Raw genomic sequence first — 56814 nt, 5'->3', positions numbered from 1 at the left:
GGGTACGGCAAAAAGCCGAACGGGCCACTCGCGAGCTCGGGCGAAGCGACGCCCAGCATGTGGGGGATCTCGGTCCACAGATAGTCGATACCGTACTCCATCACAAAAAAGAACAGCCAGACCGCGGCGCCTGCGAACGCACCGGTCACGGCAACGCTAACTAAAAACAGCGCTCGGTTTTTGGGTTTTGCAAGATTATCCATCGGGTCCTCCCGCGGTCAAAATCGACAAGGATACGTTTTATTGTAGAGTGAGCGTTGCCCGAACGAACCAACCATCTGCGCTGCAAACGGCACCATTGGGAGTCATAGTGGGGCAGGCTCAAGACTTATCCGGTAATAATCGAGGCAATCTCGCGCAAATCGTCGGCAAAGTAGATGCCGTACTGGCGCTGCGGGCTCGATAAGCCCTTATCAATCATGTGTCCGAGCAGCGCCTTGAGGTCGTTGTAGTAACCGTCCAGGTTATACAGGATGCACGGAGCACTCAAGTGCCCCAACGACACGGCGGACATGACCTCGGCAATCTCCTCGAGCGTGCCCGTACCGCCCGGGAAGGCGATGAAGGCATCACCAAGCTCGATCATCTTGGCCTTGCGCTCGGCCATGTCGCTCGTCACGATGAGGTCGTCAATACCGTCGTGTTGAAACTCTGCCTCGATAAAAAAGCTCGGCTCAACGCCCGTCACATGCCCGCCAGCATCGAGCACGCTATCGGCAAGCGCGCCCATCAGGCCCGACTTGGAGCCGCCGTATACCAGCGCGTGGCCGTTGGAGCCAATCCACGTGCCGAGCTCTCGCACTGCAGGCAGAAACGCCAGGTCGTTGCCGACGCTCGCGCCCAGGTATACCGTGATATTCATATTCAGTCCCCCTCGTCGTGACGCACGTCGCCCGTTCTAGCGTTGGCGTCGGCGATATTCGCGCACACGGCGCGATAGGTCGGCAAGCTCGTCACGATCGAGCTCTTCCAAATGCTCAAGATCGTCCATAAAGCGCGCCATGGTGTCCTTTTGGCGCATCTTGATGAGCGTATTGCAGTAGTTCACCGCCACGCCCGTGAGCATGGCGATGTAGAAGATGCTGATGACGCTCAAAACGACAGTGATAGCGCGGGCAACCGGCGTTTCGGCCGGGATATCGCCAAAGCCGATGGTCGATACGGTCTCAAAGCTAAACCAGAGGCCGTCGCCAAACGTAAGGGTCGTGGGCTCGGACAGCCAGACGGCCGTCGAGCACAGCAGATAGAAGACGAGAAACAGGCCCGTGATGCGTGCAAAGCCAGCCTGGCGCAACACGTCGGCAAGCGTCCTCAACTTGTTCATCGCGACCCCTTTTCCAGACGCCCAATCACATTCGCTCGTTATTGTCCCACACCCGGCAGAAAGGGACTGTCCCCAACTGCCGGGAGTGACCGTTTAGCGGTGCGGCGGCTGAATGGGCAGGCTGAGCTGGTATCCTTATGCGAAACTGTCTCAACTCGATAGGATTTCATGTGAAACCTTCCGCCGTCCTTCGCTTGGCTCTATATCGCACCCTGGCCGTCGCGCTTGCCGCGCTCACCGTACTGAGCGCCGCCCTGCCCGCACCCGCCTTTGCCGCTGACTCAGACCAGCAGGTCAAGACAGTCCGCGTTGGCTGGCTCGTCAACAATGCAGGCTTCCAGGAAGGCATGCCGGGCGAGCGTCTCTCGGGATGGGGCTACGAGTACCTCCAGACCCTCTCGTATTACACAAAGGGTTGGCAATACGAATACGTCAGCGGCACCTTCACCGAGCTCATGGACATGCTCGAGGCAGGTGAAATCGACCTCATGCCCAACATCTCATATTCAGAAGAACGCGAGCAGAAGCTGCTCTTTTCCTCGAACCCCGAAGGCACCGAGCGCTACTACATCTACGCCAAGCCCGATCGCGACGATTTGGCCAAGGGCGATCCACAAGCGCTCCAAGGCCTCACCATCGGCTGCAACTCCGGCGTTATGCAAACCACCGTCGGCCAGCAGTGGCTCGCCAACGAAGGCATCACCTGCACTTATAAAGAAATCGACACCGGCAGCGCCCTCTTTGATGCGCTTGCAGACGACGAGGTCGACGCCGTCATCATGAACGACACTATTTCGTCGCCCGATGCGTCGCCCATGTTCTATGTAGGCTCGAGCGACTACTATTTCGCCGTTCCCAAAAGCCGTCCCGATTTGATGGACGACATCAATGCCGCCATGACGACAATCTCCCGCGTCAACCCGCGCTATAACGACGAAGTCAAATCGAGCTACTCGGCCCAAAACAGCGGCTCATCATCGCTCGCCGCTGCCGAAACCTCCTGGCTCAAGGCAAACGACAACACCATCACGCTCGGCTATCTTGTCAACCAGCTTCCCTACTGCACGCAAAATGACGATGGCGAGATGGAGGGATCGCTCACCTCGCTTGCAACGACGCTGCATGACAAGTTTGGCATTACGGTTAAAACCGTCGCATTCTCAAACAACGAGAAGATGGTTGGAGCCCTTTCCGACGGAACCATCGATGCCGCCCTGCCATTCTTTCGCGACTACTGGCTTGCCGAACAGAAGGGGGTCACCCAGTCAAACTCGATGGGAACGATTTCCCTAACCGCTATTCACGTCAGTAACGACCTAGACAGCGACCTAAAGAACATCGCTTGCACAGAGAACGCGATCATCAACCGGTTTGAGCTCGAAAGCCTCTTCCCCGACGCGACGGTAACCGAATATCCGAATAAAGACGAAGCGCTCAATGCTCTCCGTGTGGGAAAGGCACATTGCATCGTTGTCCCCAGCACGCGCCTGGAAACCATCCGCGACACCTACGACATCGAGGATTTCGAAACACAGGAACTCACCAACACGGCAGAACTATCGTGCATGATTCCGCGCGGCAAACCCGAGCTGTTGGGAATCATCAATAAGGGCATCATCAATGCAGGCGAATCGCTCTCTGCGAGCAGCTATTCCCCCACATCGTACTCGGCGCAAGAATCGGACACGTTCCAGTTTGTCTACCGCAACCGCACCGCCATTGCGACCGCTATCATCTGCATGTTGCTCACCGGCATCGCCATCCTTGTCTGGTCGCTTCAACGCGCACAGGAAGCACGGCAGAAAGCCGACGCCGCCAACGCCGCCAAAACCGCTTTCCTCACGCGCATGAGCCACGACATCCGCACGCCGCTCAACGGCATCCTGGGCCTTATCGAAATTGAGGAATTGAGAGAAGGCGACATGCAGGTCGCCCGCGAAAGCCGCGCCAAGGCGCGCGTTGCCGCCAATCACCTGCTGTCACTGATTAATGACATCCTCGAGATGGGCAGGATCGAGGAGCGCAAAGTGACGCTCGAGCACGAATCATTCAACCTTAAAGAGCTGTGCGACAATGCGCTCGTACTGTGCAAGCTCCGCGCATCGGACCGCGGCATAACCATGCTCGACACCAGCGAGCCCTACGCTGTCGACCAATATATGATCGGCAGCCCCACCCATATTCGGCAGATCCTTGTCAACCTGCTCGACAACAGCATCAAGTACAACAAGCACGGAGGCACCGTCACGTTCTCATCGACCATCAAACCGGTCGACGACGAGCACGCCGTGTTTTGCTTTAGCGTCTCGGATACCGGCATTGGTATGACGCCCGAGTTTTTGACGCGCATTTACGAGCCGTTTGCCCAGGAAGGCGACGATGCGCGCAGCAAGTTCCAAGGAACCGGCATTGGCATGTCTATCGTCAAATCGCTCATCGATATGATGGGCGGCACGATTGAGATTTCGAGTGAGGTTGGCGTGGGGAGTACGTTTGACGTCCGGATTCCGCTCGATATCGACAAGGACCCTCGGGCAAGAGAATGTGCGGACGAGCAGGCGATCAGCTGCTCGCTTGCCGGCATGAACGTTCTTTTGGCCGAAGACAACGAGCTCAATGCCGAGATTGCCCAGACTCTGCTCGAAGGCGAGGGCATCGTTGTAACGCGTGCCGCCGACGGAAACGAAGCGGTCGACCTATACGTTGGTCATCCCGCTGGCAGCTTCGATGCGATCCTGATGGATATCATGATGCCAGGCATGGATGGCTACGAGGCAGCCCGCGCGATTCGCCTGAGCGAGAAGGCCGATGCAGCCGACATCCCCATCATCGCGCTCACCGCCAACGCCTTTGTCGAGGACGCTAAGGCGGCACACGATGCCGGCATGAACGCCCATCTGCCCAAACCGCTCGACTTTAACAAGCTCAAAAACATGCTCGCCTGCATCAAGGAAAACGGTGTTGTTTCGTTATAGTTTGTGCTCAACCACCCTGCACCGTTAGAAAGGAAGCCAACGATGTTTAGGCCTTTACGCCGAAAGAAACGTGCCATCACCGACGAGGAGGCGTGCGAGCTGCTGGCAACCTGCAAGCGCGGCGTCTTTGCCGTTAACGGCGATGATGGCTACCCATACGCCATTCCCGTCAACTACTTCTTTGACGCCGAGCATGACAAGATCTATTTCCATGGCGCCAAGGCTGGCCACAAGGTCGATTCACTCAGGCGTGATGACAAAGTCTGCTTTACCGTTTACGGCAACGAGTGGTACAAGGACGATGACTGGGCTCCTTACGTTATGAGCACCGTGGTCTTTGGCCGTTGCCGCCTGGTAGATGAGGTCCCCGCGTTTGTCGAGGACAAAGTCCGCCAGCTCGCGCTTAAGTACTACCCTTCTGCCGAAGAAGTCGAGGAGGAGATCGCCAAAGACATCAAGGGCGTCCAACTCTACGAGATTTCGATTGAGCATCTTTGCGGCAAGCAGATCCATGAAAAGTAAGCCCTAAAAGCAGGTCTCACAAAGAGCAATATGGCCCGATCCCAACCAACATGGGAACCGGGCCATATGTTTATGAAGCGTCGGCGGCTATGTGCGCAAGCGCCTCTACGAGCTCCTGTGCACTCACAGGCTTGCTCAGATGCGCGTTCATGCCCGCCTCGCGCGAAAGCCTACGGTCGTCGGCAAAGGCGTTGGCGCTCACCGCGATGATCGGCGTGGTCGCGGCGTCCTCGCGATCGAGCGCTCGAATCTGACGCGTGGCCTCAAGGCCATCGATACCAGGCATCATGATGTCCATCAACACCACGTCGTACTCGTGCGGCTCGCTCGCGGCAAACGTCTCGACAGCAGACTCGCCATCCTTAACATGGGTCACGACGGCACCGGCGCGGTCGAGTGTAAACTGTGCGATCTCGGCATTCAGGTCGTTATCCTCTACGAGCAAAACGCGCAGGCCCTGGAGCACGTCGCTGTCACCCGCATCCACACGAACTGCCTGAGGGATCTCGGAACTCTTGCACTTCTCAAACGGCAGGCAAATGGTAAACGTCGTCCCCTGCCCCAAGGCACTCGTAAAGCTCATGGTTCCGCCCATAAGCTCGACCAGTTGCTTGGCGATAGACGCGCCCAGACCAGTTCCCGACGAAGCGCCTTCCACCTGTTGCTCCTCGCGGCTAAACGGCTCGTAGAGGTGCTGTTGGAACTCCTCGCTCATGCCAATACCGTTATCGGCGATCGTGTATTCATAGACGGGGACACCGTCCACCGGCTCCACCTCGCGGCATGTCAGGCGAACATAGCCGCCCTGGCGGTTGTATTTAACGGCATTACCGGCAATATTGAGCAACAGGCGCTTGAGGTGCGTCACGCTCACCCGGGCATAGGGATGATCGAGCGTCTGCTGGTCGCAGATAATTGTCACCAGGCGCTCTTCGGCCTGGCGCTCCAGAATATCGCACACCTCACGGTTGAGGGCCACCAAATTTGTGGGCACCAGATTCAGGTCGACCTGCCCGCTCTCCAAGCGGCTCATATCGAGTGCCTCGTTCGCAAGGTCGAGCAGCAATCCCGATGCCGTCCAGATCTTCGAGCGGCACTCCGTCTGCTTTTGCAAGTCGTCTGCGTTGGCATTGCCCACCTCGACCATACCGCGAATGCCGTTGATGGGCGTGCGCAGGTCGTGGCTCATGCGGCGCAGGAACTCCGTCTTTCCAGAGTTGGCAGAAGAGGCTTCGCATGCTGCCTTTGCCAGCTTGCCGCCATAGTCACGCTCCTGCAGCAACAGGTCGGTCAAGCGTTGGCGCTCTGCATGGCGGCGCACCAACGCAGTTGCGGCTATAGCGCCGCCGTAGAGCACCAACACGCTGGCAACTACAACTGCGACGGTTTCAAAGTAACGCCGCGCGGAAGTGTAGGTGTACACGTAGAATTGGCGTGCTTTACCAAAAGTGCCCAGATACCACTCGCCGTTGGCGTTGACCAATCTGACCTTACCGGCCAGGCAACGCTCCTTGATACCGTCGATAACGATGGCATCCGTCACTGGCAAATCGAACACGCCCGATATGGTGGGTTCAACGGCATTGGTCGCAACGACCATGCCGTCGTTTTCGATCACGATACTGCCGCTATCGATGGTCTCATAACCATCGAGAAGGCTCTGTAACTTGAGTGTATTGCTCGCGACCGCCTTGGCGCTCTGGTGCCTCACCGCGACAACGATGCCCTCGCCATCCTGCCGGGCCACGCAGCCAATGTCCGCGACCGAATCATCCGCAAGCGTGATGCGAGCGGTATAGGACTTAAGCGGATGGGCCGCCACCTCAAGCACGGGTGCTTCTTTGAGATACGTAGCGAGCGAATCATAGCTCACGTCATCCGTCGAGGACTCGGACACCAAGTTGCCCGATGCGTCCGTCACGATCAGCGCTGTTACATTGAACTGGTCGGCATATTGCTCCAACGTGGCGTTATCCGCCGAGCCGTCGCGCTCCATATCGCGCGCCGCCTCTCCGGCGATCTCCATAACGCGTATCAGGTTTTTGGTCGCATAGGCGCTGTTGAACGCATCGTAGGAAAGGCTCTGCGTTGCCACGTAATCGACAACGTCAGCAAAGCGCTGCTCGGCCTGGGCTGTCGTGTAGCCGTAGCTCGTCATGCCGGCAACAACCGAGAGCACTATCCCCAGCAGGGTGGCAAGGAGCCATATTCGGGACGAACGATCGCCATGTTCTGCCGCGGTGTGGTCGGGCGCATCAATCATGACAGGCCCTCCATATTCAAAAAGGGCGAAGGGTCATCAAAGTACTTTGACACCAGGCGTTCCATGGTGCCATCGGCAAGCATTTCTTGGTAGGCCTGGGTGAGTTTAACGTCGATGCCGCGCGTATCGTTGATATCAAAAGCGGTGCCCAAACCAACCTCTAGCAGTGGCTCATTCAGAATGCGATACGTCACACCGTAGTCTTTTTCGTAGGTGAGCAGCGAGGACTCATGCGCGGCGATGGCATCGACCAGGCCCTCGACGAGCGCCGGGTTCAGGTATGAGCGGTCCGAGAAGCTGTAGAGCTCTTTGATCTGCGGAACGTCTTCATTGGTACGATTGAGCAGAATCGATTCGGGCTTGGTGGTGGACTGGACCGCCACGACCTTACCCTCAAGATCGGCAAGCGTGTAGATATCGCTCTCGGGATCGACCGCGACCACCTGGCGGCTCGCAAGGTACGGACCGCCCCAGCGATACTCGCTTTCGCGACCCGTCATACTAAAGCTGCCCATGACGCAATCGAGCTCGCCGCTCGCCAGCAGCTCTTTCTTCTTTTCCCAGTCGATCAGCTGGTACTTTGGCTTGTAACCAATGCGACCCAAGGCCTCGGTCAAAATATCGACATCCAGGCCAACAATATCGCCGTACTCGTCGCTATACACAAACGGTGGATAGAGGTCGCTGCCGACGTTGAGCGTCTTAAGGTTGTCGTCTTTGACCTGCGAGGCGGCCTGGTCTTCTAATGCAGACGTCGAGGCTTCGTCATTCGACCCGGAACAGCCAGCTATCGCCACGACAAAGACGCTCACCACTGCAAGCGCAACAAACAACGATATGGCAAGCGAGCGACGAGGCCTTTTCATCGAGCTCCAGACGGTCCTGTTTACAGACTCAAGTGCAAAAAATAATAGCAGACGGAACCGCGCTCGCGCTCAATGGTTAACAGGCGCTTTACCATATGGGGCCTTCCGACCAGCCTGGCAGAAAAGCCCCACGTGCAGCGCTCACTTACCGTGCATTAAAAACGTAGCGGTCCAGGCGCTCGCACGCTTCCCTTATGCGCGAAAGGGGCAGTGCCAGATTCACGCGAATGTGGCAGGGCCCGTGGAACGGGCGGCCGTCCTGATACCCCACGCCCACACGAGCGCCCTCGTCGAGCAGCCACTGAATATCGCGGCCATGCTCGCGGCACCACGCTGTGCAGTCCAGGAACACCATGTACGTGCCCTGCGGACGCGAATAGGACACGCCCGCAAAATGCTTGTCCACGTAATTGCAGAAGTAGTCGACGTTGCCCTCGATGACCTCATTGAGCTCATCAACCCACTCGTAGCCTTGCGGCTGGTAGGCACCGATAAGCGCGTGCATCGAAAGGACGTTCATCTCGTTGTAGTGGGTCTTGTTGGACACGGCGCACACGCGGTCGCGCAGCGTCTCGTTATAGATGATGTGGTAGCTGCCGACCAGGCCCGCCAGGTTAAACGTCTTGCTGGGCGCGTAGAGGGCAACCGTGCGCATGTGGGCGTCCTCGCTCACCGACTGCGTCGGGATATGCTTGTGACCCGACAGGATGATATCGGACCAAATCTCATCCGAGATCACCACGCAATCGTGCTGACGATAGATGTCCATGGCGCGCTCGATCTCGTCGCGCCCCCATACGCGGCCGCAGGGATTGTGCGGCGAGCAGAACACCGCGGCATGGATGTGGTTTTGGGCGAGCTTTCGCTCCATGTCCTCAAAGTCCATGCGCCACACGCCCCGATCGTCGAGCTTAAGCGGGCTGTGGACAATGCGATAGCCCGCGGCTTCGATAGACTTGGTAAAGCCGATGTAGGTGGGACTGTGGACCAGTACCGCATCGCCCGGCTGGACATATGCGCGCAGCGTCGACACGACACCGCCCAGCACGCCGTTTTCGTAGCCGATATGCTCCGGCGCCAAGCCCTCAACGCCGTTGCGACGGCTTTGCCATTCGATGATGCGGTCGAAGTACTCGTCACGCGGATTGAAATAGCCAAACATGGGATGCTGGGCGCGCTGAATGATGTGTTCCTGAACCGTGGGCACCGTGGCAAAATTCATATCCGCCACCCACATGGGGATGCGGTCGAAGCCCTCGTCGGGTGCGTTCGGAGCCATGTCGGGAATTTCTCCCCAGGAGTCAACGGCGATGGCGTCCATACCGTGGCGGTCGATAAGCGAGGTAAAGTCGTATTTCATGCTGAGCTCCCGTGCAAAGCGGATTGTTTCGGTAGGCGTTATTGTCCACCAGCGTGGGCGGTTTTGGAGCGGAGTTTGGCGCTTAATTTGACGGGTGCGGACGAATGGCTGGTTAGTCTCGCGCGTCGTTGATGGCGGTTATCGTCAACCTGGTTCCGTCGACCGTAAACGATATGTCAAGCCCAGCGTAAGCCAAATGGTAAACGCGGTTTGGCTCGTGTTTGCTGCCCGCACGGCGCGGATCTTGGCGGAGCACCTCGATCAAGCCGGGGAGCTTTGTGTCCGGGACCATGTCCCGCAGCGCTTGCGGGAGCTCGACATCGAGCTCTTGCCATGGCGCGTCCTCAATCCAGCCGCCCGTCGCATCCGGGTGACAGTCCGCAAACGGAATGTAAGGCTTAATGTCGTAGATGGGCGTACCGTCGCGCAGGTCGGCCCCCAGCACATGGATGATGGGACCATCGTCGGTGAGCTCGACACGATCAAGCTTGACGCAGGTGAGCCCGATGGGATTAGGGCGAAACGGACTGCGCGTGGCAAACACGCCCACGCGTTCGGCTCCACCCAGACGCGGTGGGCGCACGGTTTTCGACCATTTTGCGTTGGTGCCGGACCTGTCCTGCGTTTTGGCATCGGCGGCTATGTCCTTAGCCGTGCCGCCGGGCGTTCCGTTTTCGAAGCACCATAGCAGCCATAGGTGAGAGAAGGAGTCCAGACCCTCAACTGCAGCGTTGGAGGCAAATTCCGGCTCAAAGACGATGCGTCCCTGCAGATGGGGCGCCAAAAAGCTGTTGCGTGGGATGCCGAACTTCTGCGGCAGGTCGGTATGTATGTGTGCAATAGGTTCCATGCCGGTCATTGTACGGCATGGAGGCGTGGGGTGTTGCGCGCAATTCTTCGCCGCGGTCCCCGTCGTGCAACCAACGGTTGCTTGGAAGGGTGCCGGCCGCCGCGTATGCTTAAAGCAACAAACAGCAGAAAGGAGCCGTCATGGCCTTTGCAGAAAAGCTCATCGCCATCCGCCGCGACAACAATCTCACCCAAGAGCAACTCGCCGCCAAGCTCTTCGTCACACGCCAAGCCGTCAGCCGTTGGGAACGCGGCGAAGTCACGCCGGGCATCGACATGATGAAGCTCATTGCCGCCATAACCGGAGAACCGCTGTCCCACCTGCTCGAAATGCCCGAGCACTATTGCCAGAGCTGCGGCATGATACTCACGCCCGACGACTGCGGCACCGATGCTCACGGCGCAACGACCGACCATTACTGCAAGTGGTGCTACGACCACGGCAAGTACACCTACGAGACCACGATGGAGGCCATGATTGAGGATTGCGCCCCGCGCCTGGCACAAAACACCGGTATGTCGCTCGACGAAGCCGTCTCGCTCATGGGCGCCGTGCTGCCGCAACTAGAGCGCTGGCGTACCGTGCAGGAAAACGAGGAGCGCTACGGTGCCGAGGCGCGGGCGCGCTATGGCGACGCGGCCATCGATGCAGCAAACGAGGCACTGCTGGACATGGACCCCGAGACATGGAACGACATGAAGGAACTTGAACGCGCTATTCTGGGCCAGCTCTCGATCGCCATGGGCGACGGCGATCCAAAGAGCAGAAAGGCCCAAAAACTTGTTGCGATGCATCGTCGTTGGATTGGCCTCAACTGGGGAAGCGAACCCCAAGACGAGGCATACCTGGGGCTCGCCCACGGCTACCCCGCCGACCAGCGCTTTGTTGACTACTACGACAAGCCCTGCGGCACCGGAGCCACGGCGTTTCTGGTCCAGGCAATCGAGTCATCGCTGACTCGCGCATAGACCGCGGCGGCATTGGGTATCTCAATCGAAACCTCAACCGATTGGAAACCTATGGCTACTGATCACAAGCTCGAGCTGTACGTTATGACCGGCTGCCCGTATTGCATAAAGGTCAAGCGCTTTTTGGCCGATAACGGCGTGACCATTCCCGAGCGCAATATCTCGACCGACCCCGATGCCGAGCAGACACTCATCGCCGTCGGCGGAAAGCGCCAGGTTCCTTGCCTATTCATCGACGGCAAACCACTCTACGAATCGAGTGACATCATCGCATGGGTACAGGAGAACCTGCTCTAGCACTCATTGGGGACGTACTTAAATGAGTAGTCGTTAAAGAACGTCCATTACAGTCGAAATTGTCAGCCCGGGACCGTCTCGGGCTACGATTGAGGCGCGCCCAGAACGGGCCGCCGACCGGGCGCCCGCGCACGGCCGAACGTCCCTGCCCCCGAGAGGGCCCGTTGGGTGCTGCCGGCGCGGGACGCGCCGCCCCCGACGGCTGATAGGAAAGTGCCGGGCAGGTGCCGCGGCTGGTAATGTGAGTGCCGAGGGGGAGGCCATCCGGTCGAACGACTACCGGAAGGATACCACCGTGAAAGCGCCATCCACCAGGCCCGCGGCCGTGCTCGGCCTGGACGTCGGCAAGTCATCGCACTGGGCCTGCCTGGTCGACCGCGACGGGGAGGTGCTGGCCAGCGCCCCCGTCCGCAACGGGGAGGCCGAGCTCGACGCGCTGTTCGCCTCCGCGCCCGCCGGCACGCTCGTCGTCGTCGACCAGTTCCGCAACATAGGGTCCCTCGCCGTGAGGCGGGCCCGCGCCGCGGGGCTCGGGGTCGCCCACCTGCCCGGGCTCGCCGCCAGCCGCGCCGCGGGCCTGTTCGCCGGCGAGGCCAAGACCGACGAGCGCGACGCCGCGGTGATCGCGCGGACCGCCCCGGGCGTGCCGGACTCCCTGTCGGGGGTCCCGGGCCGCGGCGAGGCCCTCGAGGCCGCCCGCGCCCTCTCGTCGCAGCGCGACCACGTCGTCGCCTGCGCGACCAGGGACAAGAACCGCCTGCGCGCGGTGCTGCTCGAGTCCTGCCCGGCCCTCGAGGCCGCGGTCGACCTGTCGGACCGGCGGTGGCTGGAGCTGCTCGCCGGGTTCGGCGGGGCGTGGGGGATCGCCCGCTCCGGGGCCGGGGGCCCGCGGGCCGAGGCCGCCGGGGAGGCCGCGGCCGCCTCCACCGCGCCCCCGCCGGCGCTCGTCGGGGCCGAGAACAGGCAGGTCAGGTTCCTGGCCGCCCGGATATCGGAGGCCCTCGACGAGGCCGGGGCCCTCGAGGCCGAGACGGCGGCGCTGCTCGAGGGCGACGAGACCTACGCGTGCCTGCTCACCGTGCCCGGCATCGGCCCGAGGACCGCGGCGCAGCTCGCGGTGTCGGTCGACATCGGGAGGTTCCCGGACCACGACCACCTGGCCTCGTACTGCGGCATAGCCCCGAGGGTGAGGAGCTCCGGAACGTCGGTGAGGTCGGTCAGGGCGTCCAGGCGCGGCGACGCGAGGCTCAAGTCCCTGCTGATCTTCTCGTGCAACAGCCTGGCGAGGTCCTCGGGGCGCTACGGCGAGTACTACCGGGCCTGCAGGGCGCGGGGCATGGGGCACGGGCGGGCGCTCAAGGCCGTCGCGAGGAAGCGGCTCAGGGCGATATACGCCGTGATGCGCGACCGGGTGCCCTACCGGGAGTAGCCCCGACGGTTGACAAAACTATAGGAACACCCAACGACTTCATTTAGCCGTGAAAGCGGGCTATGGGCGCGAGCGGCTGCTCACGAAAGACGCGCTCGACGGCGGCGCGGTATTCGTCGACCTTTTTGGTCTTGCGCACGATCTTGTGAACGGTAGCGGGATCGGCGAAGGCGCACTTGGCGTAGAACCACCACTCCTTCATGCGGAAGACCGCGTTGCCGCCAATCTCGTCCGCATAGGCTGCGAACAGCGTGTCGTGGAAGCGCTGCAGCTCAGCTGCCGTAGCAGCAGGGCCGCCGGCAACCATGCGAGCCAGCGCGGGGTTCGCAAGCAGGCCGCGTCCCAACATTACGTGGCGCGTTCCGGGATAGGCCTCTACCAGCTCATCCATGTCCTCAAGATCAAAGATGTCACCGTTGTAGGCCACGGGAAACGGCGCCCGCTCCAGTGTCTCGCCGTAAAACTCCTTGCGCGGCGAGCCCGTATAGCGGTCCTTTTGCACGCGCGGATGCACGATTAGCTCTGCTAGCGGCATGCGGCAATATAGATCGAGCACACGCTCGTACTCCTCGTCACTCTCCAACCCCAGCCTGGTTTTTACCGACACCGGCAACGGCGAACGTTCGCACACGTCACCCAAGAACACCTCGAGCTCATCCAGGTTGCGCAGAAAGCCCGAACCCTTCCCCTTGGCAACAACCGTGCCCGAGGGGCAGCCAAGGTTGAGATTGACCTCGCGGTAACCCATGTCGGCGAGCACCTGCGCCGCCCACACAAACTCGTCCGCGTTCTTGGACATCAGCTGAGGCACCACGTTGAGCCCCTGGTTATTGGCGGGATCGACCTCTTTAAACGCCTTACCGCCAAAGCGGTTGCCCACGCGCGGCGGCGGCAAAAACGGCGTGTAATAACAATCGAGTGCGCCGAAGCACTCCGCGTGCACGCGACGGAACACATGCCCGGTAATCCCCTCCATAGGGGCCAGCGATAAATACATCGACATCCATTCTCACATCAATGTGACAAAGGGACTGTCCCTTTGTCACATTTGCAAATCATCATTCGGCTGTTTATTTTGGCACACATACGTATCGGGCGGCATCATCGCGTGGGCACAGGAGCAGCCGCTCTAAACCAGGGCTGCCGTGGCACTTTTGCCGTATGACCATGCGCTCATCGATGGCGGGATTCTCTATACTGAGTCACATATGACGGCATCGCGCCACAACGACCGCCACGACACCAAGGACCCGCCATGGCAGCACTCTCCGAACAAGAACGCAAGCGCATCCAGCGATACTGCATCTGCCCCAAGGTTGCCGGCGCGGCGCTTGCCATGGCATTCGTGCTGCCCTTATCGATCATTCCTTTCGAAATGGTCGACGACATCGTCTTCCATCACGAAGGCTTCCAAGAGACAGGCATGATGACCGCCTTGGTGCTCACCGCCATCGAGCTCGTTATATTCTGCTACTGCGCTCTCGCCCCGCGCTTTGGCATGCGTGGCAAGCAGTGGAAGGAAATGCAGTACCGGCTCGCCGTCGAGCAGAGCGAGAAAGACCGCTCGGCACAGATCGCAGGCGTTGTTGGCACGCAGGCCGCCGCGCGCCTGCTCAGGAACAGTGACAACGAGACCGCGCGCAACCTGGGCGGCGCGGCAGAGGTCGCCGCTGCCGTAGGCGCCGTCGCCACCGCGGCAGATGTGCTTGCCGAGAGCTTCGCCAACGCAAAGGCCGTGGCAGAGGCCTGTGGCGTGCCTATCCCCCGTGCAAAAAAGTGGATCGTCGCGCTTGTGGCGCTGCCCCTCGCGATCGTGTGCGGCGCCTATATCCCGCAGCTGGCGCAGGGAAACATCGAGATGCAGGAGAACGCCGCGGCCGCGGCCGAGCAGATCGCCATCGCACGCAAGGCATTAGAGCCCTCATGCGAGTACGTGTCCGCCGATGACCCCTACGAGCGATATCAAGATTACGGCTATCACGTCCGCGGCTATCTGCACGACGGCGACTCCGATACCCAAAAGACCTATACGTACCTGGATTTTGACAACAAGGGAACGCTCACGGAAGTGAGCTACGCGGCAGAGGTCGACCCCAATGCGAGCCTCGAGGACAACCTCGCCCGTATCGAGCTCGACCTTGACGAGCTTTCCTCTGCCGTCCAAACCATAGACGTCAAGACCGCAAGCCCCAAGCTCCTAGCAGCGCAGAAGCTCCCTGAAGAGTTTAGACAGGCTTTTTTGAGCGGTTCGCTCTACGAGAGAATCTCTATCAGGACGAGTGACGGCCCCGTCAAAGCGTATTACTCGTTTGACACGGATCCCGAGGACGAGTTTGACGAGTACACCCATCCAACCATCCGCATCACGCTGATGGGCAAAACGAACTAGGCGCAGGGAGATGAATGTGACAAAGGGGCTGTCCCTTTGTCACATTATTCGGAGCGTAGGGCTTCTACGGGGTCTTTCTTGGATGCGCTACGGGCCGGCAGCAGGCCGGCGACAACCGTCAACAGCACCGAAATCGCGATGAGCACCAGCGCATCCTGCACGGGCAGGCTCATCAGGTTGGGGACCTGTTTGGCCGCAAGCGCCCAGGCATTGACCGGGAAGCTCACGAGCACCACAACGACAATGGCAAAGACGCCGGCAATGAGGCCTTCAATAAAGGTCTCGGCATTGAATACGTTGGCCACGTTGCGCTTTGACGCGCCGATCGCGCGCAGGATGCCAATCTCCTTTTTGCGCTCCAGCACGCTGATGTAGGTGATGATGCCGATCATGATGGAGCTCACCACCAGACTGATACTCACGAATGCGATGAGCACCAAGCTGATGGTGTTCACGATGTCGGTCACCGAGCCCATGATGATGCCCATGTAGTCGGTGTACGAGATTGCCTGTTCATCGTGGCCGGCAGCTTTGACCTGCTTGTTGTACGCATCGATGTGATCGAGCACGCGCTCCTTGGCCTCAAAGTCGCGCGGGAAAATCTTAACCGAGATGGGGTCTGTCTCATCCGCATAGCCCAGCGTGGTCAGATTGTTATCGTAGGTGAGCTTTGACGCCTTGGCATAGCTCATCATGAGCGAACTCAGGTCCTCGGCGTCCATGTTGAAATGGATGGCACGCGCAAAGGCGCTCGCATCCACGCGCATGGCGCTCGCCAGGTTAGCAAAACTCGAAGACATCTGCGTCGCCATCTGGTCCATAAGCCCTGCCGCGCCCGCCTTGAGCTGAGCCGATACCGTCGTCGCGATCTGCTCGCTAATCGTCCTCATCACCTGATCCATAGCCTGCTGCAGATACGGAGCCAGCTGCTTTTGCACATAGTCGGTCATCGCCTGCTGCAGACGCTCGGCCAGGGCATCGCCACCGAGTGCCTTGAGCTGAGCCAGGTATTGCTGCGCCGTGGCATCACTCTCAAGATACGTCGAGAATGCGGCAGCGAGCTTTGACGCGTCCTTAAGATTATCGGGTGTCAGCGCCCTAAACTGATCAGACTGCAAAAAGCCCGTAAACAGCTGGTTGGCGAGCATTCCCACCTGCTGCATTTGCTCGGGTGTGAGTTCCAGACCGTCAAAGATGCCCGAGAAATCTGGGGTCGGTGCTTTTGCCATAATGTCGCTGAAGTCGATATCCTTACCTACGCCCGAAAGGTCAATGTCCAGCCCGGACAAGTCAAGACCCGACAGGTCCATACCGCCGGCAGTGCCCGAGAGCGCAGACGTATCGAACGAGAACGCGCCCTTGAGCGCCGCCTCGTCCACGCTGAACATGCTGCCCAGATTCACGCCTTGCTTGGCCTCGCCCTGCAGTTCATCGAAAGACTTGCCCGTAAAGACATCCGTCTCGGGATGGGCAAGTTGCTCTTTTACGATCTGCGAATTGGCGGCGCGCTCCATAAGCTGGCGAGTCAGCGCATGCGTATAGGCAATGCCCGGGGATAATGCGCTCGCGTTGGCCGTCTCATTGGGTCGCACCACGCCCACAATGCGCACGTCAATGCCGTCGGCAACCTTGGCCGCCATAAAGTCGGCATCGCCAGACATGTCAGTCCACATGCCGGTCTCTTCATTTTTGCGATAGGCATCTGCCGGCGACAGCACCTTAAACGTCGTGGACAGCGCATCGTCGTAGGTAAAGTCGGTGCCGGCCTTGGGCGTCTCGACCTTGCCGTCGGCCGTCATGGCACTGTTGACCAGGTCGTTGAGCTCATCGATATCCAGCGCACCGATGCTGTAGAGCGTGTAGTCGCCCACCGTGCCGCGGCTCGAAAGCACCATCACGGCCTCGTTGGCGGACGTAGGCCAATGGCCGGCAACGACATCGTACTGGCTGTCGAGCAGGCTCTGGTCGTCAATCATCTCGTTAAAGACCGAGGTTCCCATGGAATCCATGCTCACCGTTGCCGCCGAACTTGCGCCGCCGCTCATGGCCTCGGTCATAGCGTTGGGCACCAGCCGGACAGGCTTCTCATCGCCCTTGCCCGCACGATAGACAACCGGCGTCACGCCATAGCCGTACTGGATAGCATTGACCTCTTTATTGATACCGTCGCCACCGGCATCGAGCCATGCCTTAAAGCTCGTCATATCGTTAGATTTAACGCTCGCAAACATGTCCTTTACGGCCGTGACCACGGGGATCTTATCGGTTCCCCGAGCCTTGCCGTCGGTGCTGCCGTCGGACGAGCCCTCGTTCTTGGACGTATCGTCATCCGTGGTCCCCTGTCCGCCCATCATGGACGACAGGTCGTAATCTTGTTTGGAAATCGTGAGCGGGTAGCTCGAGAGCGTGTCCTCCTCGACCTTTTTGATGTAGTCATTTACGCCGTTGGACAGCGCCAGGATCGCCGCAATGCCGATAATGCCAATCGAGCCCGCAAAGGCCGTCATGGCCGTGCGACCCTTCTTGGTCATGAGGTTTCGGGCAGAAAGCCCCAGCGCCGTCACAAAGCTCATCGAGGTTTTGCGCGTGGGCTTGGCCTCGCGACGCGCGGCCTCGGCAGCATCAAAGGGATCGGAATCGTCGGTGATCTTGCCGTCCGCCAGGGTGACGATGCGCGTGGCGTACTTGTACGCCAGCTCGGGGTTGTGCGTGACCATGATGACCAGACGGTCGCGCGCAACGTCCTTGAGCAAATCCATGACCTGCACGGATGTCGTTGAGTCCAAGGCGCCGGTCGGTTCGTCAGCCAGCACAATCTCGGGATCGTTAATCAGGGCGCGGGCGATGGCCACGCGCTGCATCTGTCCGCCCGAAAGCTGGCTCGGACGCTTGTTAATGTGCTCGTCCAGGCCGACTTTCTCCAACGCCTCGCGCGCACGCTGGCGACGCTCGGCATGCCCCACGCCCGTGAGCGTAAGCGCCAGCTCCACGTTTTCCAAAATGGTCTGATGCGGAATGAGGTTATAGCTCTGGAACACAAAGCCGATGCGGTTGTTGCGATAGGCATCCCAATCGCGGTCGCTGAAGTCCTTGGTCGAGATGCCATCGATCAACAGGTCGCCGGAATCGAAATGGTCGAGTCCACCAATGACGTTGAGCATCGTAGTTTTACCCGAACCCGAGGGACCCAGGATGGCTACAAACTCGTTATCGCGAAAAGACAGGCTTACGCTGTCGAGCGCTACCTGCGTAAACGACTGCGTAACGTACCTTTTGCAAATATCTTTGAGATCCAGCATGGACGGCAACCTCTCCCCCGCGGGTGCACTCACCCGCTCTCCCCCGCCGTTCACATTCGACGCGTTTGCCCTACTCTATCCCCATTTTTGGCCTGCTCCAGTGAGAAATGTAACGTACTGCCCCAAAAACGAACGGGACGGCACGCCACGTGGCGCACCGTCCCGCACTTATCATCGATGATGTGACAAAGGGACTGTCCCTTTGTCACATTCGCACCTACTGTTCGCTCTTCGCGAGTGCCTGATCGATCAGTTTGTTGAGCGCCTCGCGCTGCTCAGCGGAGTTGATGCCGCCCATGATCGGCTCTCCCACAATGTTACCGTTCTGGTCGATCACGTAGGTGGTCGGGAACGAGTACAGGTTGGAGGTGAACTTTCCGGCCTCGCTGTCCGACTTAAACCAGATGTTCTTATACGTCACGCCCTTCTTGGAAAGCACGTCCTTGGCATCGGCCACCTCGTCTTTGTTGCCATCGAGCGTAAAGGAATTAACGCCCACGACCTGGCCGCCCTTCTCGGCAAGCTCCTTGTTGAGCTTCTCCAGATCGCCCAGCTCTCCCACGCACGGCTTGCAGGTGGTAAACCAGAAGTTCATGACGGTCACCTTGTTTTTGGAGAACAGCTCGTCGCTGTTTACATCGTTGCCGTCCAGGTCCTTGCCCTTAAAGCTGGGGAACTTCGTCTCCCCGCTCTCGCCGTTGGTCATGCCTGCGGTCGAGGCATCGACGCTCTCCCCCTCGCCGGGCGTGCTGCCGCATCCGGGAAACTCCTTCTCCAGCGCCATGAGCTTTTCCTCGATCTCCTTGACCTGCTGCGCGCCGGCCTTAAGCGTCTTGAGCTCGTCAGCCGTAAACTGATCCTTGGCGCCGTCGATAGTCTTGAGCAGGAAATCGCCGTAATTGCTACCGTCCTCAATCATTGCCGAGTCTTTATTTGCCGCATTGAATACCTTTTCCCATAGGGCGTTATCGCTCGCGAAGATCTCGTTTTCCTTTTGCAGCAGCTGCTGGTACAGCTCGGCCGCCTCCTCGGCGCTCGACGGCTTTTGCGCTATGAGCTCGGCAATCTGCGCATCGCCGCTCGTGGCATCCTTCACGTCGCCCTTGGGCGCAGAGCACGCCGCGAGGGTCAGCGCCAGCACGGGCAGCATCAACAAGGCCGCAATTTTTGACAGTTTCATGGTTCCTCCGTTTATATCGAAACTTATATAGGTACCTATTTGTTTTCGCAGGCTTGCGTGGGCTGCGCGGGCTTATCGCCCGTCACATCCAGCCCATAGCGAAAGCTAATAGCATCGACGGGGCACGCGCCCACGCATTTGCCGCAACGAATGCACTCGGCATGGTTGGGCGTACGCGTAACGTCCACGTCCATTTGACACACCTTGGCGCACTTGCCGCACGAGACGCATTTGCACTGGTCAACCTGGATCCCCAGCAAAGACACCTTGTTCATGAGCGCATAAAACGCACCGAGAGGGCAAATCCATTTGCAGAAGGGGCGGTAGAACAGCACGCTCAGCACTGCAACCACAATGAGGATCGCGAGCTTCCAGGTAAAGAGCTTTCCCAGCGCGGAGCGGATTCCCGTATTCATGATGGACAGCGGAATCGCGCCCTCGAGCACACCCTGCGGGCAGATGTACTTGCAAAAGAACGGGTCGCCCATACCCACATCGTTAACCACCAAGACGGGCAGCAGCACCACGGCAAACAGCAGCACGGCATACTTGATGTACGTGAGCGGCTTGAGCTTTTTCGTGGAGAGCTTTTTGCCGGGAATCTTATGCAGGAGTTCTTGCAGCCATCCAAACGGGCACAAAAAGCCGCATACAAAACGCCCCAACAGCACGCCGATTAGAATGAGCGTTCCGGTGACGTAATACGAAAAGCTGAACTTAGACGATCCCACCACCGACTGAAACGACCCGATGGGGCACGCACCCGAGGCCGCCGGACACGAGTAGCAGTTGAGCCCCGGCACGCAGACGGCTTTGCCCGCCCCCTGGTAGATGCCCCCCTTGGCAAAGTTAGGCAGGTGAATATTGGTCGCAAGCGTCGCCGCCGCCTGAATCAATCCGCGGAATCTCGCCAAAAGATGCGATGCAGTGTTTTTTCTTTTATCCAATTCCGATACACTCCAAGCACAGCCTGATTGCCTTGGCCAGCACGGCATCTGCCTCGCCGCGCATAACGCCAAAGCACACCATGGCTACCCCAACGATCAGCAAAGCCACCTGTGCCACAGGCTTAATCGCTTTGAACAATCTGACCACTCCTTTCGTTTCGCGACCCATTGGACCATACCGACTATAAAATCCGTGTTAAGCGTGAATGACTATGCAAGGAGAACGTTATGCGCATCTTGGTCGTCGAGGACGAGCGGGCGCTGTGCGATGCGATCGCACGCAGCCTGCGCAACTTGGCCTATAGCGTCGACTGCTGCTACGACGGGCAGCAGGCCCTCGATCTGCTCGATGTCGAGACCTTTGATCTTGTCGTGCTCGACCTCAATCTCCCCCATGTCGACGGCATGACCGTGCTCAGGCAACTCAGAATTACCGATTGCGAGACCAAGGTGCTCGTGCTGTCGGCCCGCGGCGAGGTCGCCGACAAAGTAGCGGGACTCGATGCGGGCGCCAACGACTACCTCACCAAGCCGTTCCATCTTGACGAGCTGGCAGCACGTATCCGCAGCCTCACGCTCAGGCGCTTTACGCAAAGCGATGTTGTCCTGACCTGCGGATCGCTGAGCTTTGACACCAAGGCGCGCGTCGCCTCAGTGGGCGACGAGGCCTTATCCCTCACACGCAAGGAGACCGGCATCTTGGAATACCTGATGCTCAACCAGGGTCGACCGGTAAGCCAGGAGGAGCTCATCGACCACGTATGGGATACCAGTGTCAACAGTTTTAGCAACGCGACCCGCGTGCACATCTCGTCACTGCGCAAAAAGCTGCGCGGCGCGTTGGGACATGACCCCATCCGCAACCGAATCGGCGAGGGCTACGTTATGGAGGACGGCGAATGAAGCGACTGTCCCTGCAATGGCGCATCACGTTGATGACAGCTTTGCTGATATGTTTGACCTGCGTACTTATTAATTGCCTGGTTGGCTACTCCGGCATGCGCTACATGGACTCAATCGGTACTGAAATGTCGGAGCATAGCAAGGCGGAGGCGGCCTCGCCCAACTCGTTCGACCCGACGAGCAAGGAGCTCGACGACGATCTGACCATCGTCGTGAGCGACGCCCAAGAATCGTTTGGTGCGACGAGCTGGTACATAACCGCAGCGGTGACGCTACTCGGTGGCGTGCTGGCCTACTTTGTGAGCGGGCATGCGTTGCAGCCGCTGCGTACCTTTGCAGCGCAAGTCGAGAGCGTGCGGCCCGACAACCTCGCCGACACAAAGATCAGCGAAGATGTGCCCTCTGAGCTTAGGCGTTGCAGCGCGTCGTTTAACGACATGATTGCCCGCCTTGACGAAGGTTTTTCTGCACAAAAACAGTTTACGGGCAATGCGGCGCACGAGCTGCGCACGCCGCTTGCGCTCATGCAAGCTCAGGTTGAGCTGTTTTGCGCCGAGCACCCCGACGCCGATGCAGATACAGCGCGTCTGCTCGGGCTGCTGCAAGAGCAGACCGAGCGAATGACGCACATGACAAAGACCCTGCTCGAGATGAGCGAGCTGCGCAGCGTCCCCTGTAACGATGCGATTGACCTGGCGCCGATGATCGAAGAAGTGCTCACCGACCTGGCGCCCCTTGCCGAGCAAAAGGGCATCGCGCTCGCAAGCGAGGGCGACGCGCAAACGACCGGCAGCGACACGCTGATCTATCGGCTGCTGTTCAACTTGGCCGAAAACGCCATTCGCTACAGCACGCCCAACTCGACCGTGCGAATCAGCGCCCACGCCGAGGGCGACCGCGTGCTGCTACGCGTGCGCGACCAGGGGCCGGGCATTCCCGAGCAATACCAGACGAGCATCTTTCAGCCCTTCTTTCGCGTCGACAAATCGCGTAGCAGGGCATATGGCGGCGTGGGACTGGGACTTGCGCTGGTCTGGGAGATCGCCGCACTCCACGGCGGCTCCATCGAGGTCGAAGAGAGCTCGGAGCGCGGAACGACCATGCTCGTGACTCTTCCCGCGCATAACATCGAAGATGTGACAAAGGGACTGCCCCTTTGTCACATCTGTTAGTTCGCAGGATACGTGAGGCCCAAGATGCACGAAATTGGGCGAAGCGCCAGCAAAAAGCCCCCGCTTCCAAACGGAAATGGGGGCTAGGTGAGTTAGCCTACTCCCACTCCACCGTGCCGACGGGCTTCGGCGTGAGGTCGTAGCACACGCGGCAGATGCCGGGAACCTCGGCGGTGACGCGAGCGGTAATACGCTTGAGTAGCGCCCAGTCGAGCTCGGGAACCTCGGCAGTCATGACATCGACGGTGTTGATGCAGCGGATGATGCAGGGCCAATCGTAGGCGCGCTTGCCCTCGCGCACACCGGTTGCGCGGAAGTCGGGCACGACGGCAAAATACTGCCAGATGGTCAGACCGGCCTTGTCGATCTCCTCGCGCACGATGGCGTCGGCTTCGCGCAGCGCCTCAAGACGGTCGCGGGTGATGGCACCAAGGCAGCGGACGCCCAGGCCGGGACCGGGGAACGGCTGGCGCTCAACCATATTCTCGGGCAGGCCGAGCTCGCGACCCACGACGCGGACCTCGTCCTTGTACAGCAGTTTGACGGGCTCGCAGAGCTCAAACTGCAGATCCTCGGGCAGACCGCCCACGTTGTGGTGAGCCTTCACGCCGTCTTGGGACTCCAGGATGTCGGGATAGATGGTGCCCTGGGCGAGGAAGCTGACCTCATCGCCAACCTTGCGGGCCTCCTCCTCGAACACGCGAATGAACTCGGCGCCGATAATCTTACGCTTGGCCTCGGGCTCCTCGACGTCCACGAGCTTGTCCAGGAAGCGATCTGTGGCGTCAACGTAAACCAGGTTGGCATCCATCTGATTCTTGAAGACGTCGACGACCTGCTCGCTCTCGCCCTTGCGCATCAGGCCGTGGTTAACATGCACGCAAATGAGCTGCTTGCCGATGGCCTTGATGAGCAGGGCCGCGACAACCGAACTGTCGACACCACCGGAAAGAGCCAGCAGGACCTTTTTGTCGCCGACCTGCTCGCGGATTGCAGCGACCTGCTCTTCGATGAACGCCTGGGCAAGTTCGGGAGTGGTGATACGTACCATGTCGTCGGGACGCTTGTTGGGATCCATGCAGAGCTCCTTCTCGGTTCGATGGAAATGCGCCGCGCGTATGCAGACGCACCGTCATATGACCTCATTATATGCAGAACGAGATACGTTTCCCATCGCTGCGACAGAGCTTTTTGCAGGGGCGGCAGTTTTTCTATATCCCAAGGTCAGCTAGACTTCGGTAGCCACCTTGGGAGCATCGCCAATAGACTCTTCCTTTATACGTTCGGCACAATCGTAGGCGATACCCACAAATTCCAGTCCCGAGCAACAAGAGTACAATTGCTGCTAGTGTTGCCAGCTGTTGGGAGATGGAAGATGGACTGCGATGGCTACCCATGCGTTCCCATGCCGTTGATGTGCACCGCCTTTGTGCCGGGGCAGATTGACGCTGCGGTTGCAGGCATTTCCGACCCCGATTCACGCGCCATCGCCACGGCAGAAGCGCTGTACTTTCGCGGACAGGCCGCACTCGCCGCCAAGACAGCACGCCCCTATCTTGACGCCACCGACCCCGCGCTGCGCTATTCCGCATGCTTTATCTGCGGATATGCCAGTCTGTCGCTCAACTGTATCGCCGACGCCCGCCGGTGCCTTGCTGGCATCCTCGATACGCCGGCCGACGAGGAATCGTCCGCCGTCCACGCCACGCATATCCTGTTCGCCTCGGCCGCGAGCGTCCTGCTGCACCTGCCTTCCCCGTATTCTGCCGAAGAGTTTTATCCGCTTGCGGCGCATCTGCCCGAAGGCCTGCGCCTGTTCGCCAGCTACGTGATGGCGCATGCCCTGTACCTGCGCGGCGAATATGGCCGCAGTCTGGGCATGGCGGAAAACGCCCTGATCATGAAACAGGGAAGCTATCCCATCTCGGAACTGTTCCTGCACTTGTCGGCTTCCATGGCATGCATGAGCCTCAAGGACATCGACGCCGCAAAAACGCACTTCGGAGCTGCTTGGAACATTGCGCGCCCCGACGGCCTTATCGAGCTCATCGGCGAACACCACGGCCTTTTGCAGGGGCTTATCGAGGCATGCTTAAAATCGCAATACCCCGACGATTTCGCTCGCATCATCGAGATTACGTATCGATTCAGCTACGGCTGGCGGCGCATCCACAACCCCGATTCGGGCGAGGACGTTGCCGACGATTTAACGACCACAGAGTTCACCATGGCCATGCTCGCCTGCCGCGGATGGACCAACGCCGAAATCGCACGCCATATGGGAGTATCGCCGGGCACTGTCAAAAACCGCCTATCCGGCGTATACGCAAAGCTTGGCATCGGCACACGCGCCGAGCTGGTCGCGCATATGTTGCGTTAGCGACCGGGCTGCCAAGCGTATCGAACGCGTTCCGGAACCCGGCACTTCGCTCGATCATTTTGGACATTTTGGCCATCGAACGGCACTACCGCCACGGGGCGCCTTCTCGCAAAATTGGATTATTTCCTCCGATATTTGCGGGATGGGAGCCCAAAATGCTTGATCGCCGTTCGTTACTTATCGCCGGAGCATCCTCACTGGCAAGCATTATGTTGCCGCGCGTGCCGGGAAGCGCAAACGCCTTCATATTGCCGTTCACGCCCACCGAAGCCTATGCCGACGAAAAAGATCCCTTCAAGGTCTTGGTGCTCTCGCGCACCATGTTCGGCGTGGTGGTGGTCGACGTCGCCAACAAGAATACGCCCATCGCGGATGCCCAGGTTACACTCACATCGCGCTATGCCGCAGGCAAGCAACTCACCGCCACGACCGATGACGAGGGCACGGCCATCTTTGAGGTCGCACCGCTTTCGGAAGGCTACGTGGACGAGGCAACGCTTCTCGACGCGTACGACTTTAACGGCGGCATCTCCATTAGCATGGCAGGCTACCGCGATGTCGAGATTCCCCTCGCGCGTATCCAGGGTGGCACCGCCATAACCGCGCCCACGCGTCCGCTTTCCGACGGCGAGCCGTACTTCCGCCAGCTCACATTCGACGAATGGGACATCCAGTACGCCGACGCTACGTTCATGGCATTGCCGAAGGACGACACAGCAAACGACCAACCCGATACGCACACCTTTACCGTGCAGGCACATTTGCCACAGGGCGGACAGGCAACGCTGCGCATTAACAAAGTGACGCCTGCCGCGGGCAGCTCACCCGAAACCGTCACGCAGATTGGCCAAGTCAAGGCCAGCGCATCAGGTTCGGATAATCTGGCAACGTTCACGCTTGAAGACACGTTCCTCGATGCAGCTTCGGGCCTTCTGGAAGAAGGGTGCAAGCTGCGCTTTGTGCTCGACTACCGGGGCAAAACCTACACGCTCTCCTCCCCCATGGCCGTTGCTGCCGCGCCGGCGGCAAAGGCGGAATCCGGATCGACCACTATCGTCCCCACCACCATGGACCAAGAAATTACTCCGTTTGATTTCCCCGCGGCGTTTCCCGGCATCGGTGGTAATAAGTTCACGTGTTGGATGCCCACATTTCCGATCCTCTTCGATTTCTCGTTTGCTGGATACGTGCTGTTTGGCGGAGGATACAAACCAGCCAGCTATATGAACGATTCGGGCAATCCGGATCCGGAATACTGGAAGAAATCGCCGCGCGAGTCGGGCGCCAAGCAGGCAAACCGGTACCTCGACGAAATGGAGGGGAAGTGGAATCAGTACAAGAGCATGAGTGCCGGTTCGGGCACCGATCCAAGGAACACCAAGCTGCTTCGCCATCACTGCACGCTGCTGTTTACGATGGATATCGCCACGCAGCTGTACGGATCGCTCGCCTACGACTGGGTGGGCAAAACCTGGGGCGACAACAACGATCCCGCATACGGCAATATTAAGGCCCTCTTCCAGGTAAAAACCGACCTCAACTGGACCGAACAGTTTACCTTGGGACCGGTGCCGTTTTTCCTAAACGTCAACCCCTGGGTGCTAGCGAAGCTGGCGCTCGCCGTGGGTGCCCATACGCACGGCAGCGGCGCGGCTTTTTTTAAAAACATTTCGCTCGATTGGTCAAACACGTCGGGCTCGTTCACCATCCAGATCGGGCTTGCCGTCACCTTTGGCGCCGGCGTTGCAGGCGTCGCTTCGTCCGCCGTGCGCGGTGCCGCGTCCCTCACACTGTTCATTGGATACGAGAAGGCGGACGGTCACCAGCTTCCGCGACTGCGCGTGGGTGCGGACGTCGATGTCGATGTGATACTCCAGTTCGTAATGTTCAAGTGGACTACCAAGGCATGGTCGGGGTCGTGGCCCACGCTCGCCGATTCGTGGAATATGTCAGTGAACAATGGCGACCAGTATGTGCTCAAGCGCTCTGAGCTCGCATTGGGTGGAGATACGCCTTACACGCTGGATGCCCGCTTCGGCACGCCTGGCAACATCGAGGCGGGCGGCGTGCCGCAATTTATCGCATCGGCCACCATCGTCACCAACGCCGAGCTGCTCGCACGCGCCGAGGTTGCAGCCACCGCGACAAACGTCGCGTCTACCGTACGCGATTGGGACCGGGCGGTCACGCGCATTGAGCTCGAGGCAGACGCGGAGAGCGACGACACGGGACAGGTCGAACATTTCGTCCACGCGCTGATAGAGAATGACGAAAACGCCGCGCCGATGTATAAGTACACCTACATCGGTCAGGCAGTGAACGCCGTTGTTGACCCGAACGCCAATTCTGCCGGCGTGTCGGAGGACGAGCGCGGCGGCATAAAACCCTCGAGCGACAACGTGCTGTTTGCTGGCGTGCTCAGCGATGCTCGCATGAAGCTGGCAATGATTGCCGGCGCAGAATGTCTGTTCCGTATCGCCTCGGTACGCTACGGCGACAATGGCCGCTCGCGCCTGGTGGTGCACACAAAGGCAAACGGCACGTGGTCTGCTCCCACGCCCGTGGACTTTCCCCTTGGGTTTGGCGAGGGCGACGTGGAGCGCGACGGCACATACGATTACGACTTCGACGTGGTGGAATATACGGACGGAAGAGGAAACCAGGACGCCTACGTGCTGCTGGTCTCGGGCGAGCGCCCCGCCGGCGACAATACCCTTTTCGATACGGCAAGCACAGCCGGCATACTGTCCGTTGTTCGCCTGCGCATAAGTAATGACGAGATCCGCGTGGTGTCGCATACGTCATGGCGCAGCATCTCGCGCGGCCGCCTGCAAGAGGATGGCTACCATTGCCTGCAGTGCCCGCGTATCACGGTGGGCAAGACGCTGGTCGACGGGCGTCTGTCGGGCGCCTACCTCCACCGCCGCGGAACCACCGCAGAAAAGGCGCTCGGCAGCGAGGCCGAGGTTGCGCTGGAATGCTTTACCCTGTGGTCGGATGATTTGGGCGACAGCCTGACGTTCCGCCAAGTTCTTCGCTTTCCGCAGGCACCGTCGAGTATCGAGCTGAGCGAGCCCGAGAATATCAACGGCAAAATGGTGGTGCCCGTTGCGTACGAGACCGCAGACGGTTGCGGCTGCGCATCGTACGCCGTGATCGGCCAGTCCATTGCGGGCTGGGGCGTTATGCCACCAGACGCCACGGTGCCCCATGCGGTGCCGTGGCCACAACATTCGGGCTTTTTGGCCACCGTCAACGAGCAGTTGCAGCATATTACTTGGACGCGAGGCGCATCGGCATTTGCAACGCAGCCCGTGGGTGCCGCAGGCTGTGGCCCGGCATCGTTTAGCGTAAGCAACAACGGCAGGTGCGCGCTCTATGTAGAGAACACCGATGGCAAGGTGGGGCAAACCTGCGACGAAGAAGGCAACCCGGTAGCAGTGATGGGCAAGCACTTCCGCATCTTCGCCAGCACCTTGGCTGGCGATCTGTTCACGGAACCGTTCGTGATGTGCGAGCTGGACCATCCCGTCGATCAGATAACGACATTTTTGACATCGGGAGGCGTGCTCTCCGCGCTCGCCACGCACATTGTGAGCGCGGAGAAGAGCGAGGCAGAGCTACGCGGCATCGAAGTGCCCTTGGTGGCGTGCGCCACTCCGACGGGCGCGGTCGCTACCTCGGGCGCGGTGGTGCCCGGAGCAGCAGGCGAATCCTTCATGGTCACGGTGCGAAACGACGGCAACACTCTGCTGACCGCCGGCACGATCGATCTGTACCGAGAGGGCTCCAGCCAGCCGTTCTCCAGCGCATCCATCGGATTCAGAGCGAACGCACGCATGGCTTCGATCTACGACCCAGAGCTTGCCGAGGACGCTTCGGCCAACGACATGGCACGCGTGAAATACGCGCTCGAGACGTTGGGCACACGTTTTGCAACGCACCCGCTGGTAGCCGACAACGGCAACGCCGTGCTGGCACCGGGTTGCACGGCACAGTTCCGCATGAGCTTTGCCATCCCGGAGAGCTGGGGCGACGAAGTGGGCAAACGCGTAACGCTGTATGCGAAGGCACGTGACCTGGTGGCGCTCGATCCCGTAACGCTCGAGGAAATTCGACCGGGCGCAAACTCGACACTGGGTGCCGTACTGCACGAGCTTCATGTGCCCGATGCGGCATGCGAACGCTCAGAAGTTCAGGTCGGCGTATGCGACAGCGCGGATACGACCGGACTTCACGACGCCCCGATGGCAGCAGGCGGCGATGGTGGCTCGAGTGGCGGCGGTACCGACGAGGGCGGCGGCTCCGGCGGAAGCAGCTCCGGCAGTGGCAAGGACCACGGCAATAACAAGCGCTCCGGAAAAGCGGGCGCACTTGCGGGCACGGGCGATGTCAACGCTCCCCTTACGGCAGCCGCTGCAGCACTCGCCGCGGCAGGCGCCGGCCTCGTCGCCTACAGCGCCCGCCGCACGGCGCTCGAAAAAGACACCGCCAATGAGGTCAATTCGGATAGGCCTCGCTAGCTCCTAGCTGCTTTTACGAGAGACGCCGACTCGGCTCATCGAGCACCAAAAAGGGCTGGCCCCGATAACTCGGAGCCAGCCCTGAGTCGCCTGACGTAAGAATCGCGGCGTTACTTGAGCTTCAGTGCCTCCATCATGGGCACGGCGGCGTCCCAATCGATCTTCCAGCCAATCGACACGCGGACGGTTTCACCCGTTGCGGGAGCCGTCGCAAACAGCGTATGGCCGTTGTCGGGACCGGTAAAGCGCAGCCACGTTATGCCGTTGTACTCGACCTGGTCGGTTGTCGTCTCCTTGCCTTCGTAGACCTGCTCTAGGCTTGCAACCTCTTCCTCCGGCGAGCGCGGGAAGATGCTGATGTTCAGGCGTCCTCCAGTCTCGTCGTGGAAGAAGTTTGCCTTTTCGCGCTCTTCGTCGGACGAATCCAGCGTGTACCCATCGGCGGCCTCGATGCTGTACGATGCGCAGTCGATGCCCGTTAAATCTGCCTTCTCGCCAGAATCGGCCACGCCGCCGGCCGCCTTGAACTCCTTGGTCTCGCATCCCGTGGTGTCAAAGTGCATGGCCTCATGATTCTTGGCGGGGGCGTAAGCGTCTACGAACTCGACAGTGATGGGCCCGTAGTACGCCGTCTTGGGCGCCCAGAAATACACGTACTCAACGGTCTCGCCCGGGCCGATATCTGGCCTCTCGGAAAGATCGATGCCCTCGTGAAGCTCATCGGGTGCCTCGCTTGCAACGTAGTCGAGCACGGCCGCCTTGCCGGAAGTAAACAACGGGTCACCCGCCTCAAGATCGCCCTGGGCAGCATGCACGTTAAAGGAGTCAAACGTCCTGTTCTTTGCATTGTTGTTGGTGATCTTGACGTGCAGGTAAAAGCCGTCCTGCAGCTTAGCGTCGCCGCGATAGAACGTACCGTGAGCCACCGACTCATAGGTTATGCCAGCCACCTCGACCGTCTGCGACTCATAGGCCTTGGCCTTCTCGGACTTCTCCTGCACAGGTGCGCTCCCGCCCGAGCCACTCGGCGCATTACCGCCGCAGCCGGCAAGCGTACACGCCAGCACGGCCGAAAGCGTCACGGTGGGAATTCCTAACAGCAGCTTCTTTGTCATGGGCTTCATCATCCTCACCGCTCCTTTCGGCTTGTAGCTCATCCGTTGCCCGAGTCGCAAGTCGACTCCGTGGCATCGGCTTCCACTATGAGCGTATGACGAAACGCGGCGCCGGCGAAGTGACCCGTGGCCCAAATAACGACCCATCAGCGTTCCTTATGGGCCAAAAGGACTCGCACATGCACGCCCCCGGCCCATAAAACGAGACACCTGTCCCAATGTTCGATTCGGAACAACAATCCGCACGACACGTTTTACCCGTTAATCCGAACGATTGTTCGATGGATTTCGTGTTGGTTGGAATCGCCTATGGGCTGGGCTATGCTACCTTGACTATCTACATGACTAAAACGCAGCAAAGGAGCACCGAGAGAGCGAGTATGGCAAAAAACACCGCAAACTATGGTAACGACAGTATCCGCCAGCTCAAGGACGAGGAGCGTGTACGCCTGCGCCCCGCCGTCATCTTTGGCTCGGACGGGCTCGACGGTTGCGCGCATGCCGCCTTCGAGATCCTGTCCAACGCCGTTGACGAGGCGCGCCAGGGCTACGGCAAGCTCATCACCCTTACCGCCTTTCGCGATGGCTCCATTCAGGTAGAGGACAACGGCCGTGGCTGCCCGCTCGACTGGAACCCTTCCGAGAAGCGCTTTAACTGGGAGCTCGTCTTCTGCGAGCTCTACGCCGGCGGCAAGTATAACAACAACCAGGGCGGCGACTACGACTTCTCGCTCGGTACCAATGGCCTGGGTTCGTGCGCGACCCAATACGCCTCCGAGTACATGGACGTCACGGTTTGGCGTGACGGTAACAAGTACTCCCTGCACTTTAAGAAGGGTAAGGTCGTCGGCGCCAAAAAGAAGGCACTCGAGATTGAGCCCAGCGATGAGGGCCGTACCGGCACCACTATCAAGTGGCGCCCCGATCTTGAGGTCTTTACCTCGATCAGTATTCCCCACGAGTGGTATCGCGAGACCATGCGCCGTCAGGCCGTGGTCAACGCTAACGTGACCTTCCGCCTGCGCATTGAGGGCGACGACGGCGAGTTCTCCGAAGAGGACTTCTGCTATCCCAAGGGCATCGAGGACTACGTGCTCGAGAAGGTCGGTACCGACTACCTTACCGAGCCCTTCTTTATCGAGGCCGACCGCCGCGGTCGCGACCGCGAGGACCTGCCCGACTACAACGTTAAAATCACCGCATGCATGTGCTTCTCGCGCACCTTCATGATGCAGGAGTACTACCACAACTCATCGTGGCTCGAGAACGGTGGCTCGCCGGAAAAAGCGGCTCGCAGCGCTCTGACCAGCGCCATCGATGCCTACATCAAGAGCCAGGGCAAGTACAACAAAAACGAGAGCGGCATTAAGTGGCAAGACGTCCAAGACTGTCTGGTACTGGTGACCAACTGCTTCTCCACCCAGACGTCTTACGAAAACCAGACCAAGAAGGCCATCAATAATCGCTTTATCCAGCAGGCCATGACGGCCTTCTTTAAGGAGCGCCTCTCGACCTACCTGATCGAGAACAAAGACGCCGCCAACAAGATCATGGAGCAGGTGCTCATCAACAAGCGCTCGCGCGAGAATGCCGAAAAGACGCGCCAGAGCATCAAGACCAATCTGCAGCAAAAGACCGACATGGCCAACCGCGTGCAGAAGTTCATCGACTGCCGCTCCAGGGACAAGAACCGTCGCGAGATCTACATCGTAGAGGGCGACTCGGCAGCAGGCGCCATCCGCACCTCGCGCGATGCCGAGTTCCAGGGCGTCATGCCCGTCCGAGGCAAGATCCTCAACTGCCTAAAGGAGGACTACCCGCGCATCTTTAAGTCCGACATCATCATGGACCTCATGCGCGTGCTGGGCTGCGGTGTGGAGATCAAGGACAAGCGCATCAAGAACCTTGGCGCCTTTGACCTGGACAACCTCAACTGGAACAAGGTCATCATCTGTACGGACGCCGACGTCGATGGGTACCACATCCGCACGCTCGTGCTCACCATGCTCTACCGCCTGGTACCCACGCTTATCGACGAGGGCTACGTGTATATCGCCGAGTCGCCGCTCTACGAGATCAACTGCAAAGAGAAGACCTACTTTGCCTACACCGAGCTCGAGAAAAACGGCATTCTCAAAGAGATCGGCGACCAGAAGTGCTCAATCAACCGCTCCAAGGGTCTTGGTGAGAACGACCCGGACATGATGTGGCTCACCACCATGAACCCCGAGACGCGCCGCCTGATCAAGGTGGAGCCCGAGGACGTCACCAAGATGGAGACCATGTTCAACCTGTTGCTGGGCAACGACGAGGCGGGCCGCAAGCGCCATATCTCCGAGCACGGCAAGGAATATCTGGATCAGCTGGATCTGCAGTAGCAGCAAATCGATAACGACGGCCCATAAGAAGTTCAAGAGGAAATCGTGGCAAAGAAGAAGACGAAGAACCAGCCAAAGAAAAAGCAGGTCAACGCCGAGAACGTCATCGGCCTGCACTCCGAGGTCACCGACCAGCCGATTACGCAGACGCTCGAGGTCAACTACATGCCCTACGCCATGAGCGTCAACGTCTCGCGTGCATTCCCCGAGATCGACGGCTTTAAGCCCTCGCACCGCAAGCTGCTCTACACCATGTACAAGATGGGCCTGCTCAAGGGCGAGCGCCAAAAAAGCGCCAACATCGTGGGCCAGACCATGAAGCTCAACCCGCACGGCGATGCCGCGATCTACGAAACGATGGTGCGCCTGGCGACGGGCAACGAAGCGCTGCTTGCCCCCTTCGTGGAGTCGAAGGGTAACTTTGGCAAGTACTATTCGGGCGACCTGAGCTACGCCGCCTCGCGTTACACCGAGGCCAAGCTCTCCCCCATCAGCGCCGAGATCTTCAAGGACATCGACAAGGACCCGGTCGACTTTGTCGACAGCTACGACGGCGCCATGAAGGAGCCGCGCCTGCTGCCCACCACGTTCCCCAACATCCTTGTCTCGGCCAATAAGGGCATCGGCGTCGCCATGGCGTCCGACATCTGCGGTTTCAACCTCAACGAGGTCTGCACCGCCACGATGCACTACCTGCAGGATCCCGACTGCGACCTGCTCGAGTACATGCCCATGCCCGACTTCTCGACCGGCGGCGAGATTATCTACCGCCGCGAGGAGATGGAAAAGATCGTCGAGACCGGCCTCGGCAGCTTCCAGATCCGCTCCCGCTGGCGTTGGATTCCCGAAGAGCGCATCATCGAGGTCTACGAGATTCCCTACACCACCAAGACTGATGTCATCATCGAACGCATCGTCAAGCTCTCCAAAGAGGGCAAGGTCAAAGAGATTGCCGACATCCGCGACGAGACCGACCTCTCGGGCCTGCGCATTGCCATCGACCTTAAGCGCGGCGTCGACCCCGACAAGCTCATGGCCAAGCTCTATCGCTCGACCACGTTGCAGGATTCGTTCTCGTGCAACTTTAACGTGCTGGTCGACGGCTATCCCCGCGTTATGGGTGTGCGCCAGATTCTGCACGAGTGGGTCAAGTGGCGTATTGAGTCCACTCGTCGCCGCATTAATTTTGACCTGGGCAAAAAGTCCGAGCGTCTGCACCTGCTGCACGGCCTCGAGGCAATTCTGCTCGACATCGACAAGGCCATCGCCATCATCCGCGGCACTAAGCTCGAGGCCGAGGTCGTGCCAAACCTTATGAAGGGTTTCGACATCGATGAGACCCAGGCCGAGTTTGTCGCCGAGCTCAAGCTCCGCAACATCAACGAGGAGTACATTCTCAACCGCACCAAGGACATCGCTAAGCTCGAGGGCGAGATTGCCGAGCTTGAGGAGATCCTCTCCAGCGAGGAGAACATCAAGAAGGTCATCAGCGACGAGCTGGCCGCGGTCAACAAGAAGTACGTGATGCCGCGCCGCACGGGCAGAATTGAGCCCCATGAGGTCATCGAGGTGAGCCTGGAGCCCGAGGTCGAGGAGTACCCGGTGACCATCATGCTCTCGCGCGATGGCTACCTCAAAAAGATGACGGACCGCGTGCTCAAGAAGGCCGCCACGCTCAAGTACAAGGACGGCGACAAGCCCTTTATCGAGTTCCCGTCCGCCAATACGCACGAGCTGCTCGTGTTTACCAACAATAGCCAGGTATACAAGTGCAAGGTCGCGGCGTTCGAGGACACCAAGTCGGCTCAGCTGGGCTCGTACCTGCCGACCGATCTTGAGATGGAACCCGACGAGAGCGTGATTTGGGTCATCGACCCCGAGGACTATAAGGCCGACGTGCTGTTTGTCTTTGAGAACGGCCGCGTGGTGCGCGTCGCACTTGCCGGATACATCACCAAGACCAACCGCAAGCGCCTTAAGAACGCCATCTACGGCGGCAGCAAACTGCTGTATGCGCAGGTACTCAAGGAGGATCGCGACCTCGCGCTGGTCTCGAGCGACTACCGCCTGATGAACTTTAACACGTCGCTACTCAAGACCAAGACGACCACCAACACGCAGGGCGTCCAGGCCTTTACGGCCAAGAAGGGCCGCTCGGTCACCACCGTCGGCACGACCGAGGAAATCCTCGGCGCCGGCGTCTCGGCCGAAAAGTTCACTGCGCAGAGCCTCCCCTCTGCCGGTGCCCTCATGAAGGAAAACGACATGCCGAGTTTGTTTGACTAGGACGACGGCAGAACCGCCATAAGCTCTTAAAACGGTGGGGCCCGGAGCGCAGCAACATCGCGCTCCGGGCCCCACTCGTTGCAACGTAGTCGGAATAACAGAACTCCCCGTTTTTCACTCCTGCAATCCCACGACACAAGGCGTGTTAAGCCGTTAGCAAAACTTGCAAAAGTTAGCAAAAGATGCAAAAATTAGCAAAACTTGCAAAGGAGCTACCATGGAGTACAGCAAGAACCCCTTTACCCCAACATTTGGAAGCATCCCTCCCTTTCTAGCGGGTCGCGAGCATATCCTGCGTGACATCAACCGTGGCTTTATCAATGGCCCGGGAGATCCCAACCTGTCGACCATTTTTACTGGCGCAAGGGGAACGGGCAAGACGGCGCTTCTCTCGCTCCTTTCAGAAACGGCGCTTGAACACGACTGGATCGCAGCAAATGTCTCCGCCATGCCAGGCATGCTCGAAGATATTATCGAGCGAACCAAAGAAGCCGCAGATAGCTACCTCTCACAGCCTCACGCGCGCATAAACGGCGTTCAAATTGGTCCAGTGAGCATCGATTGGACATATGCTCAAGAGGCCCAGGGCAACTGGCGCACACGTATGAACAGCATTTTCAGGCAGCTCGAGAAGCATGACATCGGGCTTCTCATCACTATCGATGAAGTCACGGTCGATCTTGATGAAATGCTCCAATTTGCCTCTGTCTACCAACATTTTGTACGAGAGGGCAAAAAGGTAGCCCTTCTCATGGCGGGGCTACCCTACAAAGTATCGGCGCTGCTGCGTAACGATTCCGTCTCGTTCCTCAGGCGCTCCCAGTACCATCAGCTGGGACGAATCACTGATGTTGAGATTGCAAATGCATTTCGTAAAACCATTGAAGCAGGAGGACGATCAATCACGCCAGAAGCACTCGAGGATGCCGTGAAGGCCGTCGACGGATTCCCCTATATGATGCAGCTCGTCGGATATCGCACTTGGGATGTTTCGGAAAACTCGCCCAAAATCAGTACATCCGATGTCCAGCAGGGTTCTTTGCTTGCCCGTATGGAGCTGCGCGATCGAATTCTCGAAACGACCTATCGGGAGCTTTCCGATAAAGACATTGAGTTTCTGCTCGCGATGCTGCCCGATTCCGGCCCCAGCAGGGTCTCGGAGATAGCCAAGCGCATGGGCGTCGCCAGCAACTACGCAAGCCAATACAAACGCCGCCTCCTCGAGGACGGCGTTATCGGGGAACGTGGACGTGGCCTCGTCGGCTTCGACATCCCCGCGTTCAGGGAATTCTTGAGCGAGAAGGCGTTTTAGCACACCGGAGTTGTCCGCTGGAGCATCGTTGAATGACAATCAGCATTCCTCTTGGTAAGGACAACAAGCATTTCCACCAACGCCGATTGCCATGCGTTCTTCTTGTTCATAGCTGCGCCGCCTGCCTAAAATGGCACGCGGTCAAGATGAGCTACGGGGATCGTGACAAGCCGATACCGCTCGCATGCCCCCTTCGGAATAGGCGCTGAGCAGCTCCTGGGCGTGAGCAAACTCGGGCCCCCGCCTCCAACCGAGCAGACGGTTGACCGCGAGATTTCCCTGAACGTTGTGGACGAAGAGCAGATAGGCGTCCTCGCGCGAAAGCCCAGTCTCCTCCATGATCGAGGGAACCATCTGCTCGGCGCCGCGCTCGACGACGCGCTGCGCCACCCGGGCGTACGCGTCGTCATCCGAGTAGAGCAGATAATAGTCATCGTTTGCCGGCGGGCGCTGGCAGAGGGCGCCCGCCTCCGTTCCCTCGAGCGGCGGTGCCGCCGCCAGGGCCTCGTCGATAAGTTCGTCGAGCAGCGCAAACTTGTCCTCGTAGTGCAGATAGAACGTGCCGCGGTTGATATCGGCGCGGCGGCAGATATCCGCTACCGTCATCTTCGCGAAGCCAACCTCGGCCAGCAGCGCAAAGAACGCTTCCCGTATGACCGAGAGCGTATAGCGTCGGCGACGGTCTATCTTCCCCGTTTCCATTACCCCTCCAATTGCAACGCTCGACAATGCCCAGCAATCGTTCGTTTATCGACAGCGCATCGAAGCTGTTCATTGCTCTCGCGCAAATCAACATGGATACTTTTTATCAACACCTGTTTATAATAGCTGAAAGAAGGTATCCAGTGACTCCGTACGAGCAGCTCGTTATCGAACTCACCAACCAATCGTTTTCCCATCAGGCCGCCTACCGCAGCGGCAGCACACCCTATGAGCTGAGTGACCGCGAACCCGAGCCCTACGAACAGCAAATCAAGGACTTCGCCCGCATGATCGAGGAAGCCGATTGCGTGCTGGTGGGCGGTGCCTCCGGGCTCTCCGCGGCGGGAGGCGGCGACTTCTACTACGAGGACAACGCGACCTATCGCAGGCATTTCGGCAAATTCGCCGAGCGCTACGGTTTCAAGGGCGCTTTCGAGGGGTCGTTCTACCGCTGGTCCACCGCCGAGGCGCGCTGGGGATACCTCGCCACCTTCCTCGACACCACGCTCAACGCCCCGCTGCGCAAGCCCTACAAGGACCTTGACGCCATTCTCGCCGAGAAGGATTTCTTCGTGCTCACCACCAACCAGGACACGCAGTTTGTGAAGCTCTACCCCTGGGAGAAGGTGGCAGAGATTCAAGGCGACCACCGCTTCTTCCAATGCTCCCGCTGTTGCACCGACGAGGTGTGGAATGCGGTCGAGCCGGTCTCCAACATGGTAGAGGCCATGGGAGACAGCCTGGAGGTTCCGACAGAGCTCGTGCCGCGCTGCCTGCACTGCGGGGCAGAGGCATTCCCCTGGGTTCGCGGCTACGGTAACTTCCTGCAGGGCAAGCTCTATGAGGAGCAGTACCGCAAGGTCTCCGACTGGCTCGACGCACACGCGCATCAGAAGATTCTTTTCCTCGAGCTGGGCGTGGGCCGCATCACGCCTGCGTTTATCCAGGAGCCGTTCTGGGCTCTCACGGCGCAGTTGCCGCAGGCGAGCTACATCGCTGTGAACAATCAGACGCAGTTTCTCCCCCGCGCGATCGAGGACCGAGGCATGGCGATCCGCGCCGACATCGCCGACGTGCTCGCCGACGTGCGCAAGACGCTGGGAAGGTAGCGCATGGAAACGGTAAAGACGGCTCGCATCGGACGGGCACTTGCCGAGGCTGATCTGATCGTCATCGGCGCCAGCAACGGGCTCGACATGGCGGAGGGGCTCAACCTCTTCCGCGCCGATGATCATTTTTGGGAGACGTACGGGGACCTCGCCCAGGCCGACGTCATCGGCTGCATACTGCAGGGGCTCGCCTCCCCAGATGCAAACGTACGACGTCGATGGGCCGAGCGATTCCATCAAAAGGAGTATCTCGAATATGAGCCCAGCCCGCTCATGAACACGCTGCGGCGTCTTACGGAGCATGCGGACTCTTTCGTGATCACCTGCAATATCGACGGGCATTTTGCGCGCGCAGGGTTCGACGAGAACCGCGTGCTCGAGACGGAGGGGAGCACGCGCGCGTCGATCGACGAGCTGCGTCTCACTCACCCAGACGCCATCGCCGCGGCCCAGCTCGAAGAGCTTGCGCGCCTTGTGCGAGCCCATCGCAACGACAGGGTTGCCATCCTCGAGCTTGGCGTGGGGCTGCGCAACGGCGTCATAAAGCACATGCTCGCTCAGATCGCAAACGCCTGCGAGCACGCCACCTATATCGTGTTCAACTACAGCCAGGCCATGGCGCCCGACGCTTCATGTGAGACCATTCTCGTTGACGGCGATATGGTCCCGGCTTTCGAGGAGATCGCCCGATGCCGCCCCTAGAAAGAGAAGCGACGAGGCTTCGAAGCCTTATCGACGATGCCGACGCCATCATTGTCGGCATCGGCTCGGGCATGTCGAGCGCCGCCGGGTTCAACCATTACAACCGCGCGGGCATGGCGCGCGCAGGAATGGCGGACTGGCAGCAGGCCTTTGGCTTCAAGAGCCTTTTCGACGGCTTCTACCACCTCTACCCCAGCCTCGAGCAGCAATGGGCCTACTACGCGCGATACATCGACTTCATGCTGCGCGAGCCGGCCTCGCAGCCCTATCTCGACCTGCGGTCCCTCATCGGCCATAAGGACTACTTCATCCTGAGCACCAATGTGGACACCCAGGTCGAAAAGACGTTTCCCGCCGAGAGAACCTGCAACTATCAGGGAAGCTTCGCGCACCTTCAGTGCAAGCAGCCATGCTGCGACGAGCTCTTCGATGCGAGCCCCTACGTCGAGCGTATGCTCGCGGGCATGGCGGGGTTCGAGGTCCGCAGCGAGGATGTCCCCCGATGCCCGCACTGCGGCTGGCAGCTTGTGCCGTGGGTGCGCGACGACACGTTTCTGCAGGGCGCGGCTTGGCGCGAGAACCTCGGACGATACGAGCGCTTCGTGCGCGAGCGCGGTAGTAGCAGCAGCATGCTGTTGCTGGAGCTCGGCGTGGGCGAGATGACCCCCGGCATCATCACGCTCCCGTTCTGGAGCATGACCGCGAAGCTACCGGATGCGCACCTGTTGAGCGTAAACATCTCGGGCGACTCGGCTCCATTGCAGCTCGGGAGCAAGGCAGAGGCGATTCAGGCCGATTTGAGCACGCTGCTCTCGGCGGCACGGACGGGCAACTGTTCCATGCTTAAGCCTCCTTGTTAGTCGCTTTGAGATATTCCTCGTCGTTCACAGGCTCCAACCACTCGTTGGAGGCGTCCTCGCCCGGTACCTCCAACGCGAGATGGGAGAACCAGCCGTCGGGCGCGGCTCCGTGCCAATGCTTCACTCCCGGGGCAATGTTGACCACGTCGCCGGAGTGCAGCTCCTGTGCCGGTTTGCCCCATTCCTGGTAAAACCCGCGACCGGCAACGCAGACGAGAATCTGCCCGCCGCCGCTTTTTGCGTGATGGACGTGCCAGTTGTTGCGGCAGCTGGGCTCGAACGTCACGTTGAAGACGCCGACCTGCTCAGTGGAAAGGGGCGCAAGGTAACTTTGCCCGATAAAGAACTTCGCGAATGCGTCGTTGGGGGCACCGATGGGAAAGGCCATCTCGTTTTGGTGCTCGGCTCTTGCATCAGCGGCATCGTCATCCGCCCAGACCTCCTTCGCCATACGGAAGGCCGCCCACGCCTTGGGCCAGCCAGCATAAAACGCCGCATGCGTAAGGATTTCCGCTATCTCCGTCCTAGTCACACCGTTGCTCTTTGCGGACATCAGATGATATTGGAACGAAGAGTCCGTCAGCCCCTGCGCCATGAGGGCCACCACCGTCACCACGCTGCGGTCGCGCAAGGAGAGCTCGCCCTCTCGGCTCCACACCTCGCCGAACAGCACATCGTCGTTGAGCTGTGCGAATTTGGGGGCGAACTCCCCCAGGGCATCTCTGCCTGCCGTCTGTTTAATTGCCATGATCGATTTCCTCCTGTTGATGGTTTAGCCAAAACTATTGACAAGAATGACGGTAATACCTAAACCTGACTTTAGGTCAAGGAATGAATTTGAGATTTATTCGGAGGAGCCATGTACACAATCGGACAAGTGTCGGAGATGTTCGGTTTGCCCACTTCTACGCTGCGATATTACGACAAGCAGGGATTGTTCCCGGGGCTGGAGCGGGCATCCGGCATTCGCCGGTTCAGCGATACGGAACTCGAGGCGCTTCGGGTCATCGAATGCCTAAAGAAGGCGGGGATGGAGATCAAGGACATCCGGCTGTTTATGGAATGGTGCGCGGAGGGTCCCTCAACATACCCCAAACGCAAGGCCATGTTCGAGGAGCGAAAGGCCCACATGGAGTCGGAGATCGCGAACATGAACCGTGCGCTGGACATGTTGAAGTACAAATGTTGGTTCTACGAGCAGCTGAGTCAGGGCGACAACGAGGCCGAGCTGAGGGCCATGATTCCCGACGGTTTGCCAGAAGAAATCAAAAAGGCCTACGAAAACGCTCACGCTCGGTAGTACCAAAAACGCCCCTTTTTAAACTCAACCATTGTTTAAGATGTCACAACTCAGACAACAAGACTCGTTGCCCGGTACGCAACGGGAGGGTCGACGCGGCTGGCATCGACCCTCCCGTTTCCCAAACGGCATGAAGCTACTTGCTCACAACCGAGATGCGCTGGGCGACGTGGTCACCGGACTCGATCTCATCGACCATGGCGATCGCATAGTCAGCGTACGAGAGCGTTGACTCGCCGCGGCTGTTGAGCGTGAATTCCTCGCCCGCCAGGATATACTCGCCGGTACGCTCGCCATCGGCCTGGAAGTCGGCAGCAGGGGAAACGAAGGTCCACTTGAGACCGTCCGTTTCGCGAAGGTGAGCAAGGACTTTGCCGGCCGCGGCGGATAGCGGCTTCCAGTCATCAGGGAAGTCTGGGCCCATGTCGACGGTAACCGTATGCTCTGGGTTGACGAACAGCGAGCCCGCGCCACCCACGACGAGCAGGCGCACATCGGTGCCAACCAGCACATCAGCCAAGTGGATGCCCGCATCGGTGATAGCGGGGATGGTCTCGGGCGTCCAGCCGCCCACGGCATCCACCACAGCGTCGAATCCCGTGAGGTCCTCCGTCGTGAGCTCGAGTGCGTCCTTGATGACGGAGTTCTGAGCGGCGGTCTTATTCTCGCTGCGTACGATGGCGGTCACGTCGAATCCGCGGCGCACGGCCTCCTCGACGATGAGGCTGCCGGCCCTGCCGTTTGCTGCTACAACTGCGATCTTCTTGGTCATCATACTTTCCTTTCGACTTGCGGCACTCGCCGCCGCTTTCCTTGCAGCTCATACGATACGCGTCAAAGGTATATAATGGAAAGTAGGCACATTAAAGTGCTGTAAGCACCAAAAGGAAACTAATGTAAATGACGCGCATGATTGCAGACGGAGGTTTTGCGAATATGACAGCACCGACTTTGGAGAACCTGCCTACCTGCCCAGTGGAGACAACGCTTTTGCTCATCGGCAACAAGTGGCAGGTGCTCATCCTGCGCGACCTCTCGCTCAACGGCACCATGCGCTTCAAGGAGCTGCAGCGATCGATCGGCAAGATCTCGCAGAAGGTCCTGACGAGCAACCTGCGCACCATGGAGGAGACCGGGCTCGTTCATCGCGAGGCGTTCGCAGAGGTACCCCCGCGCGTAGAATACTCGCTCACCGAGCTGGGCCAGACGCTCAAGCCCGTTCTCGACGCGATGCAAGCTTGGGGCGAAGGCTACAAGGAGTACCTTCGCGGCGGGTCTCGATAGAGCGGACTGCGGCTGATATCAATATATCCAGCCGTCGTTGAAGAAGGCGCAGCTGTAGGGGTCGGCGCCTTCCAGGGTCTCTTTGATGTCTTGGTCGGCCAAGGCGGACTTGTCAAGCGCGATGCCCGAGTAGTCCAACATCATCTCGGTAGTCAAAAACTGGCGTCGTCCCAGGTTGGGACGTTGCACGAATTGCACATGGCTATTCGCCTTTCATCCAAATGAGCAGTAAGTTTTTGAGCTGCACGAGGTCGTCGGCGTGTGCGCCTTTGGGGACTTCGGTCCACACGAGGCCTTGGGCGTAGCGCTCGGCCATGGTGAGCATGGTGAGGGCCAGAAACGAGAACATCTTCTCGGGGCTTACGTCGGTGCGCACGGGGGTGCCTGTTGCGGCGGCCTTGCAACTGCCAAGGAACAGCTCGGCAATGGGACGCAAGGGGTCGAGGTGCTCACCGAGCATGCCCTCGGGAACGTTTTCGCGGCGGATATAGGTTTTGTAGTTGGCGCTATAGCGCAGAATCTGCGGGCGCTCAAGGTACAGGCCGATGATGGTGTTTGCGTACAACTCGAACAGCTGGTAGGGGTCCATTTGAGCGAGCGTGTCCGCACCTTGCTGCTCGCGTGAGGTCGTCCACACATCGCTCCAAATGCGTGCGCTGATAGCCACTGCTAGGCTCGCTTTGTTTTGGAAGTACTTGTACATGGTGGAGGCGGCTACGTCGGCTTTCTTGGCAACGGCACTGAGGCTTACCGACTCGATACCGTAGCGCGCGAACAGCTCAAATCCCGCTTCGATGAGCTGGGTTTTTCTGCGTTCGGCTTCGAGTTTGTCACGTTCGGCGTTGCGTGTCATGCCGTGTTTCGCCTCCTAGCTAGCCACCTGCGTTTATTTATAGAGTATTGCTCCATGATAGAGCTGCGGGGAAGTCGGGTCAATGGCGCAGGGAATGCTGGCAGGTGCCAAAATCTCTTTTGCTAATGTCGATGGTGCAGACAGCGGTCAGCAGTACGCCCGGTCCCATTTCTCCCAGAATCTTCTCGGCGGCATTCCTTATACTTTCTGCTTGCTTCCCGTCACGCACAACCAGCTCTTTGTCTTGTGAATCTGGATGTCACGGAATCCGGCCTGCTCCAGATATGTCTTCAGTTCGGTGCCTTTATAGATGGTCATGCCACCAATAATGTCCGTCCATTTTTCATCTTTGTTTGTATCCCCGTTACTTTCATTGCAGATCAGGAACGTCCCACCGGGCTTTAGTACCCGGTAGACTTCCTGGAAGCACTCCGGCAGATTCGGCCAGAAATAGACCGTTTCAAAAGCCGTGACGACATCAAACCAGTCATCCGCAAAGCTCATATCTGCCACGCTGCCTTGCAGGACGGCGCAGTGCCCCTCTGCAATGGCGGCCTCGTTGACCTTTTTCGTCTTCTCCACGCTGACGGGCGAATAGTCGATGCCCTTCACGATACCATGCGGGCATTTTTTCAGTAGCCTTTTCATGTTCGCACCGCCGCCGCAGCCACAGTCCAGTACTCTGGCCTCCGGTGAAAGATGCAGGAATTCAAGCCCCCATGTCGCCACAGGTGCATGCCCAAGATTCATCATGGAGACCATGATCTTGCCACCAAGCCCTACAGGCTTGCGGGTGTTCTCGAAAAATGACATTCTCTGTCATCCCCTTTCCAGAACGACGATCTTATTGGAAATATTCCCCACAGCAGACAGCTTGTCCAGCAGCTTATAGATCGGCGCAAACGACGCCATTCCTTCGCAAAGACTATGTTCTTCGACAAACCGGAAGTCCGGCAGCAGCGCCGCAAGAGCTTCTCCGCTCTTCGCGCCCCAGGTGAATGATTTCCTCGGCCTTTGCATCGTGAATGGCGCGGCGCCCCCCCGACTCTCTTTTGCCCTTGCATAAACGGTTTGCAGCATGGTCTCCGGCACGCCGGAGAGCCCGATTCTATCTCCCATGTCAAATATCCTCCGATTTTACGCACTCAGCATACGTCAGCGGAAACGAGGCTTTCAGCACGGTGCTTTTTTGCACCGTCCAACCGTTTTCCTGCAGAAATGCCAGGTATTCTTTGCTCGTCCACTTGCTGCGCAGTGGAAAGCCCACCAGTTTCATGAGAAATGCTTTGAACTTTCCCAAGAAATCGTTGTCCGCGTGGGTGAAGGTGGGCGCAACCAAAACTCCGTCGTCCCTCAGCACCCGGCAAATCTCGGAGAGGGCCTTCTGCGGTTCCGGCACAATATGCAGGGCATTGGCCGCGATGATCACGTCGAAGCTCTCGTCGGCATAGGGGAGATGAAACATATCCTGCACAGAGAAATGCAGCTTGGCGGATCGGTTGTCCCGTTGCGCTTCCGCGATCATCTCCGGCGATGCGTCCGTAGCTTCGATATGGCCGGCATCGTTCACGATATTTTTCGCAATCAGCCCTGTGCCGGTAGCCAGCTCTAGCACGGTTTTTTGCCGCACCACAGGCCGTATCAGCTCGTACAGCCGCTCGTAAGCAGCTGCGTCCTTACGCATGAAGCGGTCGTACCGCTCGGCGTTTTTATTCCAGAAATCTTGACTGCTCCCCATGATTTCGACCTCGCAACGAGCTGCTCATATTTCTACCTCATGCAGATAGCACAAATAGGTTAGATAAAGTTAACTCTACCACATTTGCAAAGTCGTATCCCACGAATACCGACCCGCGCGTCCCCCGTGCATCCTTGCATCCTTGACTTGAAATACGGGGAGCGCATGGCAAAATCGCAGGTGGAAGTAAGTAAAACGGCAAAGATAAAGCCTCCGTTCCAACGCGGAAACGGAGGCTCGATTACCGTTTTACTCACCGGCAAGCCAGCGGGCATGGTCGTGAATCTGGATGCCCTCGCGGCCGTAGCGTTTAGCACGCGTACTCAGGACTGGGTGTTAACAGGCGCCAGAGCGTGCTAACGGGGACTTACCCCCACTCTTTCACGGGCGGGTGCTGCTGGACGTTTGCGGTTGCGCCCAGTTGGGGCGTGTTGCGGCAATAACCCGCAGGAAATTCAATCGATAGCTTATCGATGCAATCCGTCGGCACAACGCTGTGGTTTGGCAGGAAAGGCGCCCCGCGATACAGGGGCGACTCACCTCGTTCGGCACCCTCATCGACTTCGTGCGCTTCTGCGCCAGGCGATGGGGCGACAGGCGCCTCGAGGCCTCCCACTACGACCTCAAGCGCGTGAAGTCCGTCCGCAACTGCGCCGCGCATGGCTTGTGCCTGGTCAACTGCTTCGCCGAGAGGGGCGCCGCCCGGGGCTCGGCGTCCAGCGGCGTCTCCCGAAGGGTCGCCGCCGTGGGAATTCCCAAGGCGACCAGGAGGAAGTGGATGGGGAATACGGCCATGCAGGAGGTCGCGACCGTGCTCGTGGCGCACTCCGGCTTGGTACCCGAGGGCTCCTCGCGCTCGCGCGCCGCATCCGAGCTCGTCGAGATGTTCGCCAGGGCCGACGGCGAAACCGAGGCGCTGCCCGACAAGGGGCCCGACACCGCAGCTCGCTCCGCGCTCGAGTTCCTTCGCAGGTTGACAGAATCGCTCGGGTTGGTAGAATAGCCTGCAGATAGCAAAACCTTCACGGTTTTAGGGGCGGACTTGCGCAAGCGACTCTGCCCTATTTTTTACACTTCAGGCATGCGCAGCGGGGCTAGAAGAACCATTTGCAGTAGAGACCGCCCTGGAATATCGCATGAACGATCAGGGAGATGCCAAGGCAGACCGTTAGCACGAGCAGGCCCACTCCGAGCCATTTGGGGAAGGGATCCTCTTCTCGGTTTGTGGAGCCCCGATCGGGCCAGTCTGGAGAATACACGTCGCCGTACTCGTCGCCCCCGCCGGCCTCGTCGGCCAGGAGGGCGAGCGCCTCGTCCAATTCCCCCACGAGTGCCTCCCCGTCGGATGACGGTGATCGAGATGCGGGAGTACATGAGAGCGAGCCGAAACAAGGCGTACGGCCTCATCTGGTCGGGAGGGGTCGCCTCGTACAGGCTCGGCAGGAAGTTCCTGGTGTCAAGGGCGTCAGTGGACGCCTACATCGAGTCGAGAAGCAGAAGGAGATGACGGCGGCGACCGCCCCGGGAGCCGGGCGCGCGAGGGAGATATCAGCCCTTGGCGCATCGTTACCGATTTGGACGCCTTGTCGTGCTTGACGGCGTCGGCCACTCATTGGTGGGCTCCCAAATGGATAGGTGCCGGCAGAAACGTTTGCTCACACTGCGACCAGGGGGGGGTAGCTCCCTTGCCTTGGCGACCTTATGCTTGCGATACGGTATTTAGTTATATTAGACTTACTTTTATTGTTCTGCTAGCAACTGAGGAGACACCATGGCACGCACTGCCAACGAATACAAGCAGCTTTCCATCAGGGAATTCACGAAGGCCGCGAAGGTGTACGAATCGGGCCATGCCGGCATCTACGAGATGTGCAAGGATGACTATCCGCAGATGCTCGCCGAGCTGGAGCGCGAGCCATTCGCCGACGTTCTCGACGTAGGGTGCGGAACGGGCGCGGTCATTGAGCTGCTGCATGAAAAATACCCCGACGCGCACTACGTCGGCCTCGACCTGACGCCCGACATGATTGCCGTTGCGCAGGCGAAAAGCCTAAACGGATGCGAGTTCGTTGTCGGCGACGCGGAGGATTTGCCCTTCCCCGCCAACAGTTTCGACGCCGTCTTGTCTTCGAACAGCTTCCACCACTACCCCAACCCGGAGAAATTCTTCGCCGGCGTCGCGCGCGTGCTGCGCCCCGGCGGCCGCCTCATCCTACGCGACTACACGGCAAACGATTTCGCCGTATGGCTTATGAATACGTTCGAGCTGCCGCTTGCCCGCCTGGCCGGCCACGGCGACGTGCGCATATTGAAGCAATCCCAGTTCCGTGCCATGGCCGAAGAAGCCGGCCTTTCCGTGCTGGTCATGGAGGCTCAAAAAGGTTGGCGCGCGCATCTGGTAGCACGAAAATAATCATCCTTGATGCATTCATACATTCCACCAGCCACACCACATCCATGGCACTAGGCCACAATCCACTCGTGCAATGTTGTCGAGAGCCGCCTGTCCACATCTTTTCTGGTGGCTTCGCATTCGTCCGGATGCTCTTTGGCTGAGCGGAATATGAAGCGCATAACGAGTTTCAAGCCCACCGGCAGTGCCATTCTGAGCATAGACTCGGGCAATACGAAATGGGTGCCGTATCGATAGGCGACCGCTTCGTACTCGCATTCGTGTGGGCGCTCTTTGAGCCTCTGGTCCATTCGCCTGACGTACTTGCCCGCTTCCCAGAAGCTATCGTCATTCGCGCCAAGCAGAATCAGCTTCCCCTTGATGTTCTCGATCTTTATCATTTCGTCTTCTGCGTGCTTCCGCTTCTTTTCGGAATCTATAAATAGGCAGGTCGAGCGCAGGATATCCCCGGAGCCCTTCGTCTCTTCTTCGACTTTCTTCCAATATGTTGGATGCTCGTAGGCAAACGGCATATAGGCAAGCGGCTTTCCGTTGTAAGAAAGCGTCGAAGCGTTGGGCACAGGCCACTCCTTGCAGCCGTCCTTCTTGCCCTGCTCGAATCCCTGCCATATGAAATCGCTGGCAGTCAGCCCGATTGTCAGCGTTATATCGGGAATGTAGGACGCCGCCGCAAGCGCTTCCATTCCTGCCGTGCTCATTCCCATGATGCCGACTTTTCTGTTTCCGTGCGACATCAGCCATTGAATTGCTTTCTCAATCCTCTCAAGCGGGCAGTTCACATGGCTGTAGTTGTGCTTTCCCGGAGATATGCAGAGGACGTTGACGCCATTCTTGTGCAGCCACTTTGCACCGCACTTTGCCATGTAGTCGTTTGGGTCGTCTCCAAAAAGGCCGATCATGGCACAGTCCGCCCCATTCGGGTTTTCGTAATACGTGCCATAGAAGCCGTCTTTCTCGGCTTCGAAAAACTGTTTCTTCATGGCCGACACTCCTCAGCTGGCAAAATCCAGACGCACGATCTGCATCCCCATGGCACCGTCGCCCACACGCGCGAGCAGGCGGAAGAGACCACTCACGCTGGGGTCTTTAAGATTGCTGTAGCCGAGCATGTACCCACGGCTGCTTGCGTTAATGTGCTCCGACCAGTCACTCAGCTCAGCTGCCGCATCGCTTACGGCAAAATAGGCGCCCACGTCTTTAATCTTGGCTTCCTTGAGCCAGGTCTTGGTAATCATCTTCACGGCCATGCGGTTTGCCGCATCGAAGACGAGCCTGCCGCCGGCGAAGCGCTCGGCCATGGCGCAGGCGAGCGTGCACACCTGCTCGGTAAGGAAGTAGTAGAACACGCCCGAGGCGAAGAATACCGCGCCACCTGAATCGTCAATCTTGGAAAACCAGCTGGTGTCGTTCAGGTCGCAGGCGATGTTGTGCTCGCGCTCCCTCGCGGGGAGAAGCTGCTCGCGGGCTTCGATGACGTCGGGAAAGTCGAGATTGTAGACGAGGCAGGTGCCGTTGTCGCACGCGCGCCCCGTGGAATCGAGCCCGCACCCCAGGTTCACCACGGCAGCTCGGGGGTGCTCGCGCAGGTAATCACGCACCTCCCAGGCAAGGTCGTTCTGACGCACAGCGACCTCGAGAAACCCGAAGCGCTGCATGAGACTATTCGCCTTGGCCTCGTTTGCCGAAAAGTCATAGTCGATGCCCTCGATGAGGCGCGCAGCGGTCTCGTCCTGGTAGAGCGTCGGGAAGAGCTCGGTGCACTTCTTGCGCGCATAGAGCGGAATCACGAGCGTTTCCTGAACGGTGTTCTTTTCGATGTGAAGCTTCTTGCTCATAACGGCTCCTGCCTGTTGCATTGCATAGCGTTAGCCATAGTTTACTTTAGGCAGTGCTCTGGGAGGACGGGTTAAATCGTCTACAGCCGAGAAAACGAGGCCCCGCAAGGTTCAGCTAAACTTCTTCGCTTCCGAGCGCGAAGGAGTGTCGTGCAACGCCAAAGCAGACAAAGTAATCACCGAGCTCGGTCATGGCGTTTTGCGGGAGAGCATCCCGAGCAATTCTTAGAGGAAATGATAAAAGCGCACGAATCATAACCAGGAATGGTTTTGAGAACAGCTTTAGCCATCGAGGACACCAGACGTTTTTCCGGACGTCAAGGTCACGCGGCGCAGCCCCTCACGCCGCACGCGTCAAAGCGAGGGCAAATTCTCGCGGTGGCGTCTAGAGCCGAGTGCCGTCAGGTAACGCCGTGTCGTGTTTCGTCGGATTCGGGGGGGGCAAAAGCTGGGACAGATTCAAAAACTCACCTTAAACTCAGGGCTCTGGGTTTTTGTTTTTGTCCCAAGAGGCACTGCGGATAACCTTTGCAAGCTCAATGGCGCCGAAAACACCCGTTTCGAAACTAGACATCGCGGACGTACGCGTTACGGTCCACCCAAGTCGTCATTCGCTCCTTCTCGGTTTCGAAACTCGAATATATTTAGAGTTTCGAAACCGAGAAGACAATATGCACAGGGACGCGTCGAAGGAGCGACGCAATGTTCATCCCACTCCCCTCTTGTATTCACCGCCAGCGCATGCTATAAGGTTATTGGTGGCCTATTAGGCTACCTCCAAGTGCCGGGGGAGTCCCCCGGCTATTTTTTTATCCATTCCATTAGGAGTCCCCATTGGCCAAGGAGCTCAGCATCTTTGTCGACGAGAGCGGCGACCGCGGCGGCAAGGCCCGTTACTATCTGCTCACGCTCGTCTTTCATGACCAGGCAGACAGCATCGCCGAAGCGGTCACGGTCTATGAGGCCAAGCTCGCTAGGGCCGACCTCCCCAACATTCCGTTCCACTCCGAGCCCCTCATGAACGGGCACAAGGACTATGAGTTTCTTGGTATCGAGCAACGCAAGGCCATGCTCGCCTATTTCTCCTCGTTTGTCCGCAAGCTTCCCATCTCCTACATCACGCTCGTCTACCGCCGCAGCCAGTTCGAAGACCCGGCAAGGCTAACGGAGCGCATGGGGCGCGATATATCCTCCGCCATTATTGAGCACTTGGACTTCTTCCAATCCTTCGACGACGTAAAGGTCTATTACGACAACGGCCAGGACATCGTCAAGCAAGCGCTCGACCGCTCAGTGGGCAAGGTCCTCTCAAAAGGAGTCGTCCGACGCCGCAAGACCTCGATGACCGACTACCGCCTCGAGCAAGTGGCGGATTACCTCTGCACCATCGAACTCGCCTTAATCAAGTACGAGGCTAAGGAGGACGGCGAGACGTACAACAAGTTCTTCGGCGGCATCGGCCCTTTCAAGAGGAACTGGCTCAAGCAGGCCCGCAGCAAGCAGATATAGCTGGTGCCGAGGCTCCATAAGGAACGCTCGCCCCTCCTCCGGCAAGAAGGCAGGTTGCCAGCGAGATACGCCAGCAACGCGTTTCAAGCGGCGAAAGCCGAAGCGCGAGCAAAAACATCGCAGGCATTATTCACCAGCACCGCCACATATACAGCAGCAGGCACGGATTCGATTGAAACCGTGCCTGCTTTCTAGCATTATAAAATATATCGAACGTCTGTTCTATTCCCACTCGATCGTCGCGGGCGGCTTGGACGTGATGTCGTAGCACACGCGGTTGGCGCCGGGGACCTCGGCCACGATGCGGCCGGAGATGCGGGCCAGGACGTCGTAGGGCAGCTTGGCCCAGTCGGCGGTCATGGCATCGCTGGACTCGACGGCGCGCAGGATGATCGGGCGCTGGTAGGTGCGCTCGTCGCCCATAACGCCGACGGACTTAATGTCGGGCAGGACCGCGAAATACTGCCAGCAGCTGTGCTCGGAGTTGCGCTCGCCGGTCTGCTCAAACAGACGCTGGTTGTAGGCGTCGAGCTCCTCGCGCACGATAGCGTCGGCGTTTTTGAGGATCTCGAGCTTCTCCTTGTCGACCGCGCCGATGATGCGGATGGCCAGACCCGGGCCCGGGAAAGGCTGGCGGAACACGATATGACCCGGCAGGCCCAATGCCAGACCAAGCGCGCGGACCTCGTCCTTAAAGAAGTGGTCGAGCGGCTCAATGAGGTCGAAGTGCACGCCCTCGGGGAACGGGATCAGGTTGTGGTGGCTCTTGATGGTGGCCGTCTTGCCACCCGTCTTGCGAGCGCCGGACTCGATGATGTCGGGGTAGATGGTGCCCTGAGCCAGGTACTTGACCGGCTTGCCATCGGTCTCGAGCTGCTGCGCCACGGCGAAGAACTCTTTCCAGAACTGCGTGCCGATGATGCGACGCTTCTCCTCGGGCTCGGTCACGCCGGCCAGAAGCTCGGCATAACGGTCCTCGGCGTGGACGTGGATAAAGTCGACGTCAAACTGCTTGGTGAAGACCTCCTCCACCTGCTCGGGCTCACCCTTGCGCAGCAGGCCGTGGTTGATGAACACGCAGGTCATCTGCTTGCCCACGGCGCGAGCGCCCAGCGCAGCCACGACGGAGGAGTCGACGCCACCGGACAGGGCCAGAATCACGCGGTCGTCGCCGACCTTCTCGCGGAACTCGGCCGTCATGGTCTCGACCAGGTTGTCCATGCTCCAGTTGGGCTCCAGGCCGCAGATCTCAAACAGGAAGTTGCTCAGCAGCTGCTGACCGTACTCGGAGTGCTTGACCTCGGGGTGGAACTGCGTGGTGAAAATCTTGCGCTCGGCGCACTCCATGGCGGCAACCGGGCATACGTCGGTGCTGGCGGTAACGGTAAAGCCCTCGGGCACCTCGGACACGGCGTCGCGATGGCTCATCCACACGGTCTGCTCCATGGGCGTGGAGTTAAAGAGCTTGGCGCCAGCAGTGCGCGTAATAGTGGCGCGGCCGTACTCGCCCACCTCGGAGTGCCCGACCTTGCCGCCGAGCGTCACGGCCGTGATCTGATGGCCGTAGCAGAAGCCCAGGACGGGAAGGCCCAGGTCAAAGATAGCAGGATCGATGGACGGAGCGTCCTCGGCGTACACGGAGGCCGGGCCGCCAGAAAGGATGAGCGCAGAGGCGTTCATCTCGCGAATCTCATCGGCCGAGATGTCGCAGGGAACGATCTCGGAATACACGTTGAGGTCGCGGACGCGACGGGCAATGAGCTGACCGTACTGCGCACCAAAGTCGAGTACGAGGACCTTTGCGGAAGCCTTTTGATCCATGGTTTCCCCCTCCTGTTGGCGGGGAGCCGGTGCCCACCCGCGTGAATGAACGAAAATAACTTTCATAGTGTACACGTTATATGGGGTTTCTCGTCCCTCGCAGCCATCAGCGCACGGCAAACGCACGAGCCGGGCCCTTATTTGACGGCAATTGAAGTATTACTAAACATTACAGATGATGTATTACGTTTGAACATTGGACGCCCTGTGCCACAATACTGCCGAACGACTCCGCCTCTGCGGCGGCAAATACGATAGGAAAACCAGCATGAAGCGCATCCTTCTCATCGCCACGGGCGGCACCATCGCATCGACCGAGGACGGCAACGGCCTCTCCCCCGCCCTGACCGGTGAGGAGCTCGCCCAAAGTGTCCCCGAGATCTCGGGCCTCTGCGAGCTCGACGTCGTGCAGCCCATGAACATCGACAGCACCAATATGCGCCCGAGCGACTGGATGCGTATCCGCGACGTCATCGTCGAGGGTTATGCCGACCACGACGGCTTCGTGGTTCTGCACGGCACCGACACCATGAGCTACACCGCGGCAGCGCTTTCCTATCTGATTCAGGACAGTCGCAAGCCCATCGTGCTCACCGGCTCGCAAAAGCCCATGGGCAACCCCTTTACCGACGCCAAGCTCAATCTGTACCAGAGCCTGCTCTATGCGCTCGACGAGCATTCGCACGATGTCTCGATCGTGTTTGGCGGCGTGGCAATTGCCGGCACGCGCGCCCGCAAGCAGCGCACCATGAGCTTTAACGCGTTCATTAGCGTAAACTATCCGCCCATTGCCTACATCCGCAACGACCGCATCGTGCGCAACGGGCTTCACGGCACGCATCAGGGCGAAAACCCGGTGCGTTTCTACGACAGCATCGACCCGCGCGTATTTGTACTCAAGCTTACACCCGGCGTAAACCCGGGCATCCTCGACGCCCTTGCCGATAGCTACGACGCCGTGATTCTGGAGACCTTTGGCATTGGCGGTATTCCCGAGTTTGGCGAGTCCGGCGAGTCATTCCAGGAGGCAATTTTCCGCTGGGTCGATTCGGGCCGCACGGTCGTTATGACCACGCAGGTCCCCGAAGAGGGCCTTGACCTGGGTGTTTATGAGGTCGGCCGTGCCTACGCCGACCACCCGGGTATTTTGCGCGGCGACGACATGACCACCGAGACGCTCGTGGCCAAAACCATGTGGGCGCTCGGCCAGTCACGCGATGCGGCCGAAATTCAGCGCCTGTTCTACAGCCAGGTCAACCACGACCGCATCCCGATGGCGTAATTCAGTTGTCGACGGGTATCCCCTATTCGATCCCCTCGAGAAGCTCTGACACCGTCATGCCGAGTGCGGGCGCGATCTTAAATAGAACCTTGAGCGTGAAATTTGCCGTTCCATCTTCGATTCTGTCGAGATAGGGGCGGCTGATTCCTGCTGCCACACAAAAATCGACCTTGGAGATACCAAGGTCCCTGCGCGTCTGCTCGACTCGCTTGCCAAGAATCTGTTTCGCACGTTCGTCCATGCAGCCGAGTTTGAAATGGAGCTGAACAAAAACGTAAACTATAGTTTACGTTTTGCCGAATACACAGGAGTTTTCTATGTCGGGTTCTTCGGTCCGCATGCACCGAACTACGCTTCGCACAAACAGCGCACCGCCCAAGCTCGTCGTCGTTGAAGCTGAACGCCTTTCGCCCGATGAGCGCACAGCATTTGCATTGCTATCAAGTCGCGTCGCCGCCGTTCTGGTCCCTTGCCCGGCGCAAGGTGAACTTGCCATCCAATGCCAAGCGCATAGCTGCTCGCTCAATCAGGCTGCCGTAATCGCAACCAGCCAACGCGGTCTGCCCCTTCTCCTGGAAGCCGGTATCGCGCTCACCCTTCGCGGCGCCGGATACGAAAACGAGGCCGCCGCCGATATGGTCTTTAAACCACGATCGAGCGGCGGCCTCGCAGCAGCCATTGAATATGCGTGCAGGCTCGTTGCCTAAAAGGGCAAGCTAGAAACCAAGGCCAAAGCCCGTTCCGGTAATCGCCGAGTACATAAAGTAAACGTTGATCACGTTGAGGAACACGCCCGTGATGCAGCCGTTTCGCAGGTAGCGCTCGCACACGATGCGCGCCATGGCGGCGGAGTCATCATTGTTCTTGGCCTGGCGTCCCGCCGTAAAGTACGTCGCCACGCTCAGTAGCAGGTTGAGCACCGGCAGCGCCAGCAGCTCGTAGCTCTTGCCCCAGCGCGTCACCTCGCCGGCCGCGTTAAACTTCGTTGCCACCTCGGGACCAATGTTGGGGAGAACAAACGCCGCAACCACCAGCGGAAGCACCGCAAGCACCAGCAGCACGATGCCCATGCAGCCGGCCTTTTTGCCATATTTGAACATGCGCGCCGTCCTTACACGTTAAAACGGAAGTGCACGACGTCACCATCGGCCATGACATACTCTTTGCCCTCGATGCGCAGCTTACCGGCAGCCTTGGCGCCCTGCTCGCCACCGAGCTCGATGTAGTCGTCGTAGCCAATGACCTCGGCTTTAATAAAGCCGCGCTCAAAGTCAGTGTGAATGACACCAGCGGCCTGCGGGGCGGTCGCGCCCTGACGCACCGTCCAGGCCTTGACCTCCATCTCGCCAGCCGTAAAGAACGACTGCAGGCCGAGCAGCTTGTAGGCTGCCTGGGCGAGCACGTCCAGGCCGGGCTGCTCCAGGCCCAAGCTCTCCAGGTAATCGGCAGCGTCCTCGGGATCGAGCTCGGAAAGCTCGGCCTCGATCTTGGCGCAGATGGGCAGCGGCTTGACGCCGTCGATGGGCGCCAGGTCCTCGTTGAGCATGTCCTCGTCTACGTTGGCCACATACAGGATGGGCTTCATGGTGAGCAGGAACAGGCCCTTGGCGGCGGCGCGCTCCTCGTCGGTCATCTCCATGGACGCGGCGCGCTTGCCCTCGTTGAGCCAGGCAAGCAGGCGCTTGGCGACCTCAAACTTGGGCATGAGCTCCTTGTCGCGTTTGGCCTCTTTCTCGAGCTTGGGCAGCTGCTTCTCGAGCGTGCCCATATCGGCCAGGATAAGCTCGGTCATGATGGTGTCGGCGTCACCTGCGGGATCGACGAACTCGCCCGTGCGGCCCACCTCGCGCATGACGTTGGGGTCCTTAAAGTAGCGCACGACCTCGCAGATGGCATCGGTCTCGCGGATGTTTGCCAAAAACTGGTTGCCCAGGCCCTCGCCCTCGTTGGCGCCCTTCACCAGGCCGGCGATGTCGACAAACTCGACCGTCGCGGGCACAATGCGGCCCGGGTTGACGATGTCGGCAAGCTTTTGCAGGCGGCCATCGGGCACATCGACGATACCCACGTTGGGGTCGATTGTGGCGAACGGGTAGTTGGCGGCAAGGCCGGTCTTTTTGGTAAGCGCGGTGAACAGCGTCGACTTGCCCACGTTGGGCAGGCCCACGATACCGATGGAAAGGGACACGACAGCTCCTTTTGGTACAAGCATTTCAAACTGCATAAGTATAGCGCCGCCGCAGCATCCGGGCGAATCCGGACACCACGGCGGCACGAATGAAGCAGAGATAGAGGTCGCTGACTAGTCCGCGAGCTTTTCCACCTGGTCGAGCATCTTGTCAAGCTTGGCCTTTGCCTCGGCCTTGACCTTCTGGGCTTCTTCGTGAGCCTTCGCCTTCTGGGCGGCCTTTTCCTCGGCTTCGGGATCGACGACGACCAGATTGGACGCGTCGTGCTCGACCAGCTTGAGCGCATGCTCGGGACACACCTTGACGCAGGCACCACAGCCCAAGCAATACGTGGACTCCAGCGCAAAGCGGCCGCTTCCCACCAGGTCACAGGCGAACATGGGGCACGCGTTAACGCACTCGCCGCACGACGTGCACTTGTCAAAATCGCACTCCGGCGTGCTTACTTGCATGTTCTTGGCAAGCTCGGGGTGGTTTTG

Annotated in this window: 54 protein-coding genes (2 of these 54 only partly in view); 24 read left to right on the top strand and 30 right to left on the bottom strand. The window is 59.2% G+C overall.

Annotated elements, in window-relative coordinates; translation table 11 throughout:
• The 3 genes from AAAV21_RS02035 to AAAV21_RS02025 form a co-directional block, all read right to left on the bottom strand.
• Positions 1-203 carry the 5' end (the start) of a chloride channel protein gene (locus AAAV21_RS02035; protein WP_349107106.1) on the bottom strand. It extends 1087 nt beyond the left edge of the window, so only the first 203 of its 1290 coding nucleotides appear in the window; it begins with the start codon at positions 201-203; its stop codon lies off the left edge, out of view.
• 125 nt (positions 204-328) lie between these two features.
• Complete coding sequence (locus AAAV21_RS02030) at positions 329-862, bottom strand: TIGR00730 family Rossman fold protein (RefSeq protein WP_349107104.1); 534 nt, start codon at positions 860-862, stop codon at positions 329-331.
• Positions 863-898: 36 nt separating this feature from the next.
• Entirely contained in the window at positions 899-1324 is a 426-nt protein-coding gene (locus AAAV21_RS02025) for a potassium channel family protein (protein ID WP_055252221.1), read from the bottom strand.
• Positions 1325-1494: 170 nt separating this feature from the next.
• Here AAAV21_RS02025 and AAAV21_RS02020 point away from each other — a divergent pair, with 170 nt between their 5' ends.
• Positions 1495-4299 carry a transporter substrate-binding domain-containing protein gene (locus AAAV21_RS02020; RefSeq protein ID WP_349107103.1) on the top strand — a complete coding sequence of 935 codons (2805 nt, stop codon included), beginning with the start codon at positions 1495-1497 and terminating at the stop codon, positions 4297-4299.
• A gap of 42 nt (positions 4300-4341) precedes the next feature.
• Complete coding sequence (locus tag AAAV21_RS02015; protein WP_349107101.1) at positions 4342-4821, top strand: pyridoxamine 5'-phosphate oxidase family protein; 480 nt, start codon at positions 4342-4344, stop codon at positions 4819-4821.
• 70 nt (positions 4822-4891) lie between these two features.
• Here the strand turns inward: AAAV21_RS02015 and AAAV21_RS02010 are convergent, their stop codons facing one another.
• The 4 genes from AAAV21_RS02010 to AAAV21_RS01995 form a co-directional block, all read right to left on the bottom strand.
• Positions 4892-7084 carry an ATP-binding protein gene (locus AAAV21_RS02010; RefSeq protein ID WP_349107099.1) on the bottom strand — a complete coding sequence of 731 codons (2193 nt, stop codon included), beginning with the start codon at positions 7082-7084 and terminating at the stop codon, positions 4892-4894.
• Entirely contained in the window at positions 7081-7950 is an 870-nt protein-coding gene (locus tag AAAV21_RS02005) for an ABC transporter substrate-binding protein (protein ID WP_349107098.1), read from the bottom strand. Before AAAV21_RS02005 ends, AAAV21_RS02010 begins: the two co-directional genes overlap by 4 nt.
• Before the next feature lie 145 nt (positions 7951-8095).
• Positions 8096-9310: an aminotransferase class I/II-fold pyridoxal phosphate-dependent enzyme gene (locus AAAV21_RS02000; RefSeq protein ID WP_349107096.1), complete on the bottom strand. Its 1215-nt coding sequence runs from the start codon at positions 9308-9310 to the stop codon at positions 8096-8098.
• Positions 9311-9422: 112 nt separating this feature from the next.
• Positions 9423-10160, bottom strand: a complete 738-nt coding sequence (locus AAAV21_RS01995; RefSeq protein WP_233524950.1) for a tRNA (N6-threonylcarbamoyladenosine(37)-N6)-methyltransferase TrmO — start codon at positions 10158-10160, stop codon at positions 9423-9425.
• Between the two features lie 140 nt (positions 10161-10300).
• Here AAAV21_RS01995 and AAAV21_RS01990 point away from each other — a divergent pair, with 140 nt between their 5' ends.
• From AAAV21_RS01990 to AAAV21_RS01980, 3 genes are all read left to right on the top strand, one after another.
• Complete coding sequence (locus AAAV21_RS01990; RefSeq protein WP_349107094.1) at positions 10301-11128, top strand: TipAS antibiotic-recognition domain-containing protein; 828 nt, start codon at positions 10301-10303, stop codon at positions 11126-11128.
• A 51-nt stretch (positions 11129-11179) separates the two neighbouring features.
• On the top strand, positions 11180-11425 hold the full coding sequence (locus tag AAAV21_RS01985; RefSeq protein ID WP_349107092.1) for a glutaredoxin: 246 nt from the start codon (positions 11180-11182) through the stop codon (positions 11423-11425).
• Between the two features lie 295 nt (positions 11426-11720).
• Positions 11721-12854 carry an IS110 family transposase gene (locus AAAV21_RS01980; RefSeq protein ID WP_349107090.1) on the top strand — a complete coding sequence of 378 codons (1134 nt, stop codon included), beginning with the start codon at positions 11721-11723 and terminating at the stop codon, positions 12852-12854.
• 43 nt (positions 12855-12897) lie between these two features.
• Here the strand turns inward: AAAV21_RS01980 and AAAV21_RS01975 are convergent, their stop codons facing one another.
• Complete coding sequence (locus AAAV21_RS01975) at positions 12898-13851, bottom strand: tRNA-dihydrouridine synthase family protein (protein WP_349107087.1); 954 nt, start codon at positions 13849-13851, stop codon at positions 12898-12900.
• 258 nt (positions 13852-14109) lie between these two features.
• On the opposite strand from AAAV21_RS01975, the gene AAAV21_RS01970 reads away from it, so the two are divergent.
• Positions 14110-15243 carry a hypothetical protein gene (locus tag AAAV21_RS01970; RefSeq protein ID WP_349107085.1) on the top strand — a complete coding sequence of 378 codons (1134 nt, stop codon included), beginning with the start codon at positions 14110-14112 and terminating at the stop codon, positions 15241-15243.
• Between the two features lie 44 nt (positions 15244-15287).
• Here AAAV21_RS01970 and AAAV21_RS01965 read toward each other — a convergent pair whose 3' ends face one another.
• The 4 genes from AAAV21_RS01965 to AAAV21_RS01950 all read right to left on the bottom strand — a co-directional run bounded on the left by AAAV21_RS01965 (position 15288) and on the right by AAAV21_RS01950 (position 20808).
• Entirely contained in the window at positions 15288-18542 is a 3255-nt protein-coding gene (locus AAAV21_RS01965) for an ATP-binding cassette domain-containing protein (RefSeq protein ID WP_349107083.1), read from the bottom strand.
• A gap of 217 nt (positions 18543-18759) precedes the next feature.
• A complete protein-coding gene (locus tag AAAV21_RS01960) occupies positions 18760-19722 on the bottom strand; it encodes a redoxin domain-containing protein (RefSeq protein WP_349107081.1) in 963 nt (320 codons plus the stop codon).
• Positions 19723-19757: 35 nt separating this feature from the next.
• The gene (locus AAAV21_RS01955; RefSeq protein ID WP_349107080.1) at positions 19758-20669 is read right to left on the bottom strand and encodes a 4Fe-4S binding protein; all 912 of its coding nucleotides are present in this window, start codon (positions 20667-20669) and stop codon (positions 19758-19760) included.
• A complete protein-coding gene (locus tag AAAV21_RS01950) occupies positions 20662-20808 on the bottom strand; it encodes a CD1871A family CXXC motif-containing protein (RefSeq protein ID WP_197032205.1) in 147 nt (48 codons plus the stop codon). The genes AAAV21_RS01955 and AAAV21_RS01950 overlap by 8 nt, the downstream gene beginning before the upstream one ends.
• 89 nt (positions 20809-20897) lie before the next feature.
• On the opposite strand from AAAV21_RS01950, the gene AAAV21_RS01945 reads away from it, so the two are divergent.
• Positions 20898-21572 (top strand): response regulator transcription factor, encoded by a 675-nt coding sequence (locus tag AAAV21_RS01945; RefSeq protein ID WP_349107079.1) that lies wholly within the window; start codon positions 20898-20900, stop codon positions 21570-21572.
• A 125-nt stretch (positions 21573-21697) separates the two neighbouring features.
• Positions 21698-22744, top strand: a complete 1047-nt coding sequence (locus AAAV21_RS01940; protein WP_349107077.1) for a HAMP domain-containing sensor histidine kinase — start codon at positions 21698-21700, stop codon at positions 22742-22744.
• 97 nt (positions 22745-22841) lie between these two features.
• Here AAAV21_RS01940 and guaA (AAAV21_RS01935) read toward each other — a convergent pair whose 3' ends face one another.
• Complete coding sequence (gene guaA, locus AAAV21_RS01935) at positions 22842-23822, bottom strand: glutamine-hydrolyzing GMP synthase (protein WP_349107075.1); 981 nt, start codon at positions 23820-23822, stop codon at positions 22842-22844.
• 297 nt (positions 23823-24119) lie between these two features.
• Between guaA (AAAV21_RS01935) and AAAV21_RS01930 the strand changes: the two genes are divergently transcribed.
• Positions 24120-25124, top strand: coding sequence for a LuxR C-terminal-related transcriptional regulator (locus AAAV21_RS01930; RefSeq protein ID WP_349107073.1), 1005 nt, complete (start codon positions 24120-24122; stop codon positions 25122-25124).
• A gap of 155 nt (positions 25125-25279) precedes the next feature.
• Positions 25280-29647, top strand: a complete 4368-nt coding sequence (locus AAAV21_RS01925; protein ID WP_349107072.1) for a hypothetical protein — start codon at positions 25280-25282, stop codon at positions 29645-29647.
• Between the two features lie 110 nt (positions 29648-29757).
• Here the strand turns inward: AAAV21_RS01925 and AAAV21_RS01920 are convergent, their stop codons facing one another.
• Entirely contained in the window at positions 29758-30774 is a 1017-nt protein-coding gene (locus AAAV21_RS01920; protein ID WP_349107070.1) for a hypothetical protein, read from the bottom strand.
• A gap of 368 nt (positions 30775-31142) precedes the next feature.
• Between AAAV21_RS01920 and AAAV21_RS01915 the strand changes: the two genes are divergently transcribed.
• The 3 genes from AAAV21_RS01915 (at position 31143) to AAAV21_RS01905 (ending at position 36738) form a co-directional block, all read left to right on the top strand.
• Positions 31143-33140, top strand: a complete 1998-nt coding sequence (locus tag AAAV21_RS01915; protein ID WP_349107069.1) for a toprim domain-containing protein — start codon at positions 31143-31145, stop codon at positions 33138-33140.
• A 45-nt stretch (positions 33141-33185) separates the two neighbouring features.
• Positions 33186-35426 (top strand): DNA gyrase subunit A, encoded by a 2241-nt coding sequence (locus AAAV21_RS01910; protein WP_349107067.1) that lies wholly within the window; start codon positions 33186-33188, stop codon positions 35424-35426.
• Positions 35427-35643: 217 nt separating this feature from the next.
• Positions 35644-36738, top strand: coding sequence for an ATP-binding protein (locus AAAV21_RS01905; protein ID WP_349107066.1), 1095 nt, complete (start codon positions 35644-35646; stop codon positions 36736-36738).
• Positions 36739-36879: 141 nt separating this feature from the next.
• Here the strand turns inward: AAAV21_RS01905 and AAAV21_RS01900 are convergent, their stop codons facing one another.
• On the bottom strand, positions 36880-37440 hold the full coding sequence (locus AAAV21_RS01900) for a TetR/AcrR family transcriptional regulator (protein ID WP_349107064.1): 561 nt from the start codon (positions 37438-37440) through the stop codon (positions 36880-36882).
• A 143-nt stretch (positions 37441-37583) separates the two neighbouring features.
• Here AAAV21_RS01900 and AAAV21_RS01895 point away from each other — a divergent pair, with 143 nt between their 5' ends.
• From AAAV21_RS01895 to AAAV21_RS01885, 3 genes are read left to right on the top strand one after another with little or no spacing between them, the layout of a single operon-like run.
• Positions 37584-38549: an NAD-dependent protein deacetylase gene (locus AAAV21_RS01895; protein WP_349107062.1), complete on the top strand. Its 966-nt coding sequence runs from the start codon at positions 37584-37586 to the stop codon at positions 38547-38549.
• A 3-nt stretch (positions 38550-38552) separates the two neighbouring features.
• Positions 38553-39251 (top strand): hypothetical protein, encoded by a 699-nt coding sequence (locus AAAV21_RS01890; protein WP_349107060.1) that lies wholly within the window; start codon positions 38553-38555, stop codon positions 39249-39251.
• Complete coding sequence (locus AAAV21_RS01885; RefSeq protein ID WP_349107058.1) at positions 39239-40111, top strand: hypothetical protein; 873 nt, start codon at positions 39239-39241, stop codon at positions 40109-40111. Before AAAV21_RS01890 ends, AAAV21_RS01885 begins: the two co-directional genes overlap by 13 nt.
• Here AAAV21_RS01885 and AAAV21_RS01880 read toward each other — a convergent pair.
• Positions 40095-40859 carry a carboxymuconolactone decarboxylase family protein gene (locus AAAV21_RS01880; protein ID WP_349107056.1) on the bottom strand — a complete coding sequence of 255 codons (765 nt, stop codon included), beginning with the start codon at positions 40857-40859 and terminating at the stop codon, positions 40095-40097. The genes AAAV21_RS01885 and AAAV21_RS01880 overlap by 17 nt on opposite strands.
• A gap of 111 nt (positions 40860-40970) precedes the next feature.
• Here AAAV21_RS01880 and AAAV21_RS01875 point away from each other — a divergent pair, with 111 nt between their 5' ends.
• Positions 40971-41411, top strand: coding sequence for a MerR family transcriptional regulator (locus AAAV21_RS01875; protein ID WP_349107054.1), 441 nt, complete (start codon positions 40971-40973; stop codon positions 41409-41411).
• A gap of 136 nt (positions 41412-41547) precedes the next feature.
• Here AAAV21_RS01875 and AAAV21_RS01870 read toward each other — a convergent pair whose 3' ends face one another.
• Positions 41548-42183 carry an NAD(P)H-binding protein gene (locus tag AAAV21_RS01870; protein ID WP_349107052.1) on the bottom strand — a complete coding sequence of 212 codons (636 nt, stop codon included), beginning with the start codon at positions 42181-42183 and terminating at the stop codon, positions 41548-41550.
• Between the two features lie 164 nt (positions 42184-42347).
• On the opposite strand from AAAV21_RS01870, the gene AAAV21_RS01865 reads away from it, so the two are divergent.
• On the top strand, positions 42348-42695 hold the full coding sequence (locus AAAV21_RS01865; protein ID WP_349107050.1) for a helix-turn-helix domain-containing protein: 348 nt from the start codon (positions 42348-42350) through the stop codon (positions 42693-42695).
• 18 nt (positions 42696-42713) lie between these two features.
• On the opposite strand, the gene AAAV21_RS01860 is transcribed toward AAAV21_RS01865, so the two are convergent.
• The 5 genes from AAAV21_RS01860 to AAAV21_RS01840 all read right to left on the bottom strand — a co-directional run bounded on the left by AAAV21_RS01860 (position 42714) and on the right by AAAV21_RS01840 (position 45286).
• The gene (locus AAAV21_RS01860; protein WP_349107049.1) at positions 42714-42893 is read right to left on the bottom strand and encodes a hypothetical protein; all 180 of its coding nucleotides are present in this window, start codon (positions 42891-42893) and stop codon (positions 42714-42716) included.
• A gap of 4 nt (positions 42894-42897) precedes the next feature.
• Entirely contained in the window at positions 42898-43548 is a 651-nt protein-coding gene (locus AAAV21_RS01855; RefSeq protein ID WP_349107047.1) for a TetR family transcriptional regulator, read from the bottom strand.
• A 198-nt stretch (positions 43549-43746) separates the two neighbouring features.
• On the bottom strand, positions 43747-44361 hold the full coding sequence (locus tag AAAV21_RS01850) for a methyltransferase domain-containing protein (protein ID WP_349107045.1): 615 nt from the start codon (positions 44359-44361) through the stop codon (positions 43747-43749).
• Positions 44362-44367: 6 nt separating this feature from the next.
• Complete coding sequence (locus tag AAAV21_RS01845) at positions 44368-44667, bottom strand: hypothetical protein (protein WP_349107044.1); 300 nt, start codon at positions 44665-44667, stop codon at positions 44368-44370.
• Position 44668: 1 nt separating this feature from the next.
• A complete protein-coding gene (locus AAAV21_RS01840) occupies positions 44669-45286 on the bottom strand; it encodes a class I SAM-dependent methyltransferase (protein ID WP_349107042.1) in 618 nt (205 codons plus the stop codon).
• Between the two features lie 745 nt (positions 45287-46031).
• On the opposite strand from AAAV21_RS01840, the gene AAAV21_RS01835 reads away from it, so the two are divergent.
• Positions 46032-46289: a hypothetical protein gene (locus tag AAAV21_RS01835; protein ID WP_349107040.1), complete on the top strand. Its 258-nt coding sequence runs from the start codon at positions 46032-46034 to the stop codon at positions 46287-46289.
• Positions 46290-46380: 91 nt separating this feature from the next.
• On the opposite strand, the gene AAAV21_RS01830 is transcribed toward AAAV21_RS01835, so the two are convergent.
• Entirely contained in the window at positions 46381-46614 is a 234-nt protein-coding gene (locus AAAV21_RS01830) for a hypothetical protein (RefSeq protein WP_349107039.1), read from the bottom strand.
• A gap of 17 nt (positions 46615-46631) precedes the next feature.
• On the opposite strand from AAAV21_RS01830, the gene AAAV21_RS01825 reads away from it, so the two are divergent.
• Both AAAV21_RS01825 and AAAV21_RS01820 read left to right on the top strand, forming a co-directional pair.
• Positions 46632-46793, top strand: coding sequence for an excisionase family DNA-binding protein (locus AAAV21_RS01825; RefSeq protein WP_349107037.1), 162 nt, complete (start codon positions 46632-46634; stop codon positions 46791-46793).
• A 264-nt stretch (positions 46794-47057) separates the two neighbouring features.
• Positions 47058-47699: a methyltransferase domain-containing protein gene (locus tag AAAV21_RS01820; protein ID WP_349107035.1), complete on the top strand. Its 642-nt coding sequence runs from the start codon at positions 47058-47060 to the stop codon at positions 47697-47699.
• A gap of 50 nt (positions 47700-47749) precedes the next feature.
• Here the strand turns inward: AAAV21_RS01820 and AAAV21_RS01815 are convergent, their stop codons facing one another.
• Positions 47750-48679, bottom strand: a complete 930-nt coding sequence (locus AAAV21_RS01815; RefSeq protein WP_349107033.1) for an acyl-CoA thioester hydrolase/BAAT C-terminal domain-containing protein — start codon at positions 48677-48679, stop codon at positions 47750-47752.
• Positions 48680-48691: 12 nt separating this feature from the next.
• A complete protein-coding gene (locus AAAV21_RS01810) occupies positions 48692-49534 on the bottom strand; it encodes a class I SAM-dependent methyltransferase (RefSeq protein WP_349107031.1) in 843 nt (280 codons plus the stop codon).
• Positions 49535-50368: 834 nt separating this feature from the next.
• Here AAAV21_RS01810 and AAAV21_RS01805 point away from each other — a divergent pair.
• A complete protein-coding gene (locus AAAV21_RS01805) occupies positions 50369-51043 on the top strand; it encodes a DUF3800 domain-containing protein (RefSeq protein ID WP_349107029.1) in 675 nt (224 codons plus the stop codon).
• 222 nt (positions 51044-51265) lie between these two features.
• On the opposite strand, the gene guaA (AAAV21_RS01800) is transcribed toward AAAV21_RS01805, so the two are convergent.
• Complete coding sequence (gene guaA, locus AAAV21_RS01800) at positions 51266-52864, bottom strand: glutamine-hydrolyzing GMP synthase (RefSeq protein ID WP_349107026.1); 1599 nt, start codon at positions 52862-52864, stop codon at positions 51266-51268.
• Positions 52865-53132: 268 nt separating this feature from the next.
• Here guaA (AAAV21_RS01800) and AAAV21_RS01795 point away from each other — a divergent pair, with 268 nt between their 5' ends.
• Positions 53133-54146 (top strand): asparaginase, encoded by a 1014-nt coding sequence (locus tag AAAV21_RS01795; RefSeq protein WP_349107024.1) that lies wholly within the window; start codon positions 53133-53135, stop codon positions 54144-54146.
• Between the two features lie 22 nt (positions 54147-54168).
• Here the strand turns inward: AAAV21_RS01795 and AAAV21_RS01790 are convergent, their stop codons facing one another.
• The gene (locus tag AAAV21_RS01790; RefSeq protein ID WP_117757405.1) at positions 54169-54387 is read right to left on the bottom strand and encodes a helix-turn-helix transcriptional regulator; all 219 of its coding nucleotides are present in this window, start codon (positions 54385-54387) and stop codon (positions 54169-54171) included.
• A 76-nt stretch (positions 54388-54463) separates the two neighbouring features.
• Between AAAV21_RS01790 and AAAV21_RS01785 the strand changes: the two genes are divergently transcribed.
• Complete coding sequence (locus tag AAAV21_RS01785) at positions 54464-54853, top strand: hypothetical protein (RefSeq protein ID WP_349107022.1); 390 nt, start codon at positions 54464-54466, stop codon at positions 54851-54853.
• Positions 54854-54862: 9 nt separating this feature from the next.
• Here AAAV21_RS01785 and AAAV21_RS01780 read toward each other — a convergent pair whose 3' ends face one another.
• From AAAV21_RS01780 to AAAV21_RS01770, 3 genes are all read right to left on the bottom strand, one after another.
• Positions 54863-55246: a DUF1648 domain-containing protein gene (locus tag AAAV21_RS01780; protein ID WP_349107020.1), complete on the bottom strand. Its 384-nt coding sequence runs from the start codon at positions 55244-55246 to the stop codon at positions 54863-54865.
• Between the two features lie 11 nt (positions 55247-55257).
• Positions 55258-56334, bottom strand: coding sequence for a redox-regulated ATPase YchF (ychF, locus tag AAAV21_RS01775; RefSeq protein ID WP_349107018.1), 1077 nt, complete (start codon positions 56332-56334; stop codon positions 55258-55260).
• A 114-nt stretch (positions 56335-56448) separates the two neighbouring features.
• Positions 56449-56814, bottom strand: the 3' end of a protein-coding gene (locus tag AAAV21_RS01770; RefSeq protein WP_349107017.1) for a 4Fe-4S binding protein. 888 nt of this gene lie beyond the right edge of the window; 366 of the gene's 1254 nt are visible here — the last part of the coding sequence; its start codon lies beyond the right edge, outside the window; the stop codon is at positions 56449-56451.

Origin of the sequence: Collinsella sp. CLA-AA-H302 (genome assembly GCF_040093305.1) — a bacterium.
Lineage (GTDB): Bacteria > Actinomycetota > Coriobacteriia > Coriobacteriales > Coriobacteriaceae > Collinsella.
The sequence above is the reverse complement of the archived record's forward strand: the minus strand, read 5'-3'. Positions and strand labels throughout refer to the sequence as shown.

Coding starts and splice junctions, on each gene's coding strand:
- AAAV21_RS02030 (WP_349107104.1), bottom strand. CDS start 862: ATGAATATCACGGTATACCTGGGCGCGAGCGTCGGCAACGACCTGGCG.
- AAAV21_RS02025 (WP_055252221.1), bottom strand. CDS start 1,324: ATGAACAAGTTGAGGACGCTTGCCGACGTGTTGCGCCAGGCTGGCTTT.
- AAAV21_RS02015 (WP_349107101.1), top strand. CDS start 4,342: ATGTTTAGGCCTTTACGCCGAAAGAAACGTGCCATCACCGACGAGGAG.
- AAAV21_RS02010 (WP_349107099.1), bottom strand. CDS start 7,084: ATGATTGATGCGCCCGACCACACCGCGGCAGAACATGGCGATCGTTCG.
- AAAV21_RS02005 (WP_349107098.1), bottom strand. CDS start 7,950: ATGAAAAGGCCTCGTCGCTCGCTTGCCATATCGTTGTTTGTTGCGCTT.
- AAAV21_RS02000 (WP_349107096.1), bottom strand. CDS start 9,310: ATGAAATACGACTTTACCTCGCTTATCGACCGCCACGGTATGGACGCC.
- AAAV21_RS01995 (WP_233524950.1), bottom strand. CDS start 10,160: ATGGAACCTATTGCACACATACATACCGACCTGCCGCAGAAGTTCGGC.
- AAAV21_RS01990 (WP_349107094.1), top strand. CDS start 10,301: ATGGCCTTTGCAGAAAAGCTCATCGCCATCCGCCGCGACAACAATCTC.
- AAAV21_RS01985 (WP_349107092.1), top strand. CDS start 11,180: ATGGCTACTGATCACAAGCTCGAGCTGTACGTTATGACCGGCTGCCCG.
- AAAV21_RS01975 (WP_349107087.1), bottom strand. CDS start 13,851: ATGTATTTATCGCTGGCCCCTATGGAGGGGATTACCGGGCATGTGTTC.
- AAAV21_RS01970 (WP_349107085.1), top strand. CDS start 14,110: ATGGCAGCACTCTCCGAACAAGAACGCAAGCGCATCCAGCGATACTGC.
- AAAV21_RS01965 (WP_349107083.1), bottom strand. CDS start 18,542: ATGCTGGATCTCAAAGATATTTGCAAAAGGTACGTTACGCAGTCGTTT.
- AAAV21_RS01960 (WP_349107081.1), bottom strand. CDS start 19,722: ATGAAACTGTCAAAAATTGCGGCCTTGTTGATGCTGCCCGTGCTGGCG.
- AAAV21_RS01945 (WP_349107079.1), top strand. CDS start 20,898: ATGCGCATCTTGGTCGTCGAGGACGAGCGGGCGCTGTGCGATGCGATC.
- AAAV21_RS01940 (WP_349107077.1), top strand. CDS start 21,698: ATGTCGGAGCATAGCAAGGCGGAGGCGGCCTCGCCCAACTCGTTCGAC.
- guaA (WP_349107075.1), bottom strand. CDS start 23,822: ATGGATCCCAACAAGCGTCCCGACGACATGGTACGTATCACCACTCCC.
- AAAV21_RS01930 (WP_349107073.1), top strand. CDS start 24,120: ATGGACTGCGATGGCTACCCATGCGTTCCCATGCCGTTGATGTGCACC.
- AAAV21_RS01925 (WP_349107072.1), top strand. CDS start 25,280: ATGCTTGATCGCCGTTCGTTACTTATCGCCGGAGCATCCTCACTGGCA.
- AAAV21_RS01920 (WP_349107070.1), bottom strand. CDS start 30,774: ATGATGAAGCCCATGACAAAGAAGCTGCTGTTAGGAATTCCCACCGTG.
- AAAV21_RS01915 (WP_349107069.1), top strand. CDS start 31,143: ATGGCAAAAAACACCGCAAACTATGGTAACGACAGTATCCGCCAGCTC.
- AAAV21_RS01905 (WP_349107066.1), top strand. CDS start 35,644: ATGGAGTACAGCAAGAACCCCTTTACCCCAACATTTGGAAGCATCCCT.
- AAAV21_RS01900 (WP_349107064.1), bottom strand. CDS start 37,440: ATGGAAACGGGGAAGATAGACCGTCGCCGACGCTATACGCTCTCGGTC.
- AAAV21_RS01890 (WP_349107060.1), top strand. CDS start 38,553: ATGGAAACGGTAAAGACGGCTCGCATCGGACGGGCACTTGCCGAGGCT.
- AAAV21_RS01885 (WP_349107058.1), top strand. CDS start 39,239: ATGCCGCCCCTAGAAAGAGAAGCGACGAGGCTTCGAAGCCTTATCGAC.
- AAAV21_RS01880 (WP_349107056.1), bottom strand. CDS start 40,859: ATGGCAATTAAACAGACGGCAGGCAGAGATGCCCTGGGGGAGTTCGCC.
- AAAV21_RS01875 (WP_349107054.1), top strand. CDS start 40,971: ATGTACACAATCGGACAAGTGTCGGAGATGTTCGGTTTGCCCACTTCT.
- AAAV21_RS01870 (WP_349107052.1), bottom strand. CDS start 42,183: ATGACCAAGAAGATCGCAGTTGTAGCAGCAAACGGCAGGGCCGGCAGC.
- AAAV21_RS01865 (WP_349107050.1), top strand. CDS start 42,348: ATGACAGCACCGACTTTGGAGAACCTGCCTACCTGCCCAGTGGAGACA.
- AAAV21_RS01855 (WP_349107047.1), bottom strand. CDS start 43,548: ATGACACGCAACGCCGAACGTGACAAACTCGAAGCCGAACGCAGAAAA.
- AAAV21_RS01850 (WP_349107045.1), bottom strand. CDS start 44,361: ATGTCATTTTTCGAGAACACCCGCAAGCCTGTAGGGCTTGGTGGCAAG.
- AAAV21_RS01845 (WP_349107044.1), bottom strand. CDS start 44,667: ATGGGAGATAGAATCGGGCTCTCCGGCGTGCCGGAGACCATGCTGCAA.
- AAAV21_RS01840 (WP_349107042.1), bottom strand. CDS start 45,286: ATGGGGAGCAGTCAAGATTTCTGGAATAAAAACGCCGAGCGGTACGAC.
- AAAV21_RS01825 (WP_349107037.1), top strand. CDS start 46,632: ATGACGGTGATCGAGATGCGGGAGTACATGAGAGCGAGCCGAAACAAG.
- AAAV21_RS01820 (WP_349107035.1), top strand. CDS start 47,058: ATGGCACGCACTGCCAACGAATACAAGCAGCTTTCCATCAGGGAATTC.
- AAAV21_RS01815 (WP_349107033.1), bottom strand. CDS start 48,679: ATGAAGAAACAGTTTTTCGAAGCCGAGAAAGACGGCTTCTATGGCACG.
- AAAV21_RS01810 (WP_349107031.1), bottom strand. CDS start 49,534: ATGAGCAAGAAGCTTCACATCGAAAAGAACACCGTTCAGGAAACGCTC.
- guaA (WP_349107026.1), bottom strand. CDS start 52,864: ATGGATCAAAAGGCTTCCGCAAAGGTCCTCGTACTCGACTTTGGTGCG.
- AAAV21_RS01795 (WP_349107024.1), top strand. CDS start 53,133: ATGAAGCGCATCCTTCTCATCGCCACGGGCGGCACCATCGCATCGACC.
- AAAV21_RS01790 (WP_117757405.1), bottom strand. CDS start 54,387: ATGGACGAACGTGCGAAACAGATTCTTGGCAAGCGAGTCGAGCAGACG.
- AAAV21_RS01785 (WP_349107022.1), top strand. CDS start 54,464: ATGTCGGGTTCTTCGGTCCGCATGCACCGAACTACGCTTCGCACAAAC.
- AAAV21_RS01780 (WP_349107020.1), bottom strand. CDS start 55,246: ATGTTCAAATATGGCAAAAAGGCCGGCTGCATGGGCATCGTGCTGCTG.